Origin of the sequence: Streptococcus oralis SK304 (assembly GCF_000287715.1) — a bacterium.
Classification (GTDB): Bacteria; Bacillota; Bacilli; order Lactobacillales; family Streptococcaceae; genus Streptococcus; species Streptococcus oralis_Y.
In genome coordinates this window covers 114,136-171,806 of the sequence record NZ_ALJN01000016.1, presented here as the reverse complement: position 1 = coordinate 171,806, position 57,671 = coordinate 114,136, and the positions used below count along the sequence as shown (strand labels likewise).

Here is a 57,671-nt window from a genome sequence, read left to right as displayed (position 1 = left end):
ACTGAATCCATTTGCCTGAAAATGAGCTTCTGATAGCTCTCTCGATCGTTTGGCCAAGTCGACAGAAGTCGTCTCACTGGCGCCTCCCATAGCTGCAGCAACTGAAAAGGCAGCCGTATAGGAAAACATATTGAGCAAGGATTTACCCATGGCTAGACCATCCACCAAACTCCCACGAACCTCATGTTGGTCCAGAAAAATACCTGTCATCAAGCCATCATTCATAAAGACTTGATAGAGCACGCCATTCTCAAGAACAGTAAAATAGTCTGGCGCTTCCTCACCATAAACATGGGCAGACTCGTAATCTAGACCTTTAAAACGAATCTTTTCGTACGCTCCCAAGACCTCAGGAAAAACTTCCTTAAAAGCCTTTACTATCAACTTCCGAATCTGGTAAACAAACGAGTTGTACCACGAAAAGACAGCATAATCTCCGTAGAGATCGATAGTCAGGCCACCAAAACCATCCCCCTCTTGGTTAAAAAGGCGAAAGGCAGTAGTCAAGTCATCTTGATAATAAGGCATTCTAGCTTCCTTTGCCTTACGAAACAGAGATCCAAAGAAGATTTGGCTAAAGCTAACCTTTTCCTTGCTGATGAACCAACCAATTCCCTTGTTCTGTTGAGAAAGATAGGCACTCCCTAAAAACTTCCCGTCTTGACTAAGAACTTCTACTGCCTGATCCGTCAGATCAATATCTCTTAAATCACTTGCTTCCAAAAGAACTAGACCTTTAGCTAGCTTTTTTTCAACACGTCTGCTGACCCTAATTCTATTCATAGCTACTATTATAGCAAATTTTATGACAATTCTCAAAAAAGAAACCGCTTATCCATTTTTACTTTAGTTTACTAAGTGCCATTTTTGTAAAAATAAGTTTACTCAATTTATTTTTTCTCCTAAACATTATTTCTCTAGCAATGGGAAGGAAATAGTGTCTTTAAAAATAGACAATTCTAGAAATGAGTATAGAAAACTGCGCAAACGTTTGCCTAGTACTAAACTTTATGGTAGAATAAAACACAACATTGATAAGCAAGAGGAAAAACAATGCAAAATCAGACACTTATGCAATACTTTGAATGGTATTTGCCTCACGACGGCCAACACTGGACGCGACTGACAAATGATGCAGAGCACCTAGCAAGCCTTGGTATCAGCCATGTCTGGATGCCACCTGCCTTCAAGGCAACCAACAAAAAAGATGTCGGCTATGGTGTTTACGATCTTTTTGACCTAGGCGAATTTCACCAAAAAGGAACTGTCCGTACCAAGTATGGGTTTAAAGAAGACTATCTTCAAGCCATTCAAGCCCTAAAGGCACAAGGAATTCAACCTATGGCCGATGTGGTGCTCAATCACAAGGCCGCTGCTGATCATATGGAAGCCTTTCAGGTTATTGAAGTAGACCCTGAGGATCGTACCGTTCAACTAAGCGAGCCCTTTACTATCAATGGCTGGACTCACTTTACTTTCGATGGTCGCCAAGATACCTACAATGACTTCCACTGGCACTGGTACCACTTCACAGGTACAGACTATGATGCCAAGCGCCGTAAGTCTGGCATTTACCTGATCCAGGGAGACAATAAAGGTTGGGCAAATGAGGAATTGGTCGATAACGAAAACGGCAACTACGACTACCTCATGTATGCTGACCTAGACTTTAAGCATCCTGAAGTCATCCAAAACATCTATGACTGGGCTGACTGGTTCATGGAAACGACTGGTATTGCTGGTTTCCGTTTGGATGCCGTCAAACACATCGACTCTTTCTTTATGCGCAATTTCATCCGTGATATGAAGGAAAAATATGGTCAAGATTTCTATGTTTTTGGTGAATTTTGGAACCCAGATAAAGAAGCCAACCTAGACTATCTCGAAAAAACAGAGGAACGTTTTGACCTTGTCGATGTTCGTCTCCACCAGAATCTCTTTGAAGCCAGTCAAGCTGGAGCAAGCTACGACCTCCGTACTATCTTTACTGATAGCTTGGTTGAACTCAAGCCTGACAAGGCTGTCACTTTCGTTGACAACCATGATACTCAACGAGGACAGGCCCTTGAGTCTACTGTTGAAGAATGGTTCAAACCAGCAGCCTATGCCCTTATTCTATTACGCAAAGATGGGCTTCCATGTGTCTTTTACGGAGATTATTACGGTATTTCAGGGCAATTTGCTCAAGAAGATTTCAGAGAAGTTCTTGACCGTCTCCTAGCCATCCGAAAAGACTTGGCCTATGGAGAGCAAACAGACTACTTTGACGATGCCAACTGTATAGGTTGGGTTCGTTCAGGTGCTGAACATCAATCCCCAATCGCTGTCCTTATCTCAAATGACCAAGAAAACAGCAAGTCAATGTTTGTTGGTCAAGAATGGGCTAACCAAACCTTTGTAGATTTACTTGGAAATCACCAAGACCTAGTCACAATTGATGCTGACGGTTATGGAGATTTTCCAGTAGCAGCAGGTTCAGTCAGTGTCTGGGCGGCAAAATAAACCTATCAGTTACAAGTCAAATCCAACTGGATTTGGCTTTTTTGTATGCACAAAAAGACCTACCCAAATGGATAGATCTTTATTGTCTTACAATTTACCTGCTACTACATCCAAGAGTTCTTGGATTTTCGCTTGGTTGCTTCCTCCTGCCATGGCCATGTCTGGTTTACCACCACCACGTCCATCGACGATTGGAGCCAATTCTTTGACAAGGTTTCCTGCATGCACATCTTTTGTCTTGCTTGCAACAAGGATATTGACCTTGTCACCAATAGCGGCAACTAGGACAAGCACATCAGAGTAGTCTTTTTGTTGCCATTTGTCCGCAAAGGTACGAAGGGCACCGGCATCTGATACAGACACTTGGCTAGCAATATAACGATGGCCGTTGACTTCTTTCACATCCTTGAAGACATCGCCTGCAGCTGCGGCTGCTGCTTTTTCCTTCAATTCTGCATTTTCTTTTTGCAATTGACGGAGCTGCTCTTGAAGTCCTTCGACTTTGTGAGGCACTTCCTTGAGTTGAGGTGCTTTCAAGGTTGCTGCGACAGCTTTCAGAGCGTCTTCTTGCTCACGGTAGGCTTCAAAGGCTTCTTTACCAGTCACTGCCAAGATACGGCGAGTTCCTGATCCGATTCCTTCTTCTTTGACAATCTTGAAGAGACCAATCTCAGAAGTGTTGCCAACATGCGTACCACCACAAAGTTCAACAGAGTAATCACCGATTGTAACGACACGGACTTCCTTGCCGTATTTCTCACCAAAGAGGGCCATAGCTCCCATTTCTTTAGCTGTATCGATATCTGTCTCAACAGTTTCTACTGCAATTGCTTCCCAGATTTTCTCATTGACCTGTTGTTCAATGGCGCGCAATTCTTCAGGAGTTACTGCTTGGAAGTGTGTGAAGTCAAAGCGAAGGAATTCGACTTCGTTAAGGGATCCTGCTTGTGTCGCATGGTTTCCAAGGATATTGTGAAGGGCAGCGTGAAGCAAGTGAGTCGCTGTGTGGTTCTTCATCACACGAAGACGACGGTTGGTGTCGATGCTAAGTGTGTATTCTTGGTTCAAGGCAAGCGGAGCGTGGACTTCAACAGTATGAAGTGGTTGGCCGTTTGGTGCTTTTTGAACATCTGTCACTGTAGCCACAACGTTTCCAGCAGTGTCCAAGATTTGACCATGGTCAGCTACTTGTCCACCCATTTCAGCATAGAATGGAGTCTCTGCAAAGATGAGGGATGCAGTTCCTTCAGAAACAGCTTCTACTTCTGCATTATCCGCTACGATAGCTACTAATTTCGAAGGCAATTGACTAGCATTGTAGTTGAAGACACTTTCCACTGTAATGTTTTGGAGGGTTTCATTTTGCATTCCCATTGAGCCACCCTTGACAGCTGACGCACGCGCACGTTCTTGCTGCTCTTTCATGGCTACTTCAAAACCTTCACGGTCTATAGTCATCCCAGCTTCTTCAGCGATTTCTTCAGTCAATTCAACTGGGAATCCGTAAGTGTCGTAGAGTTTGAAGACATCTTGCCCAGCGATAACGTTTTGACCTTTCGCTTTCAAATCAGCTACAATGGTTTCTGCAAAGTGTTGACCTGAATGAAGGGTACGGGCAAATGACTCTTCTTCGCTCTTGATGATTTTTTCGATAAAGTCACATTTTTCAAGCACTTCTGGGTAGTAGCTTTCCATAATTTTTCCAACAGTTGGAACAAGTTTATAAAGGAAAGGCTCGTTGATACCCAATTTTTGACCGTGCATAGAAGCACGACGGAGAAGACGGCGAAGAACATAACCACGGCCTTCATTTCCTGGAAGGGCACCATCACCGATGGCAAATGAAAGGGAACGGATGTGGTCAGCGATAACCTTGAAGCTCATGTTATCGCCATCTTGGTCGTAGACCTTACCAGACAACTTCTCAACTTCACGAATAATCGGCATGAAAAGGTCTGTTTCAAAGTTTGTCTTAGCCCCTTGGATAACCGCCACCAAACGCTCCAAACCAGCGCCCGTATCAATGTTTTTGTGTGGCAATTCCTTGTATTCGCTACGAGGAACAGCAGGATCCGCGTTAAATTGTGACAAAACGATGTTCCAGATTTCGATGTAACGGTCATTTTCGATATCTTCTGCTAGAAGGCGAATACCGATATTTTCTGGATCAAAGGCTTCCCCACGGTCAAAGAAGATTTCTGTATCTGGTCCAGAAGGTCCTGCACCGATTTCCCAGAAGTTATCTTCGATTGGGATCAAGTGACTTGGATCCACGCCCACTTCAATCCAGCGGTTGTAAGAATCTTTATCATCTGGATAGTAGGTCATATATAGTTTGTCTTTAGGAAAATCAAACCATTCTGGGCTTGTCAAGAGTTCATAAGCCCAGGTGATGGCTTCATCACGGAAGTAATCTCCAATAGAGAAGTTCCCCAACATTTCAAACATGGTATGGTGACGAGCAGTCTTCCCTACGTTTTCGATGTCATTAGTACGGATGGCTTTTTGCGCATTGGTGATACGTGGATTTTCAGGTTTGATAGTCCCGTCAAAGTATTTCTTAAGGGTTGCTACCCCAGAGTTAATCCATAAAAGAGTTGGGTCATTTACAGGAACCAAACTCACTGATGGTTCTACAGAGTGGCCTTTGCTTGCCCAGAAGTCAAGCCACATTTGGCGAACTTGAGCACTAGATAGTTGTTTCATAATATCTCCTTATTTACTTATTTAATTTGATTGGCTTTCCAGCATCTCCACATAGTCAATCGCGACACAGAGGGAAATGACCAGATCTGCATAAGAGTCTTCATAGACGGTAACATTGTAGGTTGAGGTCAAATGGAAAATCTCTTTTCGAATCTCGGCGACAAGCTGATCACGATCATCTAGCAATTTGAAATTCAAATCCCAGATATTGCCCTCTATACGAAGCCCTAGATGATCAAACTCATACTTATCTCGAAAGAAGGTCAGCTTCTTACGAATGATGAAATTTGAACCGTTTCGTAACTGGATATTAAAGCGAGGAAGCAAGGTGAAAAATTCTTTACTAATCTCACTGACTTGCTCACCATAGGCGTCATAGACGGTAAAGGTCTTAGGAATTTGGAAGAAAGATCCCTCCACCTGATAGTTTACCACTCCTCTATCATCCTTGATATCAAAGCGTTCGCCTCCAAGACGAAACTTTTGTTTCACGAGAAATGTCTTCATAAACACCTCCAAAAATCAAAAGACAAGCTCACATCACGAAGGGCGAAAAACCGCGGTACCACCTTCATTCAATGAACTTGTCATTCTCATAATCTTATGCAATTGTCTGATTGAGTAGCATGACTTTCTACCTTAGATGGCTCGCAGCACCGCCATTTCTCTGGACTAAGACAACTGAAAATCAATTCTCAACTTTACTATTATACTGTTTTGATAGAGATTCGTCAAGTTATATCATTTTAAAGATACCACATCAAGTTATAGATTCTTAAACTTAGATACTAATCATCTCCCCCACAGAAAGAGTTTTATAATTAGCATCTGTTACTTCTTTTTTTGTAGTCTGGTAATGACTATAATCTTCAATATGAATCGGATAAATATTTTTGGGTTGAAGTGTAGATTCTAATTGCTTTAACATCTTTAAATCCATTGTGAATGGACTACCAAATGAATCAGATTTGACGGCTCCAAGATTTGCAAAAATAGTATCAATTTTTTGGAGAACAAAATCTGTTAATCCTGGATATAAAATCGTGTCACCTGTAAAGTAGATTATTTTAGTTTGCAAAGGAGTTGTGATTGTTATTTGATATCCATTAACCTTTCCAACTATTTTTTGCATTATATAATTACTCGCATGGTACTCTGGCACAGCTTTAATAATAATTTGATATTCATCAGCTGAAAACAACTGCTCTTCTCCCCAATTCAAAACTATATTATTTAAACATGACAATCCTTCTGTGATTTTTCTGTTAGGAGAAATTACGGTTTTATCCCTCAGGTATCCTTTCCCTATATCATCTAAATGATCTCGATGACCATGAATTATTAACCAAACGTTAACTTTATTATGAAGCTTCTTGTCATTATTGACATCAGTTTGTTTTTTAGATACAAAGCCTTTAAATTGAACTAAAGTACCTTTAGGAGATAAATCAGGGTCAATCCCTATATAAAATTTGTCATCTACGAAAATGACTCCACATACAACTCCACAATAAGTAAACGAAATAGATATAATACTCCTACAAATAGTTCCTAAATCACTTTTTTCTATGAAAAGATAAATTCTTTATGATTAGAAAAATTATAACACGATTCACAAATTATTACTACTTACCACTTGAAACCATAATAAAACCTAGCTATAGAAACTTTTCTTGTTACTAATAGCTAGGTTTTATTTTAGTCTAATTAAAATTTCTTTCCAACAACTGGAAATCTTCTACTTCCGATACATTTTAAACTGTAGGAAGAGATCGCTATATTTGCCTGTCCATTTATGGTCAAATTTCTCATAAACTTCTAGGTTTTTCATGGTATCAGCGTCTGGATAGAAGGACTTGTCTTCTTTGGTCTCCTCTGGGAGCAGTTCCTTAGCCGTGTTATTTGGTGTTGCATAGCCGACATATTCTGCATTTTTAAGAGCATTTTCGGGTTTCAACATAAAGTTAATAAAGGCATAGGCTGCATCTTGGTTTTTTACGGTTTTGGGAATGACCATGTTATCAAACCAGAGATTGCTGGCCTCTGTCGGAACGACATACTTGAGGTTAGGATTTTTCTCCAACATCTGGCTGGCTTCCCCAGAGAAAGTCACACCGATGGCAGCATTGTTCTGGATCATGTAACCCTTCATCTCGTCCGCCACAATGGCCTTGATATTTGGAGTCAGTTTGTAAAGCTTATCTACTGTCTCTTCCAACTGCTGAGGATCCTTTGAGTTGAGGCTGTAACCAAGTGAGTTAAGCCCGAGTCCCAGCACCTCACGCGCCCCATCAAAAAGCATGATGGAATCCTTATATTCTGGCTTCCAGAGGTCATCCCAATGCTCAGGCGCCTCATCTACCATGGTTTCATTGTAGACAATTCCCAAGGTACCCCAAAAATAAGGAATGGAGAATTTATTGCCCGGGTCAAAAGACTGGTTGAGGAACTCAGGTCCGATATTTTCGATTCCTTCAATTTTTGAATAATCAAGAGGTACTAAGAGGTCTTCGTCCTTCATCTTGTTGATCATGTACTCACTTGGGATGGCAATATCATAGGTTGTTCCACCCTGCTTGATCTTGGTGTACATGGCTTCGTTGGAATCAAAGGTCTCGTACTGAACTTGGATGCCTGTTTCTTCGGTGAATTGCTCCAAGAGTTCGGGATCAATGTAGTCTCCCCAGTTGTAGATAACCAGTTTTTGACTATCTCGACTGTTGATTTTACTATCTAGATGATGGGAAATTCCCCACAAGACAAGGATAATGGCTGCAATTCCTGCTAAAAATGAATAGAGTTTTTTCATGCTTGCTCCTCCTTCTCACGTGAGATAAAGTAATAGCCAACAACTAGGATAATACTAAAGAGAAAGACAAGGGCAGAGAGGGCATTGATTTCTAACGAAATCCCCTTCCGAGCACGAGAGTAAATCTCGACTGACAGGGTTGAAAAACCATTTCCCGTTACAAAGAAGGTCACGGCAAAGTCATCCAGCGAGTAGGTAAAGGCCATAAAATAACCTGCAATGATAGACGGAGTCAGGTAAGGAAGCATGATTTCCTTAAACATCTGAAATTGACTGGCACCTAAGTCATAAGCCGCGTGAATCATATCATCATTCATTTCCTTGAGACGAGGTAGAACCATCAAGACCACAATTGGGATGGAAAAGGCCACGTGACTAGATAGAACCGTCAAAAATCCAAGTGAAAACTTAAGCTGGGTAAAGAGAATCAAGAAGCTGGCACCAATCATAACGTCGGGTGCAACCATGAGAATATTATTGAGTGATAGAAAGGCTTCTTGGTATTTCTTACGAGACTGATAGATATAGATGGCACCGAAAGTCCCAATAATGGTCGCAATCAAGGCTGATAGAAAGGCCAAGAAAAAGGTTTGGGTCAGGATCAACATGAGACGACCATCACCAAACATGGTTTGAAAATGGCTCAAGCTAAAACCAGTAAAGCTGTTCATATCATCGCCAGCATTAAAGGCATAGCCAATCAAGTAAAAAATTGGCAAGTAAAGGATGATAAAGACAAAGGCTAGGTAGAGATTGGCAAATTTTTTCATCGTTCTCTCCTTTCCTTGGTCACCCACATGGTGATGAACATAGTCAGGATGAGAATCACACCGATGGTGGAACCCATACCGTAGTTGTCATTGGTCAGGAAGTTCTGCTCAATAGCCGTTCCCAGTGTGATAACACGGTTCCCACCAATCAAACGTGTCAGCATGAAGAGGCTCAAGCTGGGGATAAAGACGGACTGAACCCCACTTCTCACACCGTTCATAGATAGAGGGAAGATGACATGACGGAAGGTCTCCCACTTAGTTGCACCAAGGTCATAGCTAGCATTGATCAGATTATTGTCCATATCGTCCAAGACATTGAAAATGGGCAAAATCATAAATGGAAGCTCGATGTAGCTTGCGACAAAGATGAAGGAGAAATCAGTAAAGAGCAACTGCTGTGAACCGATTCCGATAAATTCCAAAAATTGATTAATAGAGCCATTCTGACCAAAAATCCCGATAAAGGCATAAGCCTTAAGGAGTAGGTTAATCCATGTAGGAAGGATAATCAGCATGAGCCAGAGTTGACGGTGCTTGAGACGAGTCAAAAAGAGGGCTGTTGGATAGCTGATGAAAAGAGTCACTAGGGTCACAATCCCTGCATAGAGCACAGAGTTGAAGCTCATTTTAAGGTAGGTCAGGTTTTGGGACGCAAAGTAAGATTTATAGTTTTCTAAACTGAACTGCCCTTCAATGTTGAAAAAGGATTGACCGAAAATCAAGACCAAGGGTGCGAGAACAAAGAGGGCAATCCAAAGCATGTAGGGCACTACAAAGAGTTTAGAGGTTGTTTTCTTCATCTCTTTCCTCCTCGATTGCGTTAATCAGACCTGCTTCTTGCTCTTCGATTTCTACGTATTCTTCAATACGAGCATCGAACTCTTCTTCGGTTTCGTTGAGACGCATGATGTGGATATCTTCTGGTTCAAAGTCCAGACCGATTTCCTCACCCACAATGGCCTTACGAGTCGAGTGGATCATCCATTCATTGCCAAGTTCGTCATAGGCGATAATCTCGTAGTGAACCCCACGGAAAAGTTGGGTATCAACCTTAACTTGGAGCTTGCCTTCTTCAGGAAGAGTGATGCGCAAGTCCTCTGGACGAATAACGACTTCGACAGGCTCATTTGGCTTCATCCCACCATCAACCGCTTCAAAGCGTTTTCCGTTAAACTCAACCAAGTAGTCCTCAATCATGGTTCCTGGCAAGATGTTGGACTCACCGATAAAGGTGGCAACAAAGTGGTTGATCGGCTCATCATAGATGTCCACAGGCGTTCCAGACTGAACAATCTCGCCATCATTCATAACGAAAATCCAGTCACTCATGGCAAGGGCTTCTTCCTGATCGTGAGTGACAAAGACAAAGGTAATCCCCAATCGTTGTTGCAATTCACGCAGTTCGTACTGCATGTCTGTTCGCAATTTCAAGTCCAGCGCTGACAAGGGCTCATCCAACAATACCAAACGGGGTTGGTTAATGATGGCACGGGCAATAGCTACACGCTGACGTTGTCCTCCAGAGAGTTTACGGATGGAACGCTTCTCGTAACCTTCCAACTGAACCATCTTGAGAACTTCTGCTACACGTTGCTCAATTTCTTTCTTGTCGATTTTACGCAAGCGGAGCGGAAAAGCAACATTTTCAAACACATTCATATGTGGAAACAAGGCATAGGATTGGAAGACTGTATGGACATCTCGCTTGTTGGTTGGGATGTCGTTGATCCGTACCCCATCCAGCAAAATATCTCCTGTTGTCGCATCCAGTAAACCTGCAATGATGTTTAGAATGGTTGATTTTCCTGAACCAGATGCGCCTAAAAGAGTGTAGAACTTCCCCTCTTCCAACTCAAAGTTAATGTCTTTGAGAACCTTGGTGTTGCTGTCTTCAAAAACTTTAGAGACGTTTTTGAATTCAATAATTGGTTTTTTCAATTGTCATAAATTCCTTCTTTTTCATAAATTAACAGATCCTGGCTCTGTCAGGCCGCTACTACCTCGTGTAGGAGATTGAACTGCCTACATACATCTTCACTAACGATAGGCTTTCACCCCCTTACAATGGTTATAGCAGCAACTTTTCTGCCCAAACCTTATTCTTTCTCACCCAAAATACGGACTTCCCTCTCAAGGGTAACACCTGAGTGTTCCTTTACCTTTTCAATAACAGATTGGATCAAGTCCTCGTAGTCTTTCGCCGTTCCGTCAGCAACATTGATCATGAAACCAGCGTGTTTTTCAGATACTTCAACACCACCGATACGATAGCCTTTCAAACCAGCCTCTGAAATCAACTGACCTGCAAAATGCCCCACTGGACGCTTAAAGACTGAGCCACAAGATGGGTACTCTAAAGGCTGTTTGAGTTCACGAAGGTGAGTCAAGCGATCCATTTCCTGCTTGATAACCTGATGATTTCCTGGAGCTAGGGCAAATTTAGCTGACAAAACAATAGCTCCAGAATCTTGAACAGCTGAATGACGGTAACCAAAAGCCAATTCCTTGGCAGATAAGGTCTCGATTTCCCCTCCCTTGGTCAAAACTTGACAAGACTGCAAGATATGAGCAATCTCTCCTCCATAGGCACCCGCATTCATAAAGACTGCTCCACCGACGCTCCCTGGAATGCCACAGGCAAACTCGAAACCAGTCAAACTATGACGAAGGGCAATACGTGTCGTTTCAATCAAGTTGGCCCCAGCTTCCGCTTCAATGGTATAACCATCAACTGAAACGTTATTGAGCTTGTCACACAAGATGACAAATCCACGAATTCCACCGTCACGAACGATAATATTGCTGGCATTTCCTAGCACCATCCAAGGAATATTCTCTTGATTGGCAAATTGAACGACACGCGCCATCTCATAGCGATTGCGTGGCAAAACCAGATAATCCGCTCGTCCCCCTACCTTAGTGTAGGTATAGAGCTTCAAGGGTTCCTTAAAACGAATATCAATTCCTTCTAATTGTTCTTGTATTCTAGTTACTAATGTCATATCTCTCATCCTTTTGTAAAGTGATTTCATTATACCATTTTTAAAGATTTTTGACGACTGGAAATTTCTGTATCCAATCTTCACATAAAAAAAGAGGTCACCCCCTCTTTTTATGATTTTTTCCAAAATGTAGATTTTGTTAGCCAGATAAAGACTAGAAGTTCTACGAGAAGAATAAACTCAACTAGAAGCGGATTTGCAATCCATCCTACTTGAGATAAAGCTGGAGCCAAATCAAACAAGGCATGCAAACCATAGGCAGCAACGAGATAGATCCATTTCTTTTGGCTAACACTTTGGTAAACCCAGATGGAAAGACCGATTTGGAGAACTAAGGCAAGCACACGTTCAACTCCTAGTAGATAGACCTGCCATACAGAAAGAGACTGAACCGTTTCGAGTGTAGACTTTGGAAGGAGATTGGCTACATCAGTATTTGAAGACTGGATGAGTGAAAAGAGAATCAAAAGACTGATCAAGCTTCCCATTCCGAGATATAGCAACTCCAAGCCCCCGTGTCCCAAGCCATAAGCCAAAGCATCTCTATCTTCTATACTTCTCTTTTTCTCCAACCATTTAAAAAAGACAAGGCGGGCAGTTTCCTCAAAAAGGGCAGCCATGGCAATCGCGTAAAGAACATATAGGAAAGGCTGCTCCTGCATGAGCGGAATGGTTCCATCTTTTTGCGGATGGAGTACCAAAAGGTGAACCATCTTCTCTAACACTTGAGAAGAAACAAAAAATGCGATTGCCCCCAAGCCCATCACTGCAAGAGAGATCTGAAACCGTTTTTTGGCATACCAAGTCCCACCTACTAGGACTAGAAGTAAAGCGATCATGGTAAGGATAATATGTAGTGTCATCTTTTTCTCCTATTCTGACTTATCAATATCTTTCTTCATTTCGTCAACGTTAAATTTGGCAAATAAATACTGGCGATCTTGGACTGGAAAACGTTGATCCAACTGATCGACTGCTCCAACCTCGATCATTCCTTCTTTGATAACAAAGTCCATCACATGCCCACCAAAGGTCAAATCATCTGAGATAAAATGCAAATGGTAGCCTGCAACACTCACTCCATGGAAAATCTCCGGTGTCCAAAATCCAACAATGGTTCCCGATACATTTTCACGGCTATATTCAGGCTGATGGGTGGCAACCTCAGCAAACTTGGTATCAGGTGTGGATTTAGGAATCATCCGTACGTGCATGTGGGCGAATTCCCCATGAATCTTGATGGAACGAAAGAGATTTTCCCCATCATAGTAAGACTCAATCCGCTTTTCTAATTCCTTATCCGTCATCTCAAAACGCTGGCGGAAAATCACTTCTGCCTGATGGGGAACCACTGCTGCATAGGGAATAAGAGCATCCGCTGCCACTTCAACGATTTCAGGCGTTTGACCAGATCCCTTGGCTTGATAAGCCTTGCCATCAAGGACAATCAACTCCCCATCAATCGAATCAAGGGTTCCCAAACCAAGGTCACCATGTTCCAGCAATTCTCCCACTGTCATGGTTCCACCATAGAGACCTGCCATTAGGGCACCTAAAGTATTGTATTGAAATAATTTAACCGGTTCCTGCACTTTTCTATCCATTCTCTTTCTTATCTTCTTTTCAATGAATCATCATACTTTCTAAGTATACCACATTTGCTCCTAGTTGTGAAAGGGAGAAATGTTTTTCCCATTGCAAAGGAGGCAAAAAAAAGGTACAATGTAACAAAATCAACGGAGGTCTGGAATGAAGAAAGAAAGTAAATACCAAGCAGTCGTTTCCTTTCTAAAAAAAGGGATCGAATCAGGAAAATTTCCAACTGGTAGCAGACTTCCCTCTATCCGTCAACTGAGCCAAGACTTCCACTGTAGCAAGGACACTATCCAACGAGCCCTGCTGGAATTACGCCATGAACAATACCTCTATGCCAAACCCCAAAGTGGCTACTATGTTCTAGAACAGGGCCAGCATCAGGACTTGGAAATCGAAGTCACTGATGAACATGCCAGTGCTTATGACGACTTCAGACTCTGCGTCAATGAAACCCTGATAGGCCGAGAAAACTACCTCTTCAACTACTATGACAACCAAGAAGGCCTTGAGGAACTGAGACAATCTGTCCATCAACTCCTCTTTGACCAAGCCCTCTACTGCAAACCCGATCAACTGGTTCTAACATCTGGCACCCAGCAAGCTCTCTTTATCCTTTCTCAGATTAACTTTCCGAGCGAGGGAGCTGAGATTTTGGTCGAACAGCCTACTTATCACCGGATGAATCGTCTCTTGGTCGCTCAAGGATTAGCCTACCAGACCATTGAACGCCGAATTGATGGCATTGACCTTGAAGAACTGGAAGAACAGTTCAAATCTGGGAAAATCAAGTTTTTCTACACTATTCCTCGCTTCCACTATCCTCTAGGTCATTCCTATTCTGATCAGGAAAAAAGGGCTATTCTAGATCTAGCAAACCAGTATGGTGTTTACATCGTAGAGGATGACTATCTAGGAGATTTAGACCCTAAAAAAGGGCAGACCTTCCACTATCTGGATACTGAAGATCGGGTCATTTATATCAAGTCCTTCTCAACCAGTCTCTTTCCAGCCCTTCGTATTACCACTCTCATTCTCCCAAATGCCCTAAAAAAGGCCTTTGTTTCCTACAAAAATATCCTGGACTATGACAGCAATCTCATCATGCAAAAGGCTCTCTCTCTTTACATCGATAGCCGGCTATTTGAAAAAAATCGACTGGCCAGACTGACCCTTCAAGAGAACTATCAGACTCAGATAAAGAAAGTGCTTGAAGAAAACACCTGTCCCTTGCCCCACTATCCTCTACATGATGGTCTTTTGCTTGATTTGAGAGACTATCCTAAAATCACCAGTTTAAAACACAGCTCACTCAAACTAGACTTTTTTGAGAAGGCTTATTTGGACGCCTGTCCTTATCAGTTCGCTAAAGTCTCTCTCGAAAATCTAGAAGAGTTATTAGAATACATAAAAGCAGAATTGGATTAAAGCCCAACTCTGCTTTTTCTTATTGTTCAACTTCTGTTAGTTTCGCTGCTTTTTCAAGATAGCTTTGATAGGTTCCGTCATCTTTTAGTTTTTGGATAACCTTATCTACTACTGCTTTCAGGTCTGATTGATCCTTCTTGATAGCAACGGCATTGGCTTCGCCATCTTTCATTGTCAAATTAACAGTTGCAACGGCAAGATCTGAGTTTTTACCTGCGTAGCTAAGAGCAACTGGTTCATCCATATGAACAGCATCTACTTTTCCAGCCTGCAATTCATTAACTGCTTCCCCCATATTAGTCAAAGAAGTCAGTTGAGCATTTGGCAATTGTTCCTTCACCATAGTTTCTGGAACGGTTCCCTTTTGAGCTGCGATATTCGCACTTGCGAGGCTTGAAAGATCCTTGTACTTGTCTAAATCGGATTTTCTCACCAAGAAACTCATTTTGTTCTCATAGTAAGGGATTGAAAAGTCAAAGACTTCCTTTCTCTCATCTGTAGCACTAATTCCTGCAATGGCTAAGTCAGCCTTTCCAGTTTGAAGGCTGGTCAAAACATTGTCAAAACTCATGCTAGAGATTTCAAGTTTAACCCCAAGCTCATCCGCAATCGCTTGAGCCATATCAATATCTGCCCCAACCACTTGGTTTTTACCATCTACCAAGGATTGGAATTCAAAAGGTGCATAGTCTGGGCTGGTCGCAACGACTAGCTTTCCTTTTTGTTTAATAGCGTCCACAGCTGACTGGGAACTATCCGTACTGGATTGACAAGCTACTAAAATCACGCTGGCCAGCATGCTACATACAACTAATATCCATTTCTTAAATTTCATAAATAAACGACCTTTCTATTATTTTTGAATAATTATAACTCTTTTAAAAATAGTTGTCAACCCTTTTAGAGATTTTGAATATAAAATAATTCCTTTCATAAAAAGAAGACTGATTTATCACAATCAGCCTTTTATTCTGTATATTTAAACCGTTTCTTATAGTTCGACAATCTTCCCTGTTTCAAAGTAAACAACCCATTCACAGATATTTTTAGCGTAGTCTCCGATACGTTCCAAGAAGGAAATTACCTGGAAGTAATCACGGCCTGTAACGATGGCTTCAGGATGTTTCCTAATCTCCTCTGTAGTAAGATCACGAATACTATCAAAGTAATGGTTGATTTTTTCGTCCATAGCCGCTACTTCATAGGCTTGATCCACAGAACCATTCAGGTAAAGTTCGAGAGCAGCTTCAACGAAGTTTTTCACATCGCGCCCCATTTTTTTGATTTCTTCCTCAACGGCAGGGATGCGTTGTTCCCCCTTCATACGAATAGTTGCTTTTGCGATTGACACCGCATGGTCTCCCATACGTTCCAGGTCCGATACTGCCTTGAGAACGGTCAATACAGTACGGAGGTCTTGAGAAACAGGTTGTTGAAGGGCAATCATTTCAAATGATTTCTTTTCGAGTTTCACTTCATATCCATTTACTTCTGCATCTTCCTCAATAACTTCTTTTGCCAAATCACGGTCATGTGTAACAAAGGCACGCACTGTACGATTGATTTGTGAGAGCACTTCTTGTCCCATAGCATAAAACTGGTTGTGCAATTTCTCTAAATCTTCTTCAAATTGAGATCGTAACATCATTCAACTCCTTATCCAAATTTTCCTGTAATATAATCTTCTGTTTCCTTGTTTTGTGGGTCTAGGAACATTTTCTTAGTATCGTTAAACTCGATCAAATCCCCATCTAGGAAAAATCCTGTTTTATCAGAGATACGAGAGGCCTGTTGCATCGAACGCGTTACCAAGAGCATGGTGTATTTATCTTTCAGACCATACAAGGTTTCCTCAATCTTACCAGCCGAGATAGGATCCAAAGCTGAAGTTGGTTCATCCAAGAGAATAATCTTGGGACTGGTTGCTAAGACACGAGCAACACAAACACGTTGTTGTTGTCCACCTGAGAGACCAATGGCTGAATCATGCAAGCGATCCTTGACCTCATCCCAAATAGAAGCGCGTTGCAAAGCTTTTTCCACCGCTTCATCCAAAACATGTTTATCCCTGACTCCATTGATACGTAGGCCGTAGACAACATTTTCATAGATAGACATAGGGAAAGGATTGGGCTGTTGAAAGACCATACCGATTTCCTTACGCAATTCAACCGTATCGGTACGTGGACTGTAGATATTGTGGCCATTATAAATCACTGTTCCAGTTGTTGTCACCTCAGGATTTAGATCGCCCATGCGGTTGATGGCTTTGAGCAGGGTGGACTTTCCTGATCCAGAAGGACCAATCAAGGCGGTTATTTCCTTAGGTTGGAAAGAAAGGGAAACACTATTCAAAGCCTTCTTTTTATTGTAATAAACGGACAGGTCTTTAACCTGCAAAATCGGTTCTGTCATACTGCTTCCTTTCTAACCAAAGTGTCCCGTTACATAGTCATTGGTTGACTGTAACTTAGCATTTTGGAAAATATTGGACGTCTTATCATACTCGATCAAATCGCCCAAGTAGAAAAATCCTGTGTAGTCACTTGCACGCGCAGCCTGTTGCATACTGTGGGTAACAATGATGATGGTAAAGTCTTTCTTCAATTCCAACATGGTTTCTTCCAGTTGGGCTGTCGCAATCGGATCCAAGGCTGACGCCGGTTCATCCATCAAGAGGATATCTGGCTTAACAGAGATGGCGCGAGCGATACAGAGACGTTGTTGCTGACCTCCAGAAAGCATCAAGGCTGATTTGTGGAGGTCGTCTTTGACCTGATCCCAAAGGGCAGCCTGTCGGAGAGAGGTTTCTACAATTTCATCAAGTACTTTCTTGTCCTTAACACCTGCACGTTCATGAGCAAAAGTAATGTTGCGGTAAATAGACTTGGCAAATGGATTTGGACGTTGAAAGACCATTCCGATATGCTTGCGCATCTCATAGACATTGATTTCTGGACGGTTGACGTCAATCCCTCGGTAGAGGATTTGACCTGTGACCTTGGCAATATCAATGGTATCATTCATCCGATTGAGACTGCGAAGATAAGTAGATTTCCCAGATCCAGAGGGGCCAATCAAGGCTGTAATTTTATTTTTTTCAAATTGCATATTGATGCCCTTGATGGATTCATTTTTACCATAGTAAACATGTAAATCCTTGGTGGAGAGGGCCACTTTTTCTTCAGGGAAGGTGATGATATGCTTTTCATCCCAGTTATATTTTGACATGGCTTCTCCTTTAGGCAGCGGTTAATTTCTTGTGTAGATAGCTTCCGAGTTTGCGTGCTCCAAAGTTAAAAATCAAAATAAAGATGAGGAGCACAGCGGCAGAACCAGCAGATACAATGGTAGCATCAGGAATGGTTCCTTCACTGTTGACCTTCCAAATATGGACAGCCAAGGTTTCTGCTTGACGGAAGATTGAGATGGGGCTGGTAACACTGAGGATATTCCAGTTAGACCAGTCAAGGGCTGGAGCAGATTGTCCTGCCGTATAGATAAGAGCGGCGGCCTCACCAAAGATACGGCCAGAGGCTAAGACAACACCCGTTACGATGCCTGGAAGGGCTTCTGGAATGACGACATGGACCACAGTCTCCCAACGAGAAATTCCAAGAGCTAAGCCAGCCTCACGTTGTGTATGGTGAACGTGTTTTAAACTGTCCTCAACATTTCGAGTCATCTGAGGGAGGTTAAAGACCGTCAAGGCCAAGGCACCTGAAATGATTGAAAATCCATACTCAAACTGGACTACAAAAATCAAGTAACCAAAGAGACCCACAACGACTGATGGTAGAGAAGACAAAATCTCAATACAGGTTCTGACAAAATTTGTCACAGGACCCTTTTTTGCATATTCAGCTAGGTAAATCCCAGCCCCCATGGACAAAGGCACAGAGATAATCAAGGTAATGACTAAAAGGAAGAAGGAATTGTAGAGCTGAATCCCGATACCCCCACCTGCTTGATAAGAGGATGATTTTCCAGTCAAGAAAGACCAAGAGATGTGCGGTAACCCTCTCACCAAGATATAGAGAATCAAGGATGCCAAGATGGCAACAATGATACCAGCGATGGTATAGAGGACAGCTGTTGCAAATTTATCTAATTTCTTAGCGTGCATAGTTTTTCTTTCCTCTTTCTTTCGTAATCAACTTAATCACACTGTTAAAGGCCAAACTCATCAAGAGCAAGACTAAGGCCAGTGACCAGAGAACGTTATTATCAACCGTTCCCATGACGGTATTTCCGATACCCATAGTCAAAACAGAAGTCAAAGTCGCAGCAGGTGTTGTTAGCGAGGTTGGGATAACTGCTGAGTTTCCGACAACCATCTGAATAGCAAGAGCTTCACCAAAGGCACGCGCCATCCCAAAGACCACTGCAGTAAAAATACCTGAACGTGCTGCTTTCAAGGTCACACGCCAGATGGTTTGCCAACGAGTGGCTCCCATAGCTAAACTAGCTTCACGATAATGACGAGGAACAGCACGCAAGCTGTCTGTTGTCATAAAGGTTACAGTTGGTAGAATCATGACAAAAAGAACGAAAATCCCTGACAAGATCCCAAAACCAGTTCCACCAAAGATGCTACGAACAAAAGGCACCACAACTTGCAAACCGATAAATCCATAGACGACTGAAGGAATCCCGACAAGGAGTTCAATGGCTGGTTGCAAAATCTTTGCACCCTTTGGTGATACTTCTGTCATAAAGACTGCAGCTCCAATAGCAAAGGGAGTTGCAATGAGGGCTGATAAAATCGTTACAATAAAGGAACCCAAAATCATTGGAAGGGCACCAAATTGTTTCCCTGAAGGATTCCAAGTTTGTCCAAAGAGGAAATCAAAGATATTCACTCCATTGACAAAGAAGGTCGATAAGCCTTTTTGGGCTACAAAAATCAAAATCATGGCCACAATGATAACAATCAAAGAAAGGCAAGTGAAGGTCAAACCTTTACCAAACTTCTCAAGGCGAGAGTTCTTTGAAGGAGAGAGTAATTTTTTAGATAATTCTTCTTGATTCATTATTGACCTCCTTCTACTGCTGTAACGGTACCTGAAGCATCCTTTTGGACTTTCATTTCATTGATAGAGATATAGCCCATTCCCTTAACAATTCCATTTTGGGCTTCATCTGAGAGGACGAAATTCAGGAATTCAGCAGCTAACTCATTTGGCTGACCAAGTGTGTACATATGTTCATAAGACCATAAAGGCCAATTGTTGGTCGTTACATTTTCAGACGTAGGCTCATACCCATTCAGTTTCATACTTTTCACTGAATCATCTACATAGGCAAAGGCTAGGTAAGAAATAGCTCCAGGTGTTTGGGATACAATCGACTTGACCATCCCGTTAGAATCCTGTTCTTGGCTCTGCATTGCCAATTGGCCATTCATAACCACCGTATCAAACGTCGCTCGTGAACCAGAACTTGCTGCTCGGTTGATGATTGAAATGGCCAGGTCTTTGCCCCCAACTTCTTTCCAGTTGGTCACTTCACCTGTAAAGATTTTGCGAAGTTGCTCGGTTGTGAGATTTTCGACAGTCACTTCCTTGTTTACAATCACTGCAAGACCAGCCACTGCAACCTTGTGGTCTACTAGAGCTGAAGCATCGATTCCATCTTTTTCCTCTGCAAAGACGTCAGAGTTCCCGATGTCTACTGCTCCAGACTGGACTTGAGATAGTCCTGTACCCGATCCACCACCTTGAACATTGACTGTTTTTCCGATGTTTCTAGAACCAAATTCATCTGCTGCTGCTTCGACAAGAGGTTGAAGAGCTGTTGAACCAACAGCTGTCATGGATTCTCCACGATCAATCCAGCTAGCACATCCTGCTAGAGAACCTGCCACCAAAAGAGCTGCAAGAGACATGACGAGCTTTTTTCTTTTTTTCACTGTTATTCTCCTTGAACATAATGATAAATGTTCTGATTTCTTCCGTTTGTCCTGATCAGCCAATTATCATCAATGATTGTCCCGCTTTATTTTTTAGACATTCTTAGGGGCGGACAATTCCATCGTATAATATAAGTAATAATAAAAGACTATCAGAAAAAACTCATAATTCCACTATAACATAGAGTAGGCTCTTTGACTAGCTTTTTCACCTGAATCTGAGCCCTTTTGGATAATAATTTTTCAAAACATTTCCCGTTACCTTGGCAAAGCCTAGTCCGTTTCCTTGAACCACAACTTGGTACCAGCCATTTGGTCGAGATTCAGACAATTGAACAGTCTCACCAGCCACATATTTTACAAAATCCTCATCATTGATTTCGACCCTTTGTTTTACTTGACTTGGTTTCAAGGCTAATCCCAGAGCAAAGCTTGGTTCGAAGCGTTTCTTCTTAAACGTCCCCAGATGGAGCCCATTTCGGGCAATTTTGAGCTTCCCTAGATCAGGTAGCATCTCTGGCAAGAGATAGAGCTGATCTCCAAAAGTCTGTAAGATACCAGTTAGATTGACCTGCAAGTGTTTTTGGGCAAAATCATGCCACAAATCCAGTTGTTCACGACTGAGATTGCTCTTGCTGGCTTTGAATTTAGGTGCTGGATTTTCTCCCTTAAACTGCAGATGGGCAACAAACTGACCTTCTCCCTTAAAATGGTGAGGGTACATTCGCGCCGTTTCAGGAAGATCAATTCCTGCTACCATACCGTTCACATGCTCGACTGGAAGCAGTTCAAAATCATAAGTATCCAGCAACCAGTGGACGATTTCTTCATTTTCCTCAGGTGCCCAAGTACAGGTCGAATAGATCAAATGACCACCTTCAGCAAGCATGGTCACTGCATCTTCTAAAATTTCTCTTTGGAGACTGGCACATTGGCTAGGATAAGCGGTACTCCAATAATCCATGGCATCTGGCTGCTTACGAAACATCCCTTCACCCGAGCAAGGTGCATCAAGGACAATCACATCAAAGTAACCTTTAAAAACCTTGGCTAAGCCGTCAGCAGATTCATTGGTCACGACAACATTTGTCGCTCCAAATCGCTCCATATTTTCCACTAAAATCTTAGCACGCTTGCTTGAAATTTCGTTGGAAACAAGGACTCCTTGATTAGCCAGATAAGCTGCTAGTTGAGTGGATTTTCCACCTGGTGCTGCCGCCAAGTCCAAGACCTTCATGCCAGGACTTGGTTGAGCTACCTGGGCCACCATTTGGGCTGCAGGCTCTTGTGAATAAACGAGACCCGTCACGTGCTCTGGTGACTTCCCTGAGACCTTGCCATAATGTCCCCAAGGTGTATTTGGAATAGCATCCGCAAACGACAATTGACTTTCTTTTAAGGGATTAACCCGAAAAGCCGAAACCGCTTCCTGCTTAAAAGAGGCAAGAAAATCTCTTGCCTCATCTTCTAGTATCGCTTCATATTTTTCAACAAATCCTTCTGGAAATTGCATTTAGTTCTCTTTCCTTTCGTAGATATAAGACTGAATCTCTTCTTGCATCTCGATTGGCACCATCATGACAGGCTGACGCGTTTTAAAATCAGCGGGCTCACCCGATACCGTAAGAAGGCGATAACCAAGACTTTCCCCTAAAATACTAGCCGCAGCGTAATCCCATGGCTGTAAGTAGGTAATATAAGTCAGAAGACGACCCGATAAAACCTTAGCAAAACTAATGGCCGCACTGCCGTAAACACGGACTCCCAATGCTGCTCGGCCCAAATCCGCCAAGCCCCACTCATTGGTTTCAAACATACCTGAGTTACCGGCAACTAAAAATTCTTGAAGAGGTTTCTGTTTAAAAGTCGGTAAGGGCTCATTATTACGACAAGGAGGAAAGGCACCACCACCATGGTAACAATCACCTTTCATGACATCATAGATGATGCCAAATTTGCCCACACCATTCTCAAAATAAGCCAACATAACGGCAAAATCTTCCTGCTGGGCGACAAAATTATTGGTACCGTCAATGGGATCAATCACCCAAACGGAACCTTGATCAACCGCAGCACGTAAACAGCCCTCTTCCGCGCAAATCAAATCCTCAGGATAGGTGGACTTGATCCGATCAACCAAGAGTTCCTGGACCTCCTTATCCAAACGCGTCACCAAGTCGGTAGGTGAAGACTTGCGCTCAACCTGCAAATCTTCTTTCATGTGAGCCAAAATATAGTCAGCAGCTTCCTGCACAATCTGTTTGGCAAATTCAAATTTAGTTTCCAAGAGAAATCTTCCCTTCTCTTTTTTCTTTTGCTAATTGAACTGCATGATAGAAGGAATAACCGCTAGCCGTCTCAAATTCGCGACCTAGGCGCTTTTCTTCGCTTTTGCTTGGAACCACAGACTTGAATTCCTTGTAAGACTCTAGCAGTTTTTTTGCTTCTACCTTATCTTCATAAGCAGCTTCAACATCATTAAAAAAAGAAAGCACTGAAGCAAGTTCTTCAGTGCTCCACGACAAATCTAGTGGGTAACTATACTGTTTGTTCATCTATCCAATACCAGCTCTCAATGTTGCTTCTTTTAGTTCTTGTTTACGGTAACTACGAGGGAGAAAAGCACGAATCTCATCTTCATTAAAACCAATTTGCATGCGTTTGGTATCTGTAATAATTGGGCGACGCAAAAGACTAGGATATTGCTCAATCAACTGAAGCAACTCCGATACCGAGATACTCTCTACATCAATATCCAATTTTTGAAAAATTTTTGAACGAGTTGAAATGATGTCATCAGTACCATTTTCGGTCAAGGAAAGAATATGTTGTAATTCTTTTCTTGTTAAAGGACTAGTCATAATATTATGCTCTTGAAAGGGCACTTTATGCGTCTCTAACCAAGCCTTTGCCTTACGACATGATGTACAACTCGGTGATAAAAATAGTGTAATCATGCTTTTCTCTTCTTTTATCTATACTTAGTATTTCTATTATACAAAAAAATAAAGCGCTTGACTAGGTATTTTTAGAAAAAAAGCCTATTTTTTCATAGAAAATAGACTGTTTTCTGCAAAAATCTCCTGCTTTGCAAGTTTATCTTTAGGATAACCTAACAATAAATAGGGAGCAGAGCACCTTCTCTCGTTTTTTATTAAAAATACAGAATTTTTTCCACTATTTCCTTGAAGCTTTAACAAGAAGGAAACAAAACATTCCTTCATACAAAGCAAAGAAAAGTAAAAAAGCATGGAGGAAGAAAGTCTCTGGCAAAATCAGAATAACGGGATCCTTTGCTGGATCAAAAAGCCAGGTATCGTCTCCCACAAAGAGAATCTGATGGAACAGAGTAAAAAATTGCTCAAAACCAATCAACACTCCCACAAGCCCAATGACCAGAGGCAATAGCACTAAAGTCAAGATACTTTTACGATATAGGGGCAAAAAGCCTTTTTTCACAATCTTTCTAACAAAGAAATAAAAACTTGGTAGCGTCACTAGGGCAACTAGCTGAACTAAGTGAAAAAGACTCTTCACCACCGCAAAGTGGTGTAAACCTGCCGCTGATGAACGAAAATCTGGCATCTCTAAGACCTGACTAAAGGGATTGGTCAGGTAATTCATCAAGATATGAAAATTATACAGAATGGTTTCTGGTTTTAGATAGACTCGACCCGCTAAGTTCAGATACTGAATCTCCATGGGATAGAAAATCCAAGCCAGATAAATGGTTAAGAGAATAGAAAGGGAGAGGAGAAAGAGCATACTTCCCCCAAAAGTCAGTTTAATTTTCATCAAAATTCCACTCCGCAAGGCTAGAAACCACATGAGTTGGTGCGATTGGCAGGTCCCCCACTTCTTCTGCCTTGGTAAAACCTGTCGTCACCAAGAGCGTTGGAATACCATTGTCAATCCCTGCTCGGATGTCTGTCAGGTAGTTGTCCCCCACCATGAGCAATTCTTCTCGTTTCAAACCCAAGTGCTCAACTGCCTTATCCATAATGATAGCATTTGGTTTTCCAATATAAACTGGTTTTACCCGAGTTGCTACTTCAAGCAGAGTTACAAGTGAACCAGCACCAGGCAAAAGACCACGTTCCGTCGGAATATTGAGATCAGGGTTGGTTCCGATAAAGTGAGCTCCCTTTTGGATGGCTAGAGTCGCCGTCGCAAATTTTTCATAGTCGACTTGCCAGTCCAGTCCAACTACCACATAGGCAGGATTTTCCTTGTCTTCGACATAACCAGCCGCCTGAATGGCATCCTTGAGCCCTGCTTCTCCGATGACATAGACTGTCTTTTCCAGTCCCAAGTCATTCATATAGTCGATGGTTGCCAAAGTCGCTGTGTAAACCGTCGATAGAGGCGTGTTGATATTAAAATTCTGAGCCAACATCTCTTGAACACTCTCAGGAGTACGAGTTGTATTGTTGGTTACAAAGAGATAAGGAATTTCTCGCTTTTGCAACTCATGGACAAAAGCCTCTCCTGCCGGAATTCGGTCTTTCCCCTTGTAAATGGTTCCGTCTAAATCAATTAAATAACCTTTATAAGCCATATCGCCCTTTCTAATTGCCCTCAATTTCTTGCCAAGTAATCATAGCTTGGGCATTAATCTCGCCATCACTGATAATCTCATGCTTGCTTTCTAGTCCCTTGAGTTCATAAGCTGAAGCAATCATGCCACCCGGTCGCACTTCTTTGACATATTTGAGATTGATTTTCTTTGGAATATACTTGGTCAAAAAGTCTGCTCCCATGACCTCAAAAATCCAATCCAGATATTTGCTATTATTAACATGACCATTCATATCCAAGTCGTAAAAACGAACATGGTAGTCTTTACTGATCGGGTTTTCTAGATTTGCATACTTTGGCCCACGGATGAGTTTTTTATCAAACTCAGACTGATAAGGCGCAACAATCTCCGGTTCGACAGCATGGACTTTACGACTATCGCGGTCCATAAGAACAAAGGTTGCTAACATGCGAATCATTTCTTGACCTGCTTCATCGTAAATAGTGAAACGGCGGTAGCAAAAAAGACGATTGTAAGTCAATGCTTCTGTTTCAATCGTAATCTCCTCAGCAAAGCGAGGCAAGCGAACCACGTCAATCGCATAGTCTGTAATAATCCAGACCAGATTGTAACGTTCTAACATATCCTTGTCGCTAACTCCCAGCTCAATTGACTGCATACCTGATACTTGCAGGGACAGCAAAATCACATCTGGAAGTTTGATATGACCGTTCATGTCCGCCATATCAAAAGGAATTTTCATTTTCATTTGATAAGTTAAACCCATTGTTCTACTCCAAAATAAATCGTTCTGCTACAGTGTCTCCTAAAAAGAGACCCCTCTTTGTCATTCTGACACGATCACCATCGAACTGCATGAGACCTTGTTGAACCAAGTCTCTGACAATTTCTCCATATAGTCCTTCAAAGGACCGTCCGAATTTTTCCTCAAATCGTGTCATGGAAACCCCTGATTTCTTGCGGAGTCCCAGAAACATTTCTTCTTCCATCTGCTCCTTTTGACTCAGGTGTTCTTCTGTAATGCGAGTATTTCCTGCCTCTACTGCGTTGAGATAGTGGCGGATTGGACCGTGGTTTTTATAGCGCACCCCGTTCACATAACCTGAAGCACCTGCACCGATACCATAATACTCGGCATTATCCCAGTACATGAGATTGTGGCGACTTTCAAAACCAGGCTTGGAGAAATTGGAAATCTCATAATGCTCAAAACCCGCTCGCTCCAGCTCTGCGATGATGTACTCAAACATCTCAGCTTCCAGTTCCTCCTTAGGCAGAGGCAATTTCCCACGTCGCATGCGGTTCATAAAGACCGTATGATTCTCCAAAATCAAGCTATAAAGACTCATATGAGGAATATCAAGCGAGATAGCCTTAGCTACATTGTCCTTTACTTGTTCCATGGTCTGACCAGGCAATGCATAAATCAAGTCGATGGAGATATTGTCAAAACCAGCCAATTTAAGGCGGTCGATATTTTCATAAATATCCTTCTCCAAGTGACTACGCCCAATCTTTTTCAGCATTTTGTCATCAAAGGTCTGCACACCTAAGGAGACACGATTGACTGGCGACTGTTTCAAAACCGCAATCTTATCCGCGTCCAAGTCGCCTGGATTGGCCTCAATTGTCAACTCTTCCAAGACAGACAAGTCTAGATTTTTAGTCAAGCCATCCAAGAGCACTTCTAATTGCGGAGCTGACAAAGCCGTTGGCGTCCCACCTCCAATGTAGAGAGTTCGCAACTTTTGGATATCATAAGAACGAAACTCTTCTAGCAGATGCTCCAAATAACTATCTACTGGCTGATTTTTAATAAAAACTTTTGAAAAGTCACAGTAATAACAAATCTGGGTACAAAAGGGAATGTGCACATAGGCTGACGTTGGTTTTTTCTGCATAGTATTTATTATACCACAAAGACAGGCTGCAGATAAAAATCACCATCTCCAAAAACCAGAGATGGTGATGCATTATACTTCAGTAATATCGATGATGATTTCTTCTTGATCTTCAGCAACGTCTGGAGTTGCTGACTGTTCTTGCCATTGCTCCTTGAGATTGTTAAAGGTTTCCTTGGATGCTTCTGTCGCTTGTCGAGCACAGTTTTTAGCTTGGTCAAGGACACTATCAAAAGTGATTTCACCAGATTCTACTTGTTCCTTTGTTTTCAGCACAAAGTCCGTTGCCTGTTCCTTCACTTCTGTTAGTTTTTCACAAACCTGCTCTCTAGCATATTCTGGATCTTCTCTCAAATCATCTAGAAAATCCTGAGCTTGACTACAAACTTGCTTACCCTTGTCACTCGTCAAAAACAAAGCAAGAGCTGCACCTGAAACTGTTCCTAAAAGGATAGAGGATAGTTTTCCCATAAGATTTCTCCTTTTTTATTTTTTGAAAAATTTACTTGCGAAACGAAGAGCGGACAAGCTTGCACCTGTTTTAATGGTCTTTGAACCAGCAGATGAAGCCTTTTTACCTAAAACACGTGCATGTTGGTTGAGATCAGATACTGACTCAGATAAGTCAGCTACAGCCGTAAAGAGTGGATCAATCGTCGCAACTTTGATATTGATATCGTCTGCTAACACATTGACCTTAACCAACAATTCATTAGTCTGATGCAAGGTAACGTTCACATCTGAGCCCAACGTTTTGATGGTTTTCTCAGTCTCATCAATCATACGACCTGCTTTTTGAATCGTGATTGTCAAATAGACTAAACAGACAATCAAAGCAATCGCAACAAGTATATATGCAACTTCTAACATTTAGTTTTCCTCCTCTGTATGATAGAAAGGGGCTTTCTTTCTATTTTGATAAAGTATGATAAAAATACCGAGTCCGATAAGGACAACTGATAACCATTGGGAAACTCGCAGACCAAAGAACATGAGACTATCCGTCCGCATCCCTTCGATGATCATACGGCCGAAGCCATACCAAATCAAGTAGAAAGCAGTGATATGACCGCGTCTGATTCCCTTTAATTTTCGTCTAAAAATCAAGATTAAAGCAAAACCAATCAGATTCCAAACCGACTCATATAAGAAGGTCGGCTGACGGTAGCTACCATCGATGTACATCTGGTCGCGGATAAAGCCTGGCAAATAATCCAGACTATCTACCGCTGCACCGTAGGCTTCTTGGTTAAAGAAGTTCCCCCAGCGTCCTAAACTCTGGGCAATCATGACGCTCGGTGCTGCAATATCTAAGAAATCCCAAGTATTGATCAGCTTTCTATCTGCAAAGATATAAAGAACAATAGCCCCTGCTATCAAACCTCCATAAATGGCCAAACCACCATTCCAGATGGCAATGATTTCACCTGGATTTTGCAGATAATAATCTAAGCGAAAGAGTACGTAGTATAGTCTAGCACCTAAAATCGCGACTGGAAAAGCAATCAGGATAAAATCCAAAATATCATCTGACAGAATTTTCTTTTTAGGAGCTTCCTTCATGGCAAGGTAGACTGCCAAAATCAAACCAGCCACAATACACAGAGCATACCAACGAATAGAAAAAGGACCGATTTCAAATGCGACTGGATTAATCATTTTTCACCTCATTTTGAGCGATCAGATTTGTCAAGCGTTCTTCAAATAAACGTGTCGCATCAAAGCCCATTTCCTTAGCACGGTAGTTCATGGCAGCCGCTTCAATAACAACAGAAATATTGCGTCCTGTTTTTACAGGGATGCGGATACGCGGAATGGCTACGCCAGAAATCTCGATTTCTTCAGCATTATTTCCTAAGCGATCGAAGGTTTTATGCGTATCATAGTTTTCCAAATAAACTGCTAGTTGAACTTGTGAAGAATCCTTAACTGCACTTGCTCCGTAGAGACTCATCACATCAATAATCCCCACTCCACGGATCTCAAGTAAATGCCTCAAAATTTCAGCTGGCTCTCCCCAAAGGGTCATTTCGTCTTTTGCAAAAATATCTACACGATCATCTGCCACCAAACGGTGTCCACGTTTCACAAGTTCCAGACCAGTTTCACTCTTACCGATACCGCTATCCCCTTGGATCAAGACACCCATGCCATAAATGTCCATCAAGACACCATGAACACTGGTCCGTTCTGCCAAACGAGAATCCAAATAGCTAGACAATTCTCCTGATAGGCGACTAGTGGCTGTTCGACTGGTTAAAATCGCAATCTTACATTCCCTGGCAGCTTTCAACATTTCTTCTGGAACTACTAAACCACGCGCAACAATAACCACTGGTGTTTCTGGTTGAAACATCTTGGTCAACACCTTATAACGGTTGTGAGAAGACATGGAGACTAAATAAGACCATTCCTTCATTCCCAACAGTTGAAGCCGCTCCGGAGTATAGTAATCAAAATAGCCTGTCATTTCAAGACCTGGTCGAGAAATGTCCGCAGTATTGATTTCTTTTTCAAGTAAATCGCCTTCACCGTAAACAATGTCTAATCTGAGCTTTTCAATGACTTCTTTTACTAAAACCGACATAATTTCCTCCTTCAATCGAGTTCTCCCTACTATTATATCAAATTGTGGTAGGAAGTTTCCTTTTTTTGCAGGATTTACAGTATTTATTTGGAAAGAAAAAAGGCTAGACAAGTCTAGCCTTTTATTTCAAATTAGAATTTTTTACGTTTACGAGCTGCTTCTGATTTACGTTTACGTTTTACAGAAGGTTTTTCATAGAATTCACGTTTGCGTGTTTCTTGAAGAGTACCAGCTTTAGTAACCGCACGTTTGAAACGACGAAGTGCATCGTCAAGAGATTCATTCTTACGTACTACTGTTTTAGACATTTTTTTCACTCCCTTCAAGTTCAAGATCTATTCCATTTTACACACAAAGTGAATAATTGTCAAGAGAAAAGCGACCATAAACTTTTATTATTTTTACTTTCTTCTTTTGAAGATGAAATAAATCACTAAGATGCAGAGAATCAATCCTAAAACAGCTGGTTTTACAATTGATATGCCACTTCCTCCACTAAATAAAAGACTATGGGCAACCTTCAGAAACGCTCCAATTACTACCGTTGCTAATAATCCATACCAACGTCTACTCCATGTTAAGGATATAATCGCCGTAAAAAATGCTAGAATTGTTGCCAGAATAATAACTTTTTCAATACTCCATCCGCTCGTAAAATAAGTCTTCTCAAAATTCAAAAACTCAATTACTTTTACATCAACTATTTCCGGCTTTGGGAACCAGAACATACTAGTAAATAGGCAAAATATAGAAAAGAAAATCAGGCTGTAGGATTTTTTATAAGCTCCCATTACAATTGGAATAATAAAGAGAGGGCGAATATACCAACTCAGAGTATTCTGGTGTCTAGTAAATGCCCACTCAAAAAAGCTCGTATCTGATAAAAAAACAACAATGATAGCAATCGTTAGAAACAAGAAAATAACCCCACCTATTTTATCTAGCGTTTTTATTTTCATAACTTTTCCCTTCTTGAATTCATAAAATTAATCTATCCATGGCAGATTCCCACTAAGTGAATTATCAACCGCTAATCGTTTTATTGGTAAAATATTACTGTTCTTCCAACCACGCTTTTATTCTATTGTCAAGATATCTATTTGCTCATCGTTAACGATAATTGCTTGGTGGTTATGAAGTGGTAGCAATTCAAGCTGCTTTTTATAGGTTTCAAAGGTCTTCTGACTACTATCAGTAAAAGATTCCTCACCATAATGTGGAAGGATATAAAAATCCACTTCATCCAATCCTGCTGTATCAGATAACTCTGTCGCTACCGTCTTATCGTCCATGAGTTTATTGTAGTCAACATCCTTGGCTGTAATGATAGCCCCTGCTGATTCTCCCACATAGACCAGCCCATCTCTTATTTGCTCTTTGATAAGAGATAGGAGTTGTTTTTTCTTTAATTCTTGTAATAAATAAAAGGTATTCCCGCCTGAGATATAAAGAATCTTGCTTTGGAAAATCTTTGCCTGAGCAGTTTCTCGATCACAAGAAGCAATATCTAGAACCTCTATCTCAAATCCTAAATCCCTGAATGTTCGCTGAGCCTCATCGATATAGGCAGTATAGTCCTCTTTGTTCCCAGCGGTAGGAATAAATAAAACCTTATTTTCTAGATTCTTTTCCTTTGCATAATCGCTAAAAAGCTTTTTGACTTCAGCAAAGTTTGAACATAAAAATAATTGTTTCATGATTGTACCTCCATTAGTTTTTAACAATTTTATAAAGGATCCATGATCCCTTTCTTTGACTAGTTACGAGCTCAAAGCCTACTGATAACAAGAATCGTCTAAATGCTTCTTCACTTTGGACCTCTGGTAAAAGTAAGACAACTTGTTATATTCACAAGCCAGTAAGAGCATCCCGTCTGATTTGAGTATTCTTCTAAGTTCCATAAAAGAAGCCTCTAGGTCCCGCCAATGAAAATGAGTTTGAAAGGCTGTGATTAAATCAACACTTTCATCAGAAAAGCCTGTCTCCCTAACGTCTCTTCGTTCAAAATTTAGATTAGTCATCTCTACCTGTTTGGCTTGAGCTATTGCAGTATCTGAAATATCGATTCCAGTTATGGTACTTTGCGGAAAAGTTTCTTTCAGCAGGATGGTTGAACGACCATTCCCAACTCCTACATCTAAGATTACAGGGTAAAATGTCCTATCTAGATGACGAATTGCCCATACAAACATGGGGAGATAGGTTCGATTCCACAATTTCATCATTCGTTTTCCTAGAAAGCCCGAAGGATTCTTTGATTGCTGAATTAAGCGACTAAACAGAAACATTAAAAGTAAAAAACAAATAAAACCGATTATATAAATCAAAGTTCGAGCCTCCCCGTATAGCTATATTATACCACTTTAGCAGGATGGTGAACATTTGAAGTAAAAAGCCACTCACTCCAAAGAGCAAGTGGTTCTTGTAATTTTACTTTTCAAGCAAGCTTAGAGCTTCAGCATCCGCAATAATAGTCACATCAGGGTGGTTTTGCAAGCTACTTGCTGGGAGATTCTCAGTCACTGGGCCTGATACTGTTCCAGCAATAGCTTCTGCTTTCGACTCACCGTAAGCAAAGAGAATAATTGACTTGGCATCCAAGATGTTTTTAATCCCCATTGATATGGCTTGAGTTGGAACGTCTTCAATCTTGTCAAAGAAGCGAGCATTGGCTTCGATGGTAGACTGGTCTAGGTCTACAAGGTGTGTCTGGCTATCAAAGGCAGTTCCTGGTTCATTAAATCCGATATGTCCATTGCGACCGATTCCCAAGATTTGGAGGTCAACTGGATGGTCAGCCAAAATTTGATTGTAGCGTTCTACTTCTGCTTCAGCATTGTCCTTAATCCCACGAGGCAAGAAGCTTTCTTTAAATGGTTTTTGGTTGAATAAGTGTTCTTGCATAAAATGACGATAAGACTGAGGATTGTCTCCGTCAAGTCCTACGTACTCATCAAGGTTGACACTGGTTAGATTTGAAAAATCAAGGTCACTCTCAACGATTTCCTTGTAAAACTCAAGTGGACTGCTTCCTGTTGCAAGTCCTAATGTTTGAGCACCATTGGCCAATTTTTCCTTCAAAATCTCAAAAGCAACTTTTCCACCTTCAACTTGATTCTCAACTTTAATAACTTTCATCTTTTCATCCTCCGTTTTAATCTATATTTATTATATGGTATAGACCAATTTTTGTCAAGTGAAAACGATTTAATTTCTAAAAAAAGAGCGCCCAAACTTGAAACGTGTTATAATGGATAAGATTAGAACTTAGAAAGAATGATGAAAAAATGAATACAGCTGATTTTGATTTCCACTTACCTGAGGAATTGATTGCCCAAACACCCCTTGAAAAACGGGATGCGTCTAAACTCCTTATCGTTAATCGTGAGACGGGAGAAATGCAGGATAAACACTTCCACTCTATTATTGATATGCTGGAACCTGGTGATGCTCTTGTTATGAATGACACTCGTGTTCTCCCTGCCCGCCTCTATGGTCAAAAGGAAGAAACTGGAGGCCATGTGGAGCTTCTCCTACTCAAAAATACCAGTGGAGATGAGTGGGAGGTTCTCGCCAAACCTGCCAAACGCCTCAAGGTCGGGACTCGTGTCAACTTTGGTGATGGTCGCCTCAGCACTGTCGTTACGGAAGAATTGACCCACGGGGGCCGCATTGTCCGCTTTGAATACCAAGGAATTTTTCTAGAAGTCTTGGAAAGTCTCGGTGAAATGCCACTACCGCCCTACATCCACGAAAAACTAGATGACCGTGAACGCTATCAAACGGTCTACGCTAAAGAAAGTGGCTCTGCTGCAGCACCGACTGCTGGTCTTCACTTCACCAAAGAACTGCTAGCAGAAATCCAAGCCAAGGGTGTCCATTTGGTTTATTTGACTCTCCACGTTGGTTTAGGAACTTTTAGACCTGTTTCTGTGGACAATCTGGACGAACACGAAATGCACTCAGAATTCTATCAACTTTCTGAGGAAGCAGCTGCCACCCTTCGCTCTGTTAAGGAAGATGGAGGCCGTATCATCGCTGTTGGAACCACCTCTATCCGCACGTTAGAGACTATTGGTTCCAAGTTTGATGGGCAAATCCAGGCTGATTCTGGCTGGACCAATATCTTTATCAAACCTGGTTACGAATGGAAGGTTGTGGATGCCTTTTCAACCAACTTCCATCTGCCAAAATCAACTCTCGTCATGTTGGTTTCTGCCTTTGCAGGCCGTGACTTAGTCTTAGATGCATACCAGCACGCTATTCAAGAACGCTACCGTTTTTTCAGTTTCGGTGATGCCATGTTTATCTATTAATTTTCATAATCAAAAAACGCATAGAATCAGATTTGATCCTATGCGTTTTGTAATGGATAACTTTATTAGTTAGTTTATTGTAAAGGTTGGATCTTTCAAGCTCTGAACACTGGCATTGATAACTGCTCCGATAATCAAAATCTTTGCAATAAGAATAAACCAGAACATCATGACTACCACGATGATGGAACTGAAAAATCGGACATCCACTAGGTGATTGACATAGTTATTAAAATAGACAGAAAAGATATTCAATAAAAAGATAAGAGTTAGCAAGACAAAGACACTTCCTGGTAAAACATAGCGGATTCGTGGTGTTTTTACTTTTGGAAGGAAATAGTAAATCATGACTAGAATGGCAAAGATCAAGGCATAGACTAGAGGGCCTGTAAAATCTTGCAAGTAAGAGAATAGTGGGCTGTCTGATTGCCAGTAAGTTTTGAGGAGGTTGAGCAACATACGACCAAACATACTCAAAAACAAGGCTAGGGCAAAAAGAATCTGCAAGCCGAGGCTAACAAGCAAACTCATCAACTGATGGGAGATAATCCCTCGACTTTTGGTCACCCCATAGGCTTTGTTAAAAGCTTTTTGAAGGAAATCCATTGATTTCGAAAAGGTCCAGAGTGCAGATAAAACGGCAAAACTCAACAAACCAGTTGATGGTTGAGTCAGAACTTCTCGGACAATCTTGGCAACCACATCATACACCGTATCAGGCAAGAATTCCTTGATTGTAAGTAAGAAATTTGAGACCGGAATCTGAAAATAAGGCAAAATATTGACCATTATCATTAGCAAAGGAAAGATTGAAATCAACCAATAGTAGGCAACCGCAACACTGGTCAACTCGCTATCAGATGCTTGATAATAATGCAAAAAAGCTTTCAATAAGGGCCTGTCCATCAGCTCTTTCCACCACTTTTTCATGTTCCATCCTCCGTCATTTTCTTCATCATTTAAGTTCTTCTGATTAAATCTAGCATATCATAAGGCAAGGTATTTGCAGCCTCTTTCAGAGAATAATTCTCTAAATTATTCACATTTTGGCGTAGTTTTTTGGCATACTTGGCTGTTATCAGTTTAGCTTCTTCGTATTCAAAGATTGCCTTACGTTCGAGATAGTAGCCTCGTAGCATTTCATCGATATTGTTTGGCTTGATGCGATTGATAACCCGCTCAACAAAGGCACCACTTCCGATAATGGCCGTCTCGCGTAGACGAGATTCTTGCATAAAACTAATCAGAGAACTCTTGTAAACCCCTTTGAGGTTTTCCAAACTCTCGATAATCAGCTCTGTATTTTCCAAATACAACTCTGAAATCTGATCATAGTCAACTGCTAGTAGTTTACGAGATTCTTCATTCATCCAACTACGGAAAGTTTTGCCAAAGGTAAACATTTCATGGAGTAGAAAGCGCAGTATCCGTAATGAAACTAGGAAGTAATAAGTCACTCTAGAAGCGAAATTCCTATTGATACTCTGCTCCATGCTTTTTAGGTAACGTTGGTAAACTCGATAGCCACGCTCGCTGATTCTATTTTCTTCGTAGGCTTGCTCCAAACCGTCACTCTCAATACTCAAGATAAGAAGCTTTAGGGACTCCCAGTCCTCTTGGACTCTCTTATTTTCCAGACTAAGGATGAGGTTTTCAATTCGACCATGATAATTATCAATAGCTGCATAAAGAGGAAGTTTGTTCTTGTGATGGTCCAGCTCTTTTTCTAATTCTGCAGCTACATCATTCAGAATCGCAATATGCATCAAATGATCCTTGCTTTCCTCTTGTTCTTCAGATAAGTGAGGGAGAACCAGTAAACCCGTTAAAAAGCTCAACAGTGTAACGCCTGCTACAAGGAAGAGTAAGAGAGGGTATTCCTGCTCTAAATGACTTGGTATGAGGAGAATGGTCGCGATAGATACTGTCCCTTTGACACCAGAGAAAGTCAAAAGAAGCATATCTTTCATGTACTTATGAATTTTTTTCTTAAGTCGACGCGTCCTCACAAAGTAAAAACCAGCAATCATGACAAAGCGGATCGCAAAAAGCAAGAAGGTCAGAACGACAACTGAAAGCAGTAAAAGAAGGGGATTGTAGAGAGAATTAGACAAAATTGGCTCCGCTATCAATTCTAATTCCATTCCCAAGAGAACAAAGACTGATCCGTTTAGCATAAATGTCACGGTATGCCAGACGGTCTCCGTTACGGTGTCTACCTGAGCCTCAAGGAGCGTAATTTTCTTAAAGCGACTGGCCTTCAAAATACCTGCAACTACTACGGCGATAATCCCTGAAACATGAAACTCTTCTGCGATAAAAAAGGTCATGAGTGGCAAACTTAGCTCTAGCAATAGTTCGCTGGCTATATCTATCGCTCGCACACTCAATAAAAAGGTATGCAGGAAACGATTTACCATAGCCGTCACAAAACCGACTACAAAACCACCAAGGATAGAAAGTGCTAGGGAAGTCCCAGCTTGGCTTAGAGAAAACGTTCCTGTTGTCCAAGCAGCCAGAGCCATCTGAAAGGCAACCAAACCAGAAGCGTCATTTAAGAGTCCTTCCCCTTTTAGAATATTAGAAACCCGTTTAGGAAAACGAAAACGTTCAGAAAGAGATGCGAAGGCAACCAAATCTGTTGGCCCAAGTGCCGCTCCAACTGCTAAACAAGCCGCCAAAGGAAGAGTCATCCAAAGGAAGTGAGCCATGCCCCCCAAGCTTAAGGTCGAGATAAAAATCACAGGAAAGATCAGAAAGACAACAATCCGCCAGTGCTTCAAAATGGACGTAATATCCGCTTCTTCTGCCTCTCGGAAAAGTAAGGGACCAATAACCATGGCTAGAAACAGCTCTGTATTGAGATGAAAGTCCGCATCGGGAACAAATAAACCTATCCCAATCCCCAAAAGGATTTGTACAAGAGGAAGGGGCAAAAAAGGGAGAAGTTTATTGGTCGTAGTTGAAATGATTAAGACAAATAAAAATAGAATCAAGTAAATGAGTAATTCCACACAATTCCTCCTTAATCTTTTTTACAACAAGATTCAAAAATCTCCTTTTGCTCTTGGATTTTCTGATCAATCTTAGAACAGTCTTTGTGCTCAATTTTTTTCTGACATCGTTCCATTTCAAGAGCCACTAATTTTTTCTTGATTTTAAGCATTTTCTTGCTCATATGTGCTTCGTCGAGCACTCCGACTGCTCGCTCATGATGCGTTGACTCGACAAAATTTTGGCGCATTGCCTCAAGCTTCTCACGAAGGTATTGTTTATCCATGTCTATACCTTTCTAATTTTTCAATCATAACTAAAAACGGTGGATTGTTAACTTGGTTGAGTGTACGATAAATGGTAGCTGTATACTCTTGTTGGTTCAACTGGCTAACAAAATCCAACACAGCATCCCTCTCGGTGTCTCCTCCTTCATGACCATAGTAGATCATAATGGCAATCCGTCCCCCTTTGACAAGCAAATGGCACAGCTTTTCTAAGGCTTCGATAGTAGTCTGAGGTTGAGTGATGACGGATTTGTCAGCAGAAGGCAGATAACCCAGATTAAAAATCCCTGCCTTAGCTTCTGTCACAAACTGGTCTAGTGTCTCATGACCTTGCAAGATTAACTGGGCATTTGTCATTCCAGCCTGATCCAAACGCTCTTGCGTCTTCTCCAAAGCCTGCTCCTGGATATCAAAGGCATAGACTCGCTTGGCTAACTTGGCTAGAAAAAGGGTATCATGACCATTGCCCATGGTCGCATCCACTACAATATCCTCTTTTGTCACAACTTCCGCCAAAAAATCATGCGCCATCTCAAGTGGTCTTTTCATTTTCAAACTCCTGTTTTACAGCCTTGCATCCTTGCACACTTCCACGACGTCTCATCTCAGTTTCAATAGCATTTAGCACTTCCCATTTATTGAGGCTCCACATGGGACCAATCAACATATCTCTAGGTGCATCTCCTGTGATCCGATGGATGACGATATGCTTGGGAATAATTTCCAGTTGGTCACAGATAACTTTGACATACTCGTCCTGACTCATCAGTTGCAAGCGTCCTTCGTGGTAATCTCGCTGCATACGAGTATTTGTCATGAGGTGAAGCAAGTGCAGTTTGATCCCTTGAATATCGTTATCCGTTACGCAGCGGCGGACATTTTCGACCATCATCTCATGAGTCTCACCGGGCAAACCATTGATCAAATGGGAAACAATCTCAATCTTGGGATATTTACTCAAGCGTTTTACTGTTTCAACATACAATTCATAGGAATGAGCACGGTTAATCAGGTCAGATGTTGCTTCAAAGGTGGTCTGCAAGCCCAATTCTACCGTCACATGCATGCGTTCCGATAACTCAGCCAAATATTCGATGGTTTCGTCTGGCAGACAGTCTGGACGCGTTCCAATATTGATTCCTACTACACCTGGCTCGTTGATAGCCTGCTCATATCGCTCCCGAATCACTTCCACCTTTTCATGGGTGTTGGTAAAGTTTTGGAAATAAACTAGATATTTTTTAACATCTGGCCATTTGCGGTGCATAAAGTCAATTTCCTTATAAAATTGCTCGCGGATAGGGGCATCCGGTGCCACGATGGCATCTCCAGAACCTGAAACCGTACAAAAAGTACAACCACCATGGGCTACAGTTCCATCCCGATTGGGACAGTCAAATCCCGCATCAATAGGAACTTTGAAAGTCTTTTCTCCAAAAAGTTTTCGATAATAATCATTCAAGGTATTATAAGATTTCATAACTTTCATTATAGCAAAAAACACCCACAATCTCAAAAGCCTGACTTTCCAACAAATTCCCTTGTTTCTCATTTCCTTTAGCGTTTTTTTATGATACAATATGGGTATGATTTTAATGAAAATAGCATCTATTTTATTATTGATATTAACCTTGGTGGTTTGCTTTATTGTCACCAAGCTTTTCGGACTCAGGAAAATAGGATTTAATTTCGCGGATGTAGCTTTTCCACTTTTGGTATTTGAGTACTATCTGATTACTGCTAAAGCCTTTACCCACAACTTTCTACCACGACTTGGAGTCGCACTTTCTCTCCTAGCAATCCTCCTAGTTATCTTTTTTCTCCTCAAAAAAAGAAGTTTTTACTACCCTAAATTTATCAAATTCTTCTGGAGAGCAGGTTTCCTCTTGACCTTAGTCCTCTATATCGCTATGATTGTTGAATTGTTCTTACTGAAACAATAATGAAATCTCTAGAAAATGCCTTCTAGGGATTCTTGCTTTCTCTCCAAAATTACACAGACAGTAAAATTATACGATTTTACACAAAGAAAAGCCCTTAGAAACTTGTATTCTAAGGACTTTTTATCTGAGACGAGAGTTTCTCTCAGGTCTTAAATGGCAAATAAGGTATCAAAAATATCTAATCCTCTTTTTTGCCTTTAGTGGCTACTAATCCTGCACTCAAACCAAGAAGAGCTAAGCCTGCTGCTAGAGCTGCTTGACCTTCTGCACTTCCTGTATTTGGTAACTGCTCTTTTTGAACCTGACTAGCTTCACTTGAAGTGTTTTGTTTTGTATCTGTTTTTTCTGATACTTGTGGTTTTGTAGACTCTTGCGGTACTGGTTTAGTCGTTTCACCAGCCGTACCTACTTCTACGATGCGATCCTGAGCCACGACTTTATCATAGCTTTCTTTTTCAGTTCGCTTGCCATTTTCAACTTCAATCAAGTGAACACGGATACCTTTTTGTCCTTCTTGGAGAACACGGGTTTGACCTACTGGAAGCTTATCGTTCTTTTGTTCCTGAACCTTGAAATCAATGATTTCTTCTTCGATTACAAGTTCTGGTCTGTTAAGGACAAGGTTCTTCACTTCATCTTCTGGAAGGGCGGTTCCTTGCTTCGTTCCTACTTCTACGATGCGATCCTGAGCTATAACTTTATCATAGCTTTCTTTTTCAGTCCGCTTACCATTTTCAACCTCGATCAAGTGAATGCGAATACCCTTTTGACCTTCTTGGAGGATACGAGTTTCACCTAGATACAACTTATCAGACTTACGTTCCTGAACCTTGAAGTCAATTGTTTCTTCTTCGATTACAAGTTCTGGTCTGTTAAGGACAAGGTTCTTCACTTCATCTTCTGGAAGGGAGGTTCCTAGTTTCGTTCCAACCAAGACGATGCGGTCTGTCGGAGCTTCTACCACTTCACGGAGTTTTTCTTCCTTACTTCCATCAGGATTAATCGCTGTAAAGATACGTTCCTTACCAACTTTTCCTTCTTGTTCTACGCGAGTTTCACCTAGATACAGCGTTGAATCCTTTTTCTCAACTGTCTTGTAGGCCAAATCTTTTTCAACAAATTCGAGTTTTGGAAGTTCCTCTTGTACAGCAGCAACAGTCTTCTCAGAAACTGGTTTTTCCTTAGTTAAGTGGATATGGTATTCCTTGACTTGTTTTCCACTTTCTGAAACAAGGCGAACAAGTACTGGAAGGCTATCGTCTCCGCTATCTACAACTGTTGAAGCTACTTGATTGCTTTCTTCGACTGAGACTTTTGGACGTTGACCTTTATAGGTGATTTGGTAGTCTTGACGATCTTCAGCGAAGTCAGGAAGCTCTTTTCCATCTACAAGAATCTTCGATTGGGTACTTTCTTGAGGCAATTCACTCGGAGCAAGGAAGGTCATCTCAATCATCGCAACACCGCTCTTGTCTGCTTTACGCTCCATGCGCCATCTCATGGCTTTGGCTTTGACAGCTTTAAATGTTACGTTGATTTCATCACCAGCTGCAATGTCTTTATCCGCACGATAAGGCACAGCTTCCCAATTTTCTGGATTGTTGAATGGATGGGCTGCATCATAGGATTGGTAGTTCGAATAGTAGGTAGGCACTTCAAAGTCTGGGCCAATATAGCGTTCCAAAACGAGTTTAGATGGTGCATCCGTACCACTATCTGCAAAGAAATGAAGTTTAGCTTGCGCAACAGTCCGTTCGACAATCTTACCATTTTCACGGAAAATCACACCTGCTGATACTTCTGGGTTAGAAGATGGTGTTGGAGACCAGTTTGTCCAACGACGATTTTCATTGTGGTCTCCATCATTGATATAGTCTACACGGTCATGTGAACTTGGATCAATATCATTAGTTGCGGAAGCAAAGGCCTGGTTACTATTTTCATCATACTCTGGGTTATTTGAGAGAGCTTCGCCTAGTTTGTCTGTCACTCGTACAGTGAACTCAGCAACAAGATCACTACCAAGGACATGGCCTCGAACGGTAAATTGACCTGCTTTTGTCAGCTTTTCTGCTGGAACTTCTTCCCATTCAACTGCTAAGTCTTTTGTTTCATAACCATCTTTACCTGTGAAGTAAACCGGAACCTTAGTTGGCAATTCAAGCGGTTGTCCTACTTGTACCAAGCGAGCTTGTTTGACCGCTGCAACTGGTTTACGAGAGAGCAAATCTTTATTGCTTGTGAAGTGCAGACGGTATTCTCCTAAGATATCACCATTTTCAGCCTTAGCGATAACACGAACTGGCTCACCTTCGCGAACGCTCGGAACAACGGTAGCAAGACCATTGTTGCTAACACTTGCTGTTACTGCAGGAACTTTTCCATCTACAGACTCAAGATAGTAGTCTGTCAAATCAGGATTGAAGTTTGCTAAGTCTTTACCGTCAACTTGGATTCTTGTTTGTCCTTGTTTGGCTGCCGCGACTTGTTTTGCAAAGATTTGTACTTCTGTGATAGAAGTTCCTTTCTTGCTATCAAGTCGAACCATACGAATACGGACAGCATAGGTTTCAACTTTATCAAAGCTAAAGTGATTCATTTCCCCAGCTTTTAATTGAGCTGGTGCTTTGAGATTGCTTACCTCTTTCCAGTTTGCAGGATCGTTAAAGACATGGTTTTCCTCACCTACAAAGCTAGGGTTTTTAGGAGCTGTTGGAACGGTCTTACCGACATAATACTCAATCACATAAGACTTCGGTACACCAACTCCGTGGTCTTCATGGAATCCGACACTTAGATTATCAACTGAACGTTTGCTCAAGATACCTGAATCTCCGAATAGGACACCGACTGAAGCTTCTGGATTAGTACGGTTCCAGTTTGTCCAACGGTTGGCTGGGCGGTCATTAAATGAAATCAATTTATCGTTGACGTTTGAAACAGGGTCGCTTGGATTTGAGTCTGAAGCAAAGGCCAGTGGCAATTCTGAACCGGTCCATTGGTCAGAAATATTTGCTCCTTGCTCAGTTTGAGCTGACACACGAACATGAAGTTTGGTAGTTAATTGCGTACCTTCTAGGCGACCATTAACTGTAAAGACACCTTCCTTGGCGTATTGCTCTGAACGAATCGTATCCCAAGTAACCTTAGCTGATGAAACGTGACCATTTGAATCGTAGGTACGAACACTTTCTGGTAATTGTGGTGCTTCAGCGATTGGTGTTGTCACACTGACTTCTTCAACCGAAACAATACCTTCTACAGAGACTTTAGCACGCGCTTCAAGGTCAATTCCTTCAACTTTACCTAGTACTTCAAATGTTTGATAGGAGTCTAGTTTTTCTTTCGGAATAGCTTGCCAAATGACTTTATGAGTTTTAGGGAAACCTTTGTCATACTCAACAGTTACTGTTGTTGGAAGAGTAGGTTCCTGATGCAAGTCTGTTACTACGTTTACTGGACGGATAGATTGAGCTACTTTTTTCTCAGTATTGGCATGAATCGTGAGATCGATTTGACCTGTAGCCCCCTCATATTCTGCTTTGAGAGTGACTGTTCCTGGCTTATGCAACTCAAGCATTCCCCTACGAACTGCGACTTCCCCTTCACCACTTGTAGAGAAGGTCACTTTATCAGCTGGTAAAGCTGCTTGTGTTCCGTCTTGATAGTGAGCTCGAACCGACAATTTCACTGTTTGGTCTTCTTTGAGGCTGTCAGCTTGTTCCACTTGTAGGCTCAAGTGGTCAATTTTTGGTGCTTCTTCAAGGAATTGAATTGCATAGGTTTGGAGAGGGCCACCATCTTTTGGTTGAACATAGATGCTTGCGCGCATGCCGTTTGCTGCACTTGCTTGGACTACAGTAACATCCGCATTTTCAGCACTTGCTACAACTTCTGGCAAGGATGCACCGTAAGCAAGAGTTCGATATTGCATTGGATTTTGAGTAGTAAGACCAGTGACAGCTTCACCACCAACCGTTACAGTTGGTACTGCAGGTGCCGCAGCCTCACCTTCTTCTACTACAAGGGTAGCGTGAATAGTCTCACCACCCAGTTGGCCAGTCATTGGAATACGTGATCCTGCAACTGACAGTTTAGCTTTATCTGCTTCCGCAATCTCCCACTTATCAACTTCGTATTCTTGAACGCTTCCATCCGTTACAGCGATAGAAACATATTTATCAACAGCACTCAAGTCTGTTCCTGGAGCAACACGTTTAACAGTTGGTAGTTCTTTCGCAATTGCTAGAATTTCGACACGGGCCTCAACTTCACGTCCGTCTGCCATACCTTTAACAGTCACAACTCCTGCTTGGCTCACATCAACTGAAGACCAAGTTACTGGACGTTTTTCACGACTGCCATCACTGTAGATAAAACCGACTGTCTTCGGCATTTTTGGCTCTTTCTCAATAACAGTACGTACTTTTGGTACTTCTGTTCCGAGTACGGTCTTTTCTTGTCCTTCTTTCTTACCAGTAAAGACTGTTACTTGACCAGATTTCAAGAGATCTGAATGGGCTGTTAGTGTGAATTTACCTGCTTGTTCAGTTGATTTGACAATGGCAACACCTTTACCGTTAAAGGCTCTGCGGATCCAAGAACCGTCTGGTTGCGCCTTGTAGCGTTCACGGCTGGCTTGTTCCCCATTATCAACACCGACCAGTTGACCTTGTCCATGCAATTGGAAACGAACCAGATTATTGGCAGTTGGGACTACATTCCCTTCACTGTCAACGATTTCGTAGTAGATGTAAGTCAAGTCTTTTCCATCTGCTGCGATTGCGTGTTCTTCCTTGACGAGGCGAACACCTGCTGGTTGGCCTGCAGTGGTAATCTTGTCACGTGCAATTTCTTTTCCAGCTTCATCGCGAGCTACAGCTTCCAAAGTACCTGGTTGATAAGCAACCTTCCACTCAAGATAGAGTTCCTTAGCATTGGCACCTTCTTGGTAGGTACGGCCATCACTGGTTTGTTTTTTGTTGAACTTTTTAACACCGAGAGATTGACCGTTCAAGAACAATTCAACGCTTGCAGCGTTTGAGTAGGCACGAACTGGGATCTTACCTTCTGAGTCAGCAACTTTGTCTGCTAATTCTTTGTTTTCCCAGTTCCAGTGAGGAAGGAGGTGCACCATTGGTTTCTTCTTGGCAGAAACCCATTGGCTTTGGTAGAGATAAAAGTCATTTTTTGGAATACCGGCTGTATCTACAATACCAAAGTAAGAGCTCTTAACAGGAGTTTGGTTTTGGTTGTGCCATGGTGTAGGCTCACCGATATAGTCCGTACCTGTCCAGATAAACTGTCCAGCATAGCCAGCGTTGTCACGGTCAAAGGTCCATGAAGCGGTTGCCGTTTTACCCCAACCAACACGATCATTTCCATAATCTGACTGTTCATAGTTACGATAAGCTTGGTTGCTATGTACCAATTCTTGTTCAGGACGATAATAGCTACCGCGTGTACGGGTTGCTGAAGATGTTTCTGAACCATAAATCAACCAGTTTGGATGTTTCGCACGAAGTTTCTTGTAGTTGTCTTCTGAGTAGTTGAAACCAACCGCATCCAGTTCATTAGCAATCTTCTCATGATCACCACTACCATCACCAAAGCGGAACTTATCTGCTCCCATAGTAACATAACGTGTAGTATCAACATCTTTAATCACTTTTACTAAGCGTTTAACCGTTGCAAGAGAGTGAGCATTACCATTGGCTTCACCGATTTCATTCCCGATAGACCACATGAAGACAGCTGGGTTGTTTTTATCTCTTTCGACCATGGTACGAAGATCATAGTCAGACCATTTTTCACCTTTTCTAGCTTCTGGGTGAGTTGCGTCTTTTTCAAAGAAACGTCCGTAGTCATAAGGTTTCTTACCACCATACCAAGTATCAAAGGCCTCTTCCTGAACGAGCAAACCAAGTTCTGCTGCGATTTGCAAGGTCTGTGGACTTGCAGGGTTATGAGTTGTACGGATGGCGTTAACGCCCATCTCCTTCATTTGTTTGAGACGACGGTATTCTGCCTTATAGTTTTCTTCTGCTCCAAGCGCTCCGTGGTCATGGTGCAAGGAAACACCATGGAATTTAATGCGTTCACCATTCAAAGAGAAACCTTCATTTGGAGTCCAATGATAGTAACGGTAACCAAACAAATCTTTCTTAGCATCGACTAATTGACCATCACGGTAAACACGCGTAATCAATTCGTACAAGGCAGGTTTGTCATTTAAAACGGTCCAGAGTTTTGGTTGTTCAACTTCTAAAATCGCATCTAGGCTTGTTGACTCATGTGCTTTCAAGGTACGGCTCGCTGTACGAACCACACCTGTTACAGCCTGACCACCACGTTCAACGATTTGATACTCTGCCACCAGTTCATGGTCTTTATCGTCTGTATTGACAATTTTGCTGGTCACATGCGTTTCAACCTTGCCATGTTGCTGTTGTTCTAGCTTTGGTGTTAAGATGGTTGTTCCATTTTTCTCAACATGAACCTTATCTGTCACTTGCAAGGTCACATCACGGTAGATACCACTACCTGAGTACCAACGGCTACTTGGTTGTTTGTTAACCGCATGGACAGCAATCACATTCTCACGACCATCTTTGTGAAGATATTTGGTGATATCGTATGAGAACTGGTTGTAACCATTTGGATAGTGTCCCACTAACTGGCCATTGACATAGACTTGAGAGTCCATGTAGACACCATCAAAGGTCACACGAACATTTTTCTTGAGATCTTTTTCATCAAGTTTAAAGGTCTTGCGATACCAAGCTTCACCACCATTGAGCTGTCCACCCTCGTTTTGAGCAGGTGACTGATGGTCAAAATCGTTAAATATACTCCAGTCGTGTGGGAGATCCAATTTTTGCCATGTTGATACATCGGCATCTGATTTCACAGCTTCTTTAGGATTCGCATTGAGTTTAAAGTGCCAATTTTGATTAAAATTCACTTTTCTATCTTCAATCATTTGATTCACTTCTTCATTTGTCGCAGCTTTCAAATCTTCCTTGACAGGCTTTTCTTGACTTGAAGCTTGAGATTCTACCTTTGGAGCTGTTTCTTCAGGTTTTAGTGACGCTTTCTCCTCTGTTGGAGCTACAGGTTCATCTTCTTTCTTCTCTGGCTTGCTTGCTTCAATTGGAGCAGCGTGACTTTGGTCGACACTTGTAACATCCTTGTGCTCTGCTACAGTTTGATCTTCTTTTTCCTCCACTGCCGGACTTTCCTCTTTTGCTTGTTCTACAGTGTGGGCGATAGGAGTTTCGTCCGCGAAAACTGGTGATTCTCCAATGACACTTCCTCCAAATAGAACCGCACAGGTTCCAATCATGACAGAGCAAGCGCCTACGGCAAACTTACGAATGCTGTAGACTCTTTTACGATTCCAATGGCCTTTTTCCATAAAATCCTCCTTTAGTAACCGCTTCCATTTTCTTGTAAACGTATTACTTTTTCATAGCCTTTTACCCTTATTTTATAAAATAATATAGGAAATTTCAATACCCTAAACACAAAAAATCATAATTTTGATTGTTTTTTCTAAAATTTGTAGAGGATTTTAAAAATATGAATGTACATTTAGTGAATGGTTTTACTAAAAAAGGCGGTGGGACAGAAATCGATAGACAAAGTCTCGATTTCGTAGTCCCAGCATCGCGAGGATGATTAGGAGCTTTTTGGAGTCTAAAAGACGAACAAAAAGTTCAATCAGCTACCGCGTCAAAGTTTGATTGCTAAAAAAAGTGAGGTCGGGATCTTTTGTCCCAACCTCTTTTACGGACTATCAAACTGATATTTCCTTATAGATTATTGACTAGATTTCCCCTTTTCCAAAAGATTGACCATCTCATTTTTACGCTCTTCTAGATCGGCAATTTGATGAAGCAAAAGCTCTGAAAAATCACAATTAAACTCCTCGGTTTCGCCACTGTTGTACCAGTCTAGAGCAACTATGTGATTGTCCTTATCAAAACAGAAAATCACATCTCCATCACCAATGATAGACAGAAATGGGATATAATCCACAAAGCCCAGAGCGTGTAATTCTTTGGTTTGAAGGCGAATGTCTAAGAAGTCTGGGATGCCATTTGCAATTCCCAAGACCTTAATACCTCGACAGAAGGTCCAAAATGGTGCTACATCGTAAGCCTTGGCTCTTGGCCATAGCTCTTCTCTGACTTCCATAAAGAGACCTCCCAGAGATGACATGGTGAATTCCCTGAAATCTTCTGGCAGACGAATGCCGTATTGATTTTCAAAATCCTGAACATCTTCTTCCGATGGTTCATTACCCATGCAGGCGACAACCTGATAAGTTTCCTTATCATAGTGACGAAAATAATCATAAACTTCATTGAGTGCCATCATCCAACTCCTTATCCTACGTAGATATACTCAATAACCACATCACAGAGTTGATGATCCTTGTCATAGCCAAAGTAAACAGGATAATTTCCATCTCCAAAACCAGATTGAATCATTGGAATAGTCAGGTCTGTATGTGGTATTCTAAAGTTAATCCAATCACCGCCTTCTCGTTGATATAGGGGATGTTCTATGGCATTTTGAGCAAAAATTTCCGCAAAGAAATCATCATAGATGTTTTTTTCAGGATTTTCTTGATACCATCTTTCTTCAAAATCACAGTAGGCATTTTTTGTCTCAACATCCACAATAGTTGCCAATCCTGCATCAACTGAAAATCCAAAATAAGAATCTTCTTCAACAGAATCCAAGTTTTCAGTACCAGTTAAGGCTTCATAGTAAACAACTGGAAGCTTATCTGTAAATTGAACTCTTGTTGCAACATACCGATAGTGATCTTCTTCGATCTTGACTACTAAGGTTTTGAGAGGAAATGTTCCTTTGGGAACTGTCTCTAGATAGGGTTTTTCATTCCTACGGAGCCAGACCAAGGGATCTCTAACTAAAATTTCTCCACTTGGGAAGGTCACTTCCCCCATATCTAGGACAAAGACTTCCTTGCCGTCTATTTCTTTAGCCTCAAAACATGCTGCATAATTGACAGACGAGGTCAAAATATGCTTGATTTCTTGGTATTTTTGCAACCATTCTTCGGAAACTTGAAGTTTTTCCATCATTCTTCCCTTTCTCGTTTAAAACAAACCTGTACTGGAGTTAAAATCGATTTAAATCGAATCTAAATAAACCACAAATCCAGCTGGCAAGATAACTTGTTGCCCATCTTCAAACTGGCAATGACTCGCTAAATCAACAGAGTCTCTTTCTAAAACAAAATTCTCTTTAGACTGATTAAAGATTGCCTGAACTTCTTTTCCTTGGTAGTTCCAGCTCAAGGCAAGAACATCTGGTTTCACTTCTTGCAAGCAATATGAACCATGCTGAATCATACTTGCCACTTCCTTACGGACTTGAATCAACTGTTTCATGAAATTCAGCATATCATTGTCCTCAGACACACGGTCCCAAGGCATGACACGACGGCAGTCGGGATCTGGTCCACCTATTAATGCAAGCTCTGTTCCGTAATAGATACAAGGAGTCCCTTTTTGAAGGTAGAGGAAGGTTAAAGCAGCCTTGACATGTTGCACATTGCCTTTGGCAGTTGTGAGGATACGCTCTGTATCGTGAGAATCCAGAAGGTTAAACATCACTTCTGAGATTTGTTGCTTGTAGTACATTGACTGGCTATTGATTTCTGAAATAAACTGCTCTGTCTTTTTATGCTGACGCAAGAAATAATCCTTGATACTTTCAGAGAGCGGGTAGTTCATGACAGCATGGAACTCATCCCCTTTTAGCCAAGGTTGAGACGTATGCCAGATTTCACCTAAAATATACAAATCAGGCTTTTTAGCGAGAACTGCCTTTCTAAAATCTTTCCAGAACTGATGGTCAATTTCATTGGCAACGTCCAAACGCCAAGCATCGATATCAAAATTCTCAATCCAGTAGGTCGCAACACTTAAAAGATAGTCTTTGACTTCAGGATTTGCTGTATTTAACTTAGGCATATAGCTAGCAAAGGCAAAGGTATGATAAGGTAGTTCTCTCGCGTTTTTCAGTTTATCCTCTGTAATTGGGAATTCTTGAATATGGAACCAATCTTTATAAGGTGACTTTTCTCCATTTTTTAGAGCATCCTGCCATTGGGCAGACTGGTCGCCAATATGATTAAATACCGCATCTAGCATGATCTTGATACCACGTTTGTGAGCTTCCTCGACTAGAGTAGCAAAGACTTCCTTGTCTCCAAAGTGACGGTCGATTTCAAAATAATCCGTCGTATCGTACTTATGATTGGTTGTAGCTTCAAAAATCGGACATAGATAAAGTCCAGTGATTCCCAAATCTTTTAGATAGTCTAGATGGTCGATAATCCCTTGTAAATCTCCACCAAAAGAATCATCCCTGTTAGGCGCAATGGCAGCATCCCACTCTCGAGCTCCATCAGGAGTTAGATTAGGATTTCCATTAGAAAAGCGTTCTGGGAAAATCTGATACCAAACGGTATTTGAAACCCAGCTAGGAACCTGACATCCGTCTATTTCGTGAATATAAGGAAGCTTAAAGCCATTTCCTTCAGCATCCAAGTTTTCTAGAGTATGTTCTACACAACCCTTATCACCGTAGAAAACACCCTGACTCTCCTCATCAAGGAGTTCAAAGAGATACTGAATCCGTGCAAAATCAACAGAGACCGTAACCTGCCAATAATCAAACAAGGTGTCTGAAGTTACTTTAGTCATTTCTTTCTTGGCTTCATACTTATCCTCGATGAAGATAAAGGGATCTCCATAATGTAAAATGACCTGCTGGACATCATTTTTCTTGGTTCTAATTCGGATATGTAGCTGACCTTCTTTGTACAGATAAGCATACTCTGATTCTGGCCTATGATAAATGGCTGTCAATTCCATGTCTTGTCTCCTAAATAATCTATCATCAACAAAAACGCAAACGTTTTCATAAATAATAGAACTAGTATACTATTTTAAGATTTAAATTGCAATACTTTAATAAAATTGACAATAAAACACCCCAAAATAAATACTGCAGACTAACCAAGAAATTTCAGCACCTATCTATAAAAAGCTCCCAAACTCAGCCTCACAGCCTAGTCAATCTGACAAAGGGCAAGTTCTTTTAAACCTCTGTCGTACAGGAAAGTTAAACAAAAGTTGTCTGTCATATTTTGAAGCTTGTGTTTACTCATTCCTCTAGGCAAGGCTATATCGCACAATTCTCTCGTTGCCAGAGAAAATAGCTTTTGCTTGCCCTTCCAATCATCATTCTTAAATAGGGGGCTCAGGATAATATAAGGCGAATCCGTAAAAATTCCATTGACACCAGCTTTTTTACCTAAAGCCTTTAAATGTTCAGATTCTAATAACTTTTCGATAATACGACCATCACTAGAGATTTTAACAAGAGCATAATAGTCCATGCCCCATTTATTGACAGAGGTTTGACTTTCTCCAGAGGTAAAGGCATAGAGCTCTTTCCTCCAACATTTCATACTATCGATTTTAGGACAATCATCTGAGCTCATGTCGTGGTGGTTTAAATCTTTTTTATCAATATATGAATAAGTGGTCCACTTAGCCTGCTTTTTCTCTCTATCAAACTCTAAAAGGGCAAAGTTTCTTGCCTGATTTGTATAAACTTGATCTTCAAAACACACGGGTATCTGGTCGCTATCTGATACGATTTGAAAATATCTCTCTTGTGCCTTTTTAGGAAGTATACTTTGCGGATCCTTTATGGCAATGATTTCTGGATTAGAAAAATCACCAGTATAATAGACTATTTCCTTGCCAGCCTTGATGATGCCAATATTTTGTCCATCTGTAAAGAGTAGAGACTCTTCCTCCCAAACATGGTCACAATACCAAGCATCTATCTCCTTCACACCCAAAGGTGATACTTCAAGCAGACAGTAGAGATTGAAAGCTTCCTTCTCACGGGTCAAGACAAAGGCTCTACCATCATGTAACATGACAGAATTGAAAACACTATTGTAGTCCTTGTCTAGTTCCCATTTATTCAATAGACTTAACTTTAACTTCCCCATTTTCTCCCTCCTAATCCATCACCACTCGTTGATGGCAAATAGAATGGCTGATCTAATATTTCTTAGCAATTGATCTGAAAGTTCATCGTATACTTGACCCAGTCCCTTATCTTGCGCCAACCATCCTGGCTCATCATTCCAGGAGCCCATTGCTCCAAAAACATCCGCTGCACTTGCAGCTCTAAATATATTTTGATTTTGTGGCGGAATTTTAGGTTCCTCTAGCACCTTAGCAGCATCAAGGTCAAGTAGATAGTTTCTAGCAGAGTGAAAGACTTTGGCAAAGTTGTCACATTCAATTTTAATTGCTAGATTTTCTATACGAGTCAATATGTCCTTAAATTCTTCGATATTATTTTCATAGTGGGGAATGTCTTGAGAAGACCTTTCCCATTCATACTCGGTGTAGGTAACATCCCAGCCCCTACCTGCGGAAGCAGCTTCCCAATTTGGTAGGAAATAACTTGCCTTCCCATCTTTATAAAAACAGAGAATTGAACTCTGTGTCGTATTGGAGAAACCTAAAATACCTCTGTCATTTACTGAGATAGGGCAAAATAATTTTAAGTCCTTCAAACCTTTTTCCTTAAGATTTTCAAACCAATCAGATACAGATAGTTCTATAACTTCCCCTTTTTCTGACGGCAAAATTTGAAAGCTCAACTTATTTGTATATTTTTCAGGCTTATAGCATATTTCTTTACCACTTTTTAAAGCCTTCCTAGCTGCTGCCACGATACAGGCTATTTGGTACATTTGTCCATTCATATGATCTCATCCATTATCCCTTCAATCAGATTTGTAAGGCTTTCAGCCGCATAGATCACCTGGTCAGGATCATGGATGTAGCAAATAATCTGCCCTTCCTGACCCTCCTGGTCTGGATCAAAATCCAGCATAAGATAACAAGAGTCACAATACTGGGCAAAAGGAAGCCATTTTTTATTAAAAAGATAGGGCTTAATTCTACTATCACGCATATTTTTTAGATCTTGACTAGAAAAATAGTCAGAAAATTCTGTTAACAGAGCATTCCTATTTTGAAAGTACTGTTTACAAGTTTCAATTTCCTGCAGACTCATGAGAGAAAAAGTTAAATCTCTCTGGTCAATTACACAAGGTAAAATAGAGAGGTATTTACTCCCATTTTTATAGCTATAGAGCTCTTTGAAGTCACTAGGTAGACGAATGCCAAATATTTCCTCAAAGGTTTGAAGCTCTTCCTCAGAAGCACCAGAAATGCCCTGATAATCTTCCAGATATCCTTCCTCTACAGGATCATCCAAATCCCAGTCTTCAAAACACTCACAAATATAAGTTTCTATTTTTTTAACTTGGTCAATTAGTTGCATCATTTCACCATGATTTCTTTATTTTATCTGTCTTCCAATGCTTTTTAACGCTTATAACTTGTTTTTTCTAGGAGAAGGGGTTCAGGATTTTGCTTAATCCAAGCAATAGCTAGCTGACACAGGCGGTCTAGGCGAGGCTCATCATCAAAATCTTTCCCATGAACTTGAGCAATAAGCTCTTTAGTCTCTTCTAATTCTTGATCTGAAAGGGGGATTCCTAGAGACAAGTATTGAGGGAGAGTTTGAAGCATTTTTCTATAGTCCCTGTCCCAGTTGACCCCACCATTGCGATCCAGTTCATCTCGAACTCTGCCTGGTATACGAATAACTTCTCCCTGAACAGTTTTGGCTGCTCCACTTGAAGGAATCAAGAAAGACCATAGTTCCTCATATTGCTCCTCCCAGCTACCTTCTTTTACGAGAATCGGAGAAACTCCATCGTGGGTTATTCGTTTTTCTACAGGCTTGACATCGAAGAGCTCATAGAGCTTCGTTAAGCCTTTATCTGCAGCCTCTATGTAGTCAGGATGGATACTTTCCCGATGAAATTCAAAATCCTTGCCAATATTTTCAACCTTTTCTTTCATAGCAGATGTTTTCTTAGCACCAGCCTCTAATAACATAGAGGCAATTTCAGCAGTTTGGGCAATATAGATTCCCCGGCAGACCATCAAGACTGAAGCAAGTGGAGTTCTTCCCATATCATTCTCTACATTGACATTAGCACTCTTCTCAAGCAAGCATTTGACTGTCTTAGGATGGAAAAACTCAGCTGCCACATGTAAAGGTGTCTCGCCATAGGTATTGGGTTTCCCAATGTCTGCACCCAATTCGAGCAATAGTTTTACAGTATCTCTTCCCATGGTTGCCTGACGATACAAAGGAGTCGCTCCATAATAATCAGGGATATTGATATCTAGGCCCTTTTCTACCAGCCAGATAACCAATTCATCCGGGACTCCTCCCATATGCAGAGGTGTACATAAGCTAAATCTTCCATCATGAGCGGTTAATTCACAACGATCATAGACTGCTTTAAGGGCTTCAATATTTCCTTTATCCATTAAATCCTTAAACTCTTTTGGTAATGTAACTCTTTTCTTTGCCATTTTTAGTTTCTTTCTTCTGATTCAGCATCTAGGGCAAGCCAATGAAGTTTGTCAACCGTTTTCAAAGTCAGGACTTGTCCATCATAATCATTTTTCAACTCAAGACCGTTTTGCTCAATAGATATATGATTGTACCAGTGGTCTAGGCTGGCGTATTCCCCCGTATGAATGTTGATGAGTATGCTCGTTATGGGATTCCAAGTCCCTTTCTTAACTGTTTCTGCTAAGAGGTAGTAAGCATCTAAAAATATGAGATTTCTCCCATAAATCCAAAAGGGCAGATCAAGCCCCAACAAAGGCAACTTGGCAGAAAAAATCTCATCACCGTGTGGTGGAACGGTTTCATAATGAAATTCTATCTCACTGCCATAATAGGCAATCAGGGCTCCCTGACATCCGATATTTTGAGGAATCCCTTCCTCAGCTACAATAAATTCCATGACCTGCTCCTTCTATTTTCAATCATAAAACCCGACCAGACTCTGCCAAAATATCAAACTGGACGCATGACCTATTCTAGTCATCAAGCGGATGAAGTCACTTTCACAACCCTTCCAAACTGCAGATTGGGCCGTTCCCATGGCTCTAACAAATGCTAGAAAATCTGGTGTCAGCCATATTTTTTCATCATAGTTCATCTCTGCATCAAGAGCATAGACCGCCCCAGATTGACAATCCAGCAAAATAGTGTAGGGATCTCCATTTGCAATGATGATCAAGCCTCTTTCTTGTAGAGTCGAGTAATCGTGGTATTCCAAATTGCGATTGATTAGCCAAGTAAGACTAGTGTCGTCCCCATATCCAAACTGGTAACTTAAAAAACCGACCTGCTCCCAGTTATAGGCCAGAATATACTTCCTAAAAATCGGATCCAAATCTTGTATTTGCAGTTGTTTTTTCAAACGATCCAGTTCAGACACAGGCACTTCAGTATGGCTCAGGACAATTCCTTCTCTTATCTCAGGGTCAAGCCCTTGTATTGCTTCCTCAATAATGGAAATAATTTGGTCAATTGTCAATAATTCCATTGTCAACCTCCGGCTATACATAGGGCATTATCTAGGGTAAGCTAGCTGGTTTGGGACTTCATTTATCTAATGAACTTTCTTATCTCAATTATACTCCAAAACTATCAAATAGAGATAAACTACCAGTATTTTCAGGGATTATTTTTGATCAACAACTTCTCCTTATTAAAGCAAAAAGCCATTCCTCAAGGGAACAGCTTTCTCACTTATAATTAAAGGTTTCTCCAGCCAACTTATCAGCTAACTTGGGAAAGAGGCTATAAAATTTGTGGGCTACATTGAGCGAAAGAGGAAGATTGAGTTCTCGTTTGTTTTTTCCTATGGTCTTGACGATTTTTTTAGCAACCGCATCTGGTTCTAAGAGAAATCGGTCAACCGACTTGAGGTAGCTACCATCTGGGTCTGCCTGGTCAAAAAAGGCAGTACGAATCGGTCCTGGATTAACCGTCGTTACATAGACATCATAGGGCATGAGTTCGAGGCGCAGAGCATTTGAAAATCCAATAGCCGCAAACTTGGTCGCCGAGTAGAGACTGGACTTGCTAGTCGCTATCAAACCTGCCATGCTGACAATATTGATGATATGCCCTTTTCCTCTCTCCTTCATGCGAGCTCCAAGACGACGAGACAGATTCATCAGAGCAAATGTATTAACCTCAAACATCTGGTGAATGTCTTGAGCAGAAATCTGGTCAAACTCTTCAAAAATACCATAACCAGCATTGTTAATCAAGACATCAATCTTGCCATAACGGAGATAGAGGTCAGCGACCAGAGCTTCTAGGGCTGACTCATCAGTAATGTCGATTTCAATCCATTCCACATTAGGATGATTCCCGTAGAGTTGTGCCAGTTTTTCCTTGTTTCTACCTAGCAAGATCAGTTGGTCATTTGGCAAGAGTTTGACCATTTCTTGGGCTAATCCACCGCTAGCTCCGGTAATGAGAATAGTACGCATACTTATCCTTTCTCAATCTTCTAGATTTCCACTTCTTCCAAGTCTTTAACCACATGGACATTCTCAAAAATACTAGCTGCATCTTTCTTAAGCTGGCTGATATCTTTTGAGAGGAAGCGAGCACTGATATGATTGAGCAAGAGGCGCTTAGCACTGGCTTCTGCTGCTACTTGTGCTGCCTGCATATTGGTTGAGTGACCGTGATTGCGAGCAATTTTTTCATCTCCCTTGCCATAAGTCGACTCATGGATAAGGACATCGGCATTGACAGCTAAACGCACACTAGCATTGGTTTTTCGGGTGTCACCCAGAATAGTAATAATCTTACCCGGACGGGGAGCTGAGATATAGTCTGCCGCCTTGATTTCAGTCCCATCATCCAAAACAACATCCTGGCCGTTTTTGATTTTTCCAAAAAGCGGACCAAATGGGACACCAGCAGCCTTGAGCTTCTCAGCATCCAAGGTTCCTTCCAAGTCCTTTTGCATGACACGATAGCCAACACAGAAAATAGTGTGATCCAGCTCCTCTGCATACACAGTGAATTTATCGGTTTCAAGGATTTTCCCTAGAGAATCTTGGTCAAACTCATGAAAATAAATGCGGTAAGGCAGACGAGAACCTGACACACGTAAACTAGTTAAGACAAAGGACTTGATCCCTTGCGGTCCATAGATGTCCAAATCTGTCTGCTCTTCATTGGCCTGAAAGGCACGACTAGAAAGGAAGCCTGGCAAGCCAAAGATATGGTCTCCATGCAGGTGAGTGATAAAGATTTTGCTGACCTTACGTGGTCGAATCGTGGTTTCCAGAATGCGATTTTGCGTTCCTTCTCCACAGTCAAAGAGCCAAACTTCGTTAATCTCATCCAAGAGTTTCAGGGCGAGACTTGAGACGTTGCGGGCTTTAGAGGGCTGACCAGCCCCCGTTCCTAAAAATTGAATATCCATTTGATACTTTCTAATTAATCAATATATAACATGGCTGTGCGGTTTTCCGATCGGAAATAGCGCTTGCCAGAAAAAGCAACAGCTTCTTGTAATAAATCCTCTTGGCTATAGCCTTTGAGACGCTTGCGACCATCAGCTAAACTTTCCAAATCTGTCAAAGCTGTGAGACTCTCCACACTAACAACTTCTTCGTCTCCGGCATCCTTCATGTAAATCTTTCCAGACTCTTCAAAGACGAGCTGATGGGGGAAAATTTGCGCAATCTCAAAAAGCAAGTCATCCGATATTACCTCTTCATTTTCAGAGAAAATTCGCCCCAAGCCCTCACTCTCATAGCAAAATCCAAAAGATTTGCCAGATAAATTAAGACGAATGAAAGGCTTATTTTCAAAGGTGAAACTTGGCTCAGCATTGTAGAGGTTCAGTTCCTGACTGAGTTCTGCAAAATAATCCGTCGCAGCATCAGGACTCTTTTTCTGGTAGAGTTCAGCAAAGTAAGCATTGACTACACTCGGAGGAGGGGTGATGAGAGCCAACTGCTCTTGTTCTGTTTTGCCAGCTAGAAGTTGATCCAGATAGACCTTATCCAGACTTGTATAGCCCCCATATTTTAGAGCCAAGGTTTTAATATCAGTCATAAAATTCCTCTAACCTCCATTTATTTTTCTCCGAAATATAGCCTGTAATCACTTCACCGTCATCTTGATAGTCGCGCTCTTCCAGAACCGCTACACTTTCCAAATCATGAATCTTGTAGGATTTCGAAAAAGGTACTCGCAGGGTAAATGCTTCAAAAATATCCTTGATTTTCTCTAAAAATAAAGCCTGCAATTGCTCACGACTATCCTCAGACTTGGCAGAAATGAGGGCATAAGGTGTTTGAGTAGGCGTGAAATCCTCCACCAAATCCAC

Annotated in this window: 57 protein-coding genes and 1 pseudogene (2 of these 58 only partly in view); 4 read left to right on the top strand and 54 right to left on the bottom strand. The window is 41.4% G+C overall.

Annotation, left to right across the window (positions count from 1 at the left end):
- A protein-coding gene (locus tag HMPREF1125_RS07750) for a class I SAM-dependent rRNA methyltransferase (RefSeq protein WP_001079981.1) crosses the window boundary here: on the bottom strand, positions 1–783 show its 5' portion. Its footprint begins 381 nt before the window's first position; only the first 783 of its 1,164 coding nucleotides appear in the window; the start codon lies at positions 781–783; its stop codon lies beyond the left edge, outside the window.
- 270 nt (positions 784–1,053) lie between these two features.
- Here HMPREF1125_RS07750 and HMPREF1125_RS07745 point away from each other — a divergent pair, with 270 nt between their 5' ends.
- Positions 1,054–2,502: an alpha-amylase gene (locus HMPREF1125_RS07745; RefSeq protein ID WP_001181090.1), complete on the top strand. Its 1,449-nt coding sequence runs from the start codon at positions 1,054–1,056 to the stop codon at positions 2,500–2,502.
- 87 nt (positions 2,503–2,589) lie between these two features.
- On the opposite strand, the gene alaS is transcribed toward HMPREF1125_RS07745, so the two are convergent.
- From alaS to budA, 10 genes are all read right to left on the bottom strand, one after another.
- Positions 2,590–5,208, bottom strand: coding sequence for an alanine--tRNA ligase (gene alaS, locus HMPREF1125_RS07740; protein WP_000811721.1), 2,619 nt, complete (start codon positions 5,206–5,208; stop codon positions 2,590–2,592).
- Between the two features lie 21 nt (positions 5,209–5,229).
- A complete protein-coding gene (locus HMPREF1125_RS07735) occupies positions 5,230–5,715 on the bottom strand; it encodes an LURP-one-related/scramblase family protein (RefSeq protein WP_000847089.1) in 486 nt (161 codons plus the stop codon).
- Positions 5,716–5,989: 274 nt separating this feature from the next.
- Positions 5,990–6,667 (bottom strand): MBL fold metallo-hydrolase, encoded by a 678-nt coding sequence (locus HMPREF1125_RS0102325; protein ID WP_268928459.1) that lies wholly within the window; start codon positions 6,665–6,667, stop codon positions 5,990–5,992.
- 279 nt (positions 6,668–6,946) lie between these two features.
- Positions 6,947–8,017 (bottom strand): ABC transporter substrate-binding protein, encoded by a 1,071-nt coding sequence (locus HMPREF1125_RS07730; protein ID WP_000737943.1) that lies wholly within the window; start codon positions 8,015–8,017, stop codon positions 6,947–6,949.
- On the bottom strand, positions 8,014–8,787 hold the full coding sequence (locus tag HMPREF1125_RS07725) for an ABC transporter permease (protein WP_000712722.1): 774 nt from the start codon (positions 8,785–8,787) through the stop codon (positions 8,014–8,016). Before HMPREF1125_RS07725 ends, HMPREF1125_RS07730 begins: the two co-directional genes overlap by 4 nt.
- Positions 8,784–9,590, bottom strand: a complete 807-nt coding sequence (locus HMPREF1125_RS07720) for an ABC transporter permease (protein ID WP_000754111.1) — start codon at positions 9,588–9,590, stop codon at positions 8,784–8,786. Before HMPREF1125_RS07720 ends, HMPREF1125_RS07725 begins: the two co-directional genes overlap by 4 nt.
- The gene (locus tag HMPREF1125_RS07715) at positions 9,571–10,728 is read right to left on the bottom strand and encodes an ABC transporter ATP-binding protein (protein WP_000742898.1); all 1,158 of its coding nucleotides are present in this window, start codon (positions 10,726–10,728) and stop codon (positions 9,571–9,573) included. Before HMPREF1125_RS07715 ends, HMPREF1125_RS07720 begins: the two co-directional genes overlap by 20 nt.
- A gap of 158 nt (positions 10,729–10,886) precedes the next feature.
- Complete coding sequence (gene murB / locus HMPREF1125_RS07710) at positions 10,887–11,792, bottom strand: UDP-N-acetylmuramate dehydrogenase (protein WP_000177107.1); 906 nt, start codon at positions 11,790–11,792, stop codon at positions 10,887–10,889.
- A gap of 110 nt (positions 11,793–11,902) precedes the next feature.
- Positions 11,903–12,655 carry a YhfC family intramembrane metalloprotease gene (locus tag HMPREF1125_RS07705; protein WP_000172436.1) on the bottom strand — a complete coding sequence of 251 codons (753 nt, stop codon included), beginning with the start codon at positions 12,653–12,655 and terminating at the stop codon, positions 11,903–11,905.
- A gap of 9 nt (positions 12,656–12,664) precedes the next feature.
- Positions 12,665–13,396 (bottom strand): acetolactate decarboxylase, encoded by a 732-nt coding sequence (gene budA / locus HMPREF1125_RS07700; RefSeq protein ID WP_000375404.1) that lies wholly within the window; start codon positions 13,394–13,396, stop codon positions 12,665–12,667.
- Positions 13,397–13,541: 145 nt separating this feature from the next.
- On the opposite strand from budA, the gene HMPREF1125_RS07695 reads away from it, so the two are divergent.
- The gene (locus tag HMPREF1125_RS07695) at positions 13,542–14,813 is read left to right on the top strand and encodes a PLP-dependent aminotransferase family protein (protein ID WP_000712264.1); all 1,272 of its coding nucleotides are present in this window, start codon (positions 13,542–13,544) and stop codon (positions 14,811–14,813) included.
- 19 nt (positions 14,814–14,832) lie between these two features.
- Here HMPREF1125_RS07695 and HMPREF1125_RS07690 read toward each other — a convergent pair whose 3' ends face one another.
- From HMPREF1125_RS07690 to HMPREF1125_RS07585, 24 genes and pseudogenes are all read right to left on the bottom strand, one after another.
- Positions 14,833–15,648, bottom strand: a complete 816-nt coding sequence (locus tag HMPREF1125_RS07690; protein ID WP_009755289.1) for an ABC transporter substrate-binding protein — start codon at positions 15,646–15,648, stop codon at positions 14,833–14,835.
- 156 nt (positions 15,649–15,804) lie between these two features.
- Positions 15,805–16,458, bottom strand: a complete 654-nt coding sequence (gene phoU / locus HMPREF1125_RS07685) for a phosphate signaling complex protein PhoU (protein WP_000946476.1) — start codon at positions 16,456–16,458, stop codon at positions 15,805–15,807.
- An 11-nt stretch (positions 16,459–16,469) separates the two neighbouring features.
- Positions 16,470–17,228, bottom strand: a complete 759-nt coding sequence (gene pstB, locus HMPREF1125_RS07680) for a phosphate ABC transporter ATP-binding protein PstB (protein ID WP_000138671.1) — start codon at positions 17,226–17,228, stop codon at positions 16,470–16,472.
- Between the two features lie 12 nt (positions 17,229–17,240).
- Positions 17,241–18,044 (bottom strand): phosphate ABC transporter ATP-binding protein PstB, encoded by an 804-nt coding sequence (pstB, locus tag HMPREF1125_RS07675; protein WP_000049855.1) that lies wholly within the window; start codon positions 18,042–18,044, stop codon positions 17,241–17,243.
- 10 nt (positions 18,045–18,054) lie between these two features.
- Positions 18,055–18,939 (bottom strand): phosphate ABC transporter permease PstA, encoded by an 885-nt coding sequence (gene pstA, locus HMPREF1125_RS07670; RefSeq protein WP_000543045.1) that lies wholly within the window; start codon positions 18,937–18,939, stop codon positions 18,055–18,057.
- A complete protein-coding gene (gene pstC, locus HMPREF1125_RS07665; RefSeq protein WP_001070950.1) occupies positions 18,929–19,846 on the bottom strand; it encodes a phosphate ABC transporter permease subunit PstC in 918 nt (305 codons plus the stop codon). Before pstC ends, pstA begins: the two co-directional genes overlap by 11 nt.
- Positions 19,846–20,724, bottom strand: a complete 879-nt coding sequence (locus HMPREF1125_RS07660) for a phosphate ABC transporter substrate-binding protein PstS (protein ID WP_000746366.1) — start codon at positions 20,722–20,724, stop codon at positions 19,846–19,848. The genes pstC and HMPREF1125_RS07660 overlap by 1 nt, the downstream gene beginning before the upstream one ends.
- A gap of 208 nt (positions 20,725–20,932) precedes the next feature.
- The gene (locus tag HMPREF1125_RS07655; protein ID WP_001160236.1) at positions 20,933–22,237 is read right to left on the bottom strand and encodes an RsmF rRNA methyltransferase first C-terminal domain-containing protein; all 1,305 of its coding nucleotides are present in this window, start codon (positions 22,235–22,237) and stop codon (positions 20,933–20,935) included.
- Complete coding sequence (locus HMPREF1125_RS07650; RefSeq protein ID WP_000448241.1) at positions 22,238–23,011, bottom strand: inositol monophosphatase family protein; 774 nt, start codon at positions 23,009–23,011, stop codon at positions 22,238–22,240. It abuts the gene before it with no gap.
- Entirely contained in the window at positions 23,001–23,279 is a 279-nt protein-coding gene (locus HMPREF1125_RS0102320; protein ID WP_001041968.1) for a UPF0223 family protein, read from the bottom strand. The genes HMPREF1125_RS07650 and HMPREF1125_RS0102320 overlap by 11 nt, the downstream gene beginning before the upstream one ends.
- Positions 23,280–23,681 carry a Spx/MgsR family RNA polymerase-binding regulatory protein gene (locus tag HMPREF1125_RS0102315; protein ID WP_002875821.1) on the bottom strand — a complete coding sequence of 134 codons (402 nt, stop codon included), beginning with the start codon at positions 23,679–23,681 and terminating at the stop codon, positions 23,280–23,282.
- Positions 23,682–23,901: 220 nt separating this feature from the next.
- Complete coding sequence (locus tag HMPREF1125_RS07645) at positions 23,902–24,519, bottom strand: TIGR01906 family membrane protein (protein WP_000694706.1); 618 nt, start codon at positions 24,517–24,519, stop codon at positions 23,902–23,904.
- Positions 24,509–25,282 (bottom strand): TIGR01457 family HAD-type hydrolase, encoded by a 774-nt coding sequence (locus HMPREF1125_RS07640; RefSeq protein WP_000323537.1) that lies wholly within the window; start codon positions 25,280–25,282, stop codon positions 24,509–24,511. Before HMPREF1125_RS07640 ends, HMPREF1125_RS07645 begins: the two co-directional genes overlap by 11 nt.
- A 10-nt stretch (positions 25,283–25,292) precedes the next feature.
- The gene (locus tag HMPREF1125_RS07635; RefSeq protein WP_000524790.1) at positions 25,293–26,030 is read right to left on the bottom strand and encodes an acyl-[acyl-carrier-protein] thioesterase; all 738 of its coding nucleotides are present in this window, start codon (positions 26,028–26,030) and stop codon (positions 25,293–25,295) included.
- 4 nt (positions 26,031–26,034) lie between these two features.
- Positions 26,035–27,165, bottom strand: a complete 1,131-nt coding sequence (hemW, locus tag HMPREF1125_RS07630; RefSeq protein ID WP_001170088.1) for a radical SAM family heme chaperone HemW — start codon at positions 27,163–27,165, stop codon at positions 26,035–26,037.
- A gap of 72 nt (positions 27,166–27,237) precedes the next feature.
- On the bottom strand, positions 27,238–27,636 hold the full coding sequence (locus HMPREF1125_RS07625; protein WP_000517390.1) for a YtxH domain-containing protein: 399 nt from the start codon (positions 27,634–27,636) through the stop codon (positions 27,238–27,240).
- A 15-nt stretch (positions 27,637–27,651) separates the two neighbouring features.
- Positions 27,652–28,035: a DUF948 domain-containing protein gene (locus tag HMPREF1125_RS07620; RefSeq protein ID WP_000895022.1), complete on the bottom strand. Its 384-nt coding sequence runs from the start codon at positions 28,033–28,035 to the stop codon at positions 27,652–27,654.
- On the bottom strand, positions 28,036–28,824 hold the full coding sequence (lgt, locus tag HMPREF1125_RS07615; RefSeq protein WP_000609716.1) for a prolipoprotein diacylglyceryl transferase: 789 nt from the start codon (positions 28,822–28,824) through the stop codon (positions 28,036–28,038).
- A complete protein-coding gene (hprK, locus tag HMPREF1125_RS07610; RefSeq protein WP_000115136.1) occupies positions 28,817–29,752 on the bottom strand; it encodes an HPr(Ser) kinase/phosphatase in 936 nt (311 codons plus the stop codon). Before hprK ends, lgt begins: the two co-directional genes overlap by 8 nt.
- Positions 29,753–29,883: 131 nt before the next feature.
- The gene (rpsU, locus tag HMPREF1125_RS07605) at positions 29,884–30,060 is read right to left on the bottom strand and encodes a 30S ribosomal protein S21 (protein WP_000048054.1); all 177 of its coding nucleotides are present in this window, start codon (positions 30,058–30,060) and stop codon (positions 29,884–29,886) included.
- 93 nt (positions 30,061–30,153) lie between these two features.
- On the bottom strand, positions 30,154–30,711 hold the full coding sequence (locus HMPREF1125_RS07600; RefSeq protein ID WP_000695595.1) for a hypothetical protein: 558 nt from the start codon (positions 30,709–30,711) through the stop codon (positions 30,154–30,156).
- Between the two features lie 117 nt (positions 30,712–30,828).
- A complete protein-coding gene (locus tag HMPREF1125_RS07595; protein WP_000811169.1) occupies positions 30,829–31,449 on the bottom strand; it encodes a Type 1 glutamine amidotransferase-like domain-containing protein in 621 nt (206 codons plus the stop codon).
- 13 nt (positions 31,450–31,462) lie between these two features.
- Positions 31,463–32,079, bottom strand: a pseudogene (locus HMPREF1125_RS07590) (class I SAM-dependent methyltransferase).
- Positions 32,080–32,182: 103 nt separating this feature from the next.
- The gene (locus HMPREF1125_RS07585) at positions 32,183–32,890 is read right to left on the bottom strand and encodes a glucosamine-6-phosphate deaminase (RefSeq protein ID WP_000864599.1); all 708 of its coding nucleotides are present in this window, start codon (positions 32,888–32,890) and stop codon (positions 32,183–32,185) included.
- A 149-nt stretch (positions 32,891–33,039) separates the two neighbouring features.
- Between HMPREF1125_RS07585 and queA the strand changes: the two genes are divergently transcribed.
- On the top strand, positions 33,040–34,068 hold the full coding sequence (gene queA / locus HMPREF1125_RS07580; RefSeq protein ID WP_001090142.1) for a tRNA preQ1(34) S-adenosylmethionine ribosyltransferase-isomerase QueA: 1,029 nt from the start codon (positions 33,040–33,042) through the stop codon (positions 34,066–34,068).
- A 69-nt stretch (positions 34,069–34,137) separates the two neighbouring features.
- On the opposite strand, the gene HMPREF1125_RS07575 is transcribed toward queA, so the two are convergent.
- From HMPREF1125_RS07575 to HMPREF1125_RS07555, 5 genes are read right to left on the bottom strand one after another with little or no spacing between them, the layout of a single operon-like run.
- Positions 34,138–34,998 (bottom strand): YihY/virulence factor BrkB family protein, encoded by an 861-nt coding sequence (locus HMPREF1125_RS07575; RefSeq protein WP_000759521.1) that lies wholly within the window; start codon positions 34,996–34,998, stop codon positions 34,138–34,140.
- Positions 34,999–35,027: 29 nt separating this feature from the next.
- Complete coding sequence (locus tag HMPREF1125_RS07570; RefSeq protein WP_000421616.1) at positions 35,028–37,082, bottom strand: cation:proton antiporter; 2,055 nt, start codon at positions 37,080–37,082, stop codon at positions 35,028–35,030.
- Between the two features lie 11 nt (positions 37,083–37,093).
- Entirely contained in the window at positions 37,094–37,348 is a 255-nt protein-coding gene (locus HMPREF1125_RS07565; protein ID WP_000361094.1) for a hypothetical protein, read from the bottom strand.
- Positions 37,341–37,898 (bottom strand): tRNA (mnm(5)s(2)U34)-methyltransferase, encoded by a 558-nt coding sequence (locus HMPREF1125_RS07560; protein WP_000828428.1) that lies wholly within the window; start codon positions 37,896–37,898, stop codon positions 37,341–37,343. The genes HMPREF1125_RS07565 and HMPREF1125_RS07560 overlap by 8 nt, the downstream gene beginning before the upstream one ends.
- Positions 37,882–38,838: a TIGR01212 family radical SAM protein gene (locus HMPREF1125_RS07555; protein ID WP_000867019.1), complete on the bottom strand. Its 957-nt coding sequence runs from the start codon at positions 38,836–38,838 to the stop codon at positions 37,882–37,884. Before HMPREF1125_RS07555 ends, HMPREF1125_RS07560 begins: the two co-directional genes overlap by 17 nt.
- Positions 38,839–38,929: 91 nt before the next feature.
- Here HMPREF1125_RS07555 and HMPREF1125_RS07550 point away from each other — a divergent pair, with 91 nt between their 5' ends.
- Positions 38,930–39,292, top strand: coding sequence for a DUF3397 domain-containing protein (locus HMPREF1125_RS07550; RefSeq protein WP_002883113.1), 363 nt, complete (start codon positions 38,930–38,932; stop codon positions 39,290–39,292).
- A gap of 178 nt (positions 39,293–39,470) precedes the next feature.
- Here the strand turns inward: HMPREF1125_RS07550 and bgaA are convergent, their stop codons facing one another.
- The 14 genes from bgaA to hflX form a co-directional block, all read right to left on the bottom strand.
- The gene (gene bgaA / locus HMPREF1125_RS07545; RefSeq protein WP_000410698.1) at positions 39,471–46,709 is read right to left on the bottom strand and encodes an LPXTG-anchored adhesin/beta-galactosidase BgaA; all 7,239 of its coding nucleotides are present in this window, start codon (positions 46,707–46,709) and stop codon (positions 39,471–39,473) included.
- A gap of 404 nt (positions 46,710–47,113) precedes the next feature.
- Positions 47,114–47,671 (bottom strand): SMI1/KNR4 family protein, encoded by a 558-nt coding sequence (locus HMPREF1125_RS07540; RefSeq protein ID WP_001196954.1) that lies wholly within the window; start codon positions 47,669–47,671, stop codon positions 47,114–47,116.
- Positions 47,672–47,682: 11 nt separating this feature from the next.
- Positions 47,683–48,405 carry a DUF4241 domain-containing protein gene (locus HMPREF1125_RS07535; protein ID WP_025172346.1) on the bottom strand — a complete coding sequence of 241 codons (723 nt, stop codon included), beginning with the start codon at positions 48,403–48,405 and terminating at the stop codon, positions 47,683–47,685.
- Positions 48,406–48,456: 51 nt separating this feature from the next.
- Positions 48,457–50,208 (bottom strand): glycoside hydrolase family 13 protein, encoded by a 1,752-nt coding sequence (locus HMPREF1125_RS07530; protein WP_000423962.1) that lies wholly within the window; start codon positions 50,206–50,208, stop codon positions 48,457–48,459.
- A 197-nt stretch (positions 50,209–50,405) separates the two neighbouring features.
- Positions 50,406–51,362 (bottom strand): hypothetical protein, encoded by a 957-nt coding sequence (locus HMPREF1125_RS07525; RefSeq protein ID WP_000517234.1) that lies wholly within the window; start codon positions 51,360–51,362, stop codon positions 50,406–50,408.
- An 18-nt stretch (positions 51,363–51,380) separates the two neighbouring features.
- Positions 51,381–52,130, bottom strand: a complete 750-nt coding sequence (locus HMPREF1125_RS07520) for a hypothetical protein (protein ID WP_001014338.1) — start codon at positions 52,128–52,130, stop codon at positions 51,381–51,383.
- Positions 52,127–52,714, bottom strand: a complete 588-nt coding sequence (locus HMPREF1125_RS07515; RefSeq protein ID WP_001175982.1) for an SMI1/KNR4 family protein — start codon at positions 52,712–52,714, stop codon at positions 52,127–52,129. The genes HMPREF1125_RS07520 and HMPREF1125_RS07515 overlap by 4 nt, the downstream gene beginning before the upstream one ends.
- Before the next feature lie 44 nt (positions 52,715–52,758).
- A complete protein-coding gene (locus HMPREF1125_RS07510; RefSeq protein WP_001085628.1) occupies positions 52,759–53,823 on the bottom strand; it encodes an ankyrin repeat domain-containing protein in 1,065 nt (354 codons plus the stop codon).
- Positions 53,824–53,825: 2 nt separating this feature from the next.
- Positions 53,826–54,263, bottom strand: coding sequence for a hypothetical protein (locus HMPREF1125_RS07505; RefSeq protein WP_000394428.1), 438 nt, complete (start codon positions 54,261–54,263; stop codon positions 53,826–53,828).
- Positions 54,264–54,281: 18 nt separating this feature from the next.
- Positions 54,282–54,851: a hypothetical protein gene (locus HMPREF1125_RS07500; RefSeq protein ID WP_000422114.1), complete on the bottom strand. Its 570-nt coding sequence runs from the start codon at positions 54,849–54,851 to the stop codon at positions 54,282–54,284.
- 202 nt (positions 54,852–55,053) lie between these two features.
- Complete coding sequence (locus tag HMPREF1125_RS07495) at positions 55,054–55,809, bottom strand: SDR family NAD(P)-dependent oxidoreductase (protein WP_001259187.1); 756 nt, start codon at positions 55,807–55,809, stop codon at positions 55,054–55,056.
- Between the two features lie 20 nt (positions 55,810–55,829).
- On the bottom strand, positions 55,830–56,759 hold the full coding sequence (gene rnz, locus HMPREF1125_RS07490; protein WP_000354325.1) for a ribonuclease Z: 930 nt from the start codon (positions 56,757–56,759) through the stop codon (positions 55,830–55,832).
- 14 nt (positions 56,760–56,773) lie between these two features.
- Positions 56,774–57,397: a hypothetical protein gene (locus tag HMPREF1125_RS07485; RefSeq protein WP_000129693.1), complete on the bottom strand. Its 624-nt coding sequence runs from the start codon at positions 57,395–57,397 to the stop codon at positions 56,774–56,776.
- On the bottom strand, positions 57,390–57,671 hold the 3' portion of the coding sequence (gene hflX, locus HMPREF1125_RS07480) for a GTPase HflX (RefSeq protein WP_000573164.1). The gene runs 957 nt beyond the window's last position; the window shows 282 of its 1,239 coding nt (coding positions 958–1,239); its start codon lies off the right edge, out of view; its stop codon occupies positions 57,390–57,392. The genes HMPREF1125_RS07485 and hflX overlap by 8 nt, the downstream gene beginning before the upstream one ends.

Coding starts and splice junctions, on each gene's coding strand:
- budA (WP_000375404.1), bottom strand. CDS start 13,396: ATGGATAGAAAAGTGCAGGAACCGGTTAAATTATTTCAATACAATACT.
- HMPREF1125_RS07585 (WP_000864599.1), bottom strand. CDS start 32,890: ATGAAAGTTATTAAAGTTGAGAATCAAGTTGAAGGTGGAAAAGTTGCT.
- HMPREF1125_RS07625 (WP_000517390.1), bottom strand. CDS start 27,636: ATGGGAAAACTATCCTCTATCCTTTTAGGAACAGTTTCAGGTGCAGCT.
- HMPREF1125_RS07505 (WP_000394428.1), bottom strand. CDS start 54,263: ATGGAATTTATTGTAGCTGAGGAAGGGATTCCTCAAAATATCGGATGT.
- HMPREF1125_RS07500 (WP_000422114.1), bottom strand. CDS start 54,851: ATGGAATTATTGACAATTGACCAAATTATTTCCATTATTGAGGAAGCA.
- HMPREF1125_RS07595 (WP_000811169.1), bottom strand. CDS start 31,449: ATGAAACAATTATTTTTATGTTCAAACTTTGCTGAAGTCAAAAAGCTT.
- HMPREF1125_RS07550 (WP_002883113.1), top strand. CDS start 38,930: ATGGGTATGATTTTAATGAAAATAGCATCTATTTTATTATTGATATTA.
- HMPREF1125_RS07525 (WP_000517234.1), bottom strand. CDS start 51,362: ATGGGGAAGTTAAAGTTAAGTCTATTGAATAAATGGGAACTAGACAAG.
- murB (WP_000177107.1), bottom strand. CDS start 11,792: ATGACATTAGTAACTAGAATACAAGAACAATTAGAAGGAATTGATATT.
- HMPREF1125_RS07635 (WP_000524790.1), bottom strand. CDS start 26,030: ATGGGTTTAACTTATCAAATGAAAATGAAAATTCCTTTTGATATGGCG.
- HMPREF1125_RS07690 (WP_009755289.1), bottom strand. CDS start 15,648: ATGAAATTTAAGAAATGGATATTAGTTGTATGTAGCATGCTGGCCAGC.
- HMPREF1125_RS07495 (WP_001259187.1), bottom strand. CDS start 55,809: ATGCGTACTATTCTCATTACCGGAGCTAGCGGTGGATTAGCCCAAGAA.
- queA (WP_001090142.1), top strand. CDS start 33,040: ATGAATACAGCTGATTTTGATTTCCACTTACCTGAGGAATTGATTGCC.
- HMPREF1125_RS07485 (WP_000129693.1), bottom strand. CDS start 57,397: ATGACTGATATTAAAACCTTGGCTCTAAAATATGGGGGCTATACAAGT.
- HMPREF1125_RS07555 (WP_000867019.1), bottom strand. CDS start 38,838: ATGAAAGTTATGAAATCTTATAATACCTTGAATGATTATTATCGAAAA.
- rpsU (WP_000048054.1), bottom strand. CDS start 30,060: ATGTCTAAAACAGTAGTACGTAAGAATGAATCTCTTGACGATGCACTT.
- HMPREF1125_RS07565 (WP_000361094.1), bottom strand. CDS start 37,348: ATGGATAAACAATACCTTCGTGAGAAGCTTGAGGCAATGCGCCAAAAT.
- hprK (WP_000115136.1), bottom strand. CDS start 29,752: ATGTCGGTTTTAGTAAAAGAAGTCATTGAAAAGCTCAGATTAGACATT.
- hemW (WP_001170088.1), bottom strand. CDS start 27,165: ATGCAGAAAAAACCAACGTCAGCCTATGTGCACATTCCCTTTTGTACC.
- HMPREF1125_RS0102320 (WP_001041968.1), bottom strand. CDS start 23,279: ATGAACAAACAGTATAGTTACCCACTAGATTTGTCGTGGAGCACTGAA.
- pstC (WP_001070950.1), bottom strand. CDS start 19,846: ATGAATCAAGAAGAATTATCTAAAAAATTACTCTCTCCTTCAAAGAAC.
- HMPREF1125_RS07730 (WP_000737943.1), bottom strand. CDS start 8,017: ATGAAAAAACTCTATTCATTTTTAGCAGGAATTGCAGCCATTATCCTT.
- pstB (WP_000138671.1), bottom strand. CDS start 17,228: ATGACAGAACCGATTTTGCAGGTTAAAGACCTGTCCGTTTATTACAAT.
- pstA (WP_000543045.1), bottom strand. CDS start 18,939: ATGCACGCTAAGAAATTAGATAAATTTGCAACAGCTGTCCTCTATACC.
- lgt (WP_000609716.1), bottom strand. CDS start 28,824: ATGATTAATCCAGTCGCATTTGAAATCGGTCCTTTTTCTATTCGTTGG.
- HMPREF1125_RS07535 (WP_025172346.1), bottom strand. CDS start 48,405: ATGGAAAAACTTCAAGTTTCCGAAGAATGGTTGCAAAAATACCAAGAA.
- phoU (WP_000946476.1), bottom strand. CDS start 16,458: ATGTTACGATCTCAATTTGAAGAAGATTTAGAGAAATTGCACAACCAG.
- rnz (WP_000354325.1), bottom strand. CDS start 56,759: ATGGATATTCAATTTTTAGGAACGGGGGCTGGTCAGCCCTCTAAAGCC.
- HMPREF1125_RS07620 (WP_000895022.1), bottom strand. CDS start 28,035: ATGTTAGAAGTTGCATATATACTTGTTGCGATTGCTTTGATTGTCTGT.
- HMPREF1125_RS0102315 (WP_002875821.1), bottom strand. CDS start 23,681: ATGATTACACTATTTTTATCACCGAGTTGTACATCATGTCGTAAGGCA.
- HMPREF1125_RS07655 (WP_001160236.1), bottom strand. CDS start 22,237: ATGCAATTTCCAGAAGGATTTGTTGAAAAATATGAAGCGATACTAGAA.
- HMPREF1125_RS07515 (WP_001175982.1), bottom strand. CDS start 52,714: ATGCAACTAATTGACCAAGTTAAAAAAATAGAAACTTATATTTGTGAG.
- HMPREF1125_RS07725 (WP_000712722.1), bottom strand. CDS start 8,787: ATGAAAAAATTTGCCAATCTCTACCTAGCCTTTGTCTTTATCATCCTT.
- HMPREF1125_RS07510 (WP_001085628.1), bottom strand. CDS start 53,823: ATGGCAAAGAAAAGAGTTACATTACCAAAAGAGTTTAAGGATTTAATG.
- alaS (WP_000811721.1), bottom strand. CDS start 5,208: ATGAAACAACTATCTAGTGCTCAAGTTCGCCAAATGTGGCTTGACTTC.
- HMPREF1125_RS07560 (WP_000828428.1), bottom strand. CDS start 37,898: ATGAAAAGACCACTTGAGATGGCGCATGATTTTTTGGCGGAAGTTGTG.
- bgaA (WP_000410698.1), bottom strand. CDS start 46,709: ATGGAAAAAGGCCATTGGAATCGTAAAAGAGTCTACAGCATTCGTAAG.
- HMPREF1125_RS07600 (WP_000695595.1), bottom strand. CDS start 30,711: ATGAAAATAAAAACGCTAGATAAAATAGGTGGGGTTATTTTCTTGTTT.
- HMPREF1125_RS07540 (WP_001196954.1), bottom strand. CDS start 47,671: ATGGCACTCAATGAAGTTTATGATTATTTTCGTCACTATGATAAGGAA.
- pstB (WP_000049855.1), bottom strand. CDS start 18,044: ATGTCAAAATATAACTGGGATGAAAAGCATATCATCACCTTCCCTGAA.
- HMPREF1125_RS07720 (WP_000754111.1), bottom strand. CDS start 9,590: ATGAAGAAAACAACCTCTAAACTCTTTGTAGTGCCCTACATGCTTTGG.
- HMPREF1125_RS07530 (WP_000423962.1), bottom strand. CDS start 50,208: ATGGAATTGACAGCCATTTATCATAGGCCAGAATCAGAGTATGCTTAT.
- HMPREF1125_RS07520 (WP_001014338.1), bottom strand. CDS start 52,130: ATGAATGGACAAATGTACCAAATAGCCTGTATCGTGGCAGCAGCTAGG.
- HMPREF1125_RS07745 (WP_001181090.1), top strand. CDS start 1,054: ATGCAAAATCAGACACTTATGCAATACTTTGAATGGTATTTGCCTCAC.
- HMPREF1125_RS07575 (WP_000759521.1), bottom strand. CDS start 34,998: ATGAAAAAGTGGTGGAAAGAGCTGATGGACAGGCCCTTATTGAAAGCT.
- HMPREF1125_RS07705 (WP_000172436.1), bottom strand. CDS start 12,655: ATGACACTACATATTATCCTTACCATGATCGCTTTACTTCTAGTCCTA.
- HMPREF1125_RS07640 (WP_000323537.1), bottom strand. CDS start 25,282: ATGGCTTATAAAGGTTATTTAATTGATTTAGACGGAACCATTTACAAG.
- HMPREF1125_RS07645 (WP_000694706.1), bottom strand. CDS start 24,519: ATGAAAATTAAACTGACTTTTGGGGGAAGTATGCTCTTTCTCCTCTCC.
- HMPREF1125_RS07735 (WP_000847089.1), bottom strand. CDS start 5,715: ATGAAGACATTTCTCGTGAAACAAAAGTTTCGTCTTGGAGGCGAACGC.
- HMPREF1125_RS07695 (WP_000712264.1), top strand. CDS start 13,542: ATGAAGAAAGAAAGTAAATACCAAGCAGTCGTTTCCTTTCTAAAAAAA.